Genomic DNA, 57,671 nt, shown 5'->3' on the forward strand with positions numbered 1-57,671 from the left:
CGACGTGACCGAGGGGAACGAACCCCCACCTCACCAACCGCCAGCGCAGGGCCCTGAATGTACCGACCTATGGAGCCGGCGCCAGTTCCCCGAGGGATCCGAGGCCCCCGCTGGAAGCGCCTGCTTTACCCAGCTTTTGACTGGATTTTGACTCTAATCACGAAGATTCCTCCCCCACCCCCTCCACCGACCCCACCCCCGGCACCGGCACCGCCTCATCATTCCTAAACCGCGAAGCCCACCGCCTCCCATCAGCAAACTTCAAAACCGGTATATGCCGCACCTCCAAAGCCAACAACACCAACCCCGTCCCCCCAACCCCCAACAACAACCTCCCAAACCCACAAGCCGCCCCCACCGCCGCCGCCGCAAAAATCGTCGCCGCCGTCGTCAACCCCTTCACCGTGTCCTCCACCATGTGGAGCCTCGTCGGCAACGTCAAACTCGGCCGGAACACGACCCCCGCCCCAATGAACCCCACCCCCGTCACGACCCCCGCCAATGCGTTCGGCGCCCCGCCATCCTTCGCCAACGTCGCGATGATCGCGCTCCCCACCCCAATCAGCGAGAACGTACGATCCCCGGCCGGCGACCCTCGCAGATCCCGCTCGAACCCCAACGCGTACGTCAACAAGAACGCCACCGACAACCGCCCCAGCTGCGCCAGACTCTCCCAATCCATATCAGCCCTCTAACTCTCTAACTCTCTAACTCTCCACAAAGCTCCCACCCTCTAACTCCTCCGCAACAACGGCGCCAACTCCGTAATAACCGCATTCAACTCCTCAATCTCCTCCTCCGTATTAGCCGCCGTCACCTGTATCCGAAACCCCGCCTGATCCCGCGGCACCAACGGATAAGCCGCCAACGTCACATAAATCCCCCGCTCCCACAAAACCTTCGCAATCTCCTCAATATCCGACGCCTCCCGCGCCGGCAACTCAATGATCGGAAACCCACTCCGATTCGGCGTCTCCACCCCCAACTTCCTCACATGATCAATCACCCGCGCCGTCTTCCGCCACAACCCACCCCGGATCTCCTCCCCCCGCTCCCGATTCACCCTCAACCCCGCCAACACCGTCGCCAACGACGCCGTCGGCGACGGCCCCGAATACAAATACGGCGCCGCCGCGAACTTCAAATACTCCTTCAACTGACTCGGCAACGCCAAAAACGCCAACAACGACGAATAAGCCTTCGAAAATCCCCCAACCAACACCAACCCCTCATAACTCTCCCCCAGATGCCGCACCACACTGTTCCCCAAACTCCCATACGGCGAAGTCTCCGCCTCCCCCCGCTCCCCAATAACCCCAAACCCATGCGCATCATCCACATACAGCAAAGCACCCTCAGCCCGGCAAATATCAGCAATAGCCGCCAACCCCGGCTCGTTCCCCGTCATACTGTTGATCCCATCCATACAAACCACCCGCGGCCGATCCCTCGGCGCCTCCCGCAACGCCACCGCCAGCGCCCCCAAATCCGTCGCCCGCCACCGGTGCAGCGTCGCGCCGTTCCCCCGCGCCACCGAACTGCCGTCGTAGATAGTCCGATGCGCCTGCGCCTCGCAGAACACCGTCCCCTTCCCGGCCAGCACCGGGATCACCGTCATATGGATATGCGTGATCGTCGGCAGCACCAGCGTGTCCGGCGCCTGCAACAGCTCCGTCAGCTGCTCCTCGATCTCGATATAAGGCTTCGGATTCCCCAGCAGCCGCGACCAGCTCGGATGCGTCCCCCACTTCGCGATCAGCTCCGCCGGCGCCGCCATGATCTCCGGGTCCACGTCGAACCCCAAGTAGTTGCACGACGCGAAGTCGGCCAGCCACTTGTCCCCGATCCTGATCCGCCGCGGCTCCCGCTGATCCTGCTCATCGATCACCGCATCGTAGAACGGCGTCTTATCCCTCAACCGCGCCAGCTCGGCCCACACCTCATGCCGCTCCTGCCGCTCACGCCGCTCCTCCTTCTCGCCTTCCTTCCCACCACCACCACTGCCGCAGCCACCATCGCCATCACCACCATCACTCCAGGTCGTCGACACCATCAGTCGTCTCCCTTCTCGATCACGGCCCGCACCTCACCCGTCTGCCCCAAAGGCACAGCCGGCGAGTACAAGAACCCCTGCGCATAAGCGCAGCCCATGTCACGCAGCAGATCCCGCTGCGCCACCGTCTCAACCCCCTCCGCGACCACGGTGATCCCCATGGTCCCGGCGACGTGCACGATCCCCCGCAACAACCGCTCGTGCTCCGCCAGATCCACGATCCGGTCCACGAACGTCTTGTCCGCCTTGATCAGATCGAACTGCACGTCCCGCAAGTACCCGATCGACGAGTAACCCGTCCCGAAGTCGTCGATCGCGATCCGCACCCCCAGCAGCGACAACGTCTCCAGATCTGCCAACGCGTCCGCCGACGCCTCATGCAAGAACACTGTCTCGGTGATCTCCACCACCAACCGGTCCGGCGACAGCCCGGCATCGCTCAGCGCGCCCCGCACCGTTTCCACGAACCCACCACCGCTGAACTGGCTCGCCGAGACATTGACCGAGACGTACCCGAACCCCGCCGACGCCGCGTCCGCCACCGCCGTCCGCAATATCCACGTTCCGATCGGCCCGATCTGCCCCGTCTCCTCCGCCAGCGGCACGAACGCGGCCGGCGACAACAACCCCAGCTGCGGATGCCGCCACCGCACCAGCGCCTCGTAGCCGGCCACCCGCGGCGGCCCCTGGAGCTCCACGATCGGCTGATAGTGCAGCTCGAACTCGCCGTTCGCCAACGCCCGATCCAACCCGGTCCGCAGCGCCATCCGCTGAAGCGCCGCGTCGTACAGCCCGTGCTCGAACAGCCGCCACGTCCCCTTGCCGTCAGCCTTGGCCGCGTAGAGCGCCAGGTCCGCGTTGCGGAACAGCACCTCCTCGGTGCCACCGACCCCGCCCGGGCTGGTCGCCACCCCGATACTGGCCCGCACCGGCACCGGCGCCCCGGACAGCCGGAACGGCTCGGCCAGCACGTCGACCAGCCGTTCGGCCAGCGTCACCGCCGCCTGCTCCGTGGCGCCGTCGGACAACAGCACCGCGAACTCGTCCCCGCCGAGCCGCACCGGCAGATCACCCGGCCGCACCGCGCCGGCCAGCCGCTGCGCGGCCGCCTTCAACAACTCGTCGCCCGTGCGGTGGCCCTGGGTGTCGTTCACCTCTTTGAAGTTGTCCAGGTCGATCAGCAGCATCGCCGCCACCCCTCCGCAGTCCCAGGCCCGGGACAACGCCCGCTCCGCGCGCTCCTGGAACCGCAATCGGTTGCCCAGTCCGGTCAGCGGATCCCGGTACGCGCGGTGCTTCAGCTCGCGGACCATCGCTCGCGTGTGCGCCCGGTTGTCCTGCTCCCGGGTCTCCTGGCTGGCCAGCGCCAGACGCCACAGCACCAGCAGGAACATCACCGCCGAGACCACCGCGATCACCGGGCCGTCCCGCAGGTTGGCCTCCAGCGACTCGATCATCAGCACCGTCGGGGCCACCAGCGCCGCCGCCGCCAGCGGCAGCACCCGCCATTTGGTGCTGCGCCGCGTGCGCGGCACCGGCTCGGTCAGGCTGGTCATCGACGGCGACAGCGCGGCGGCGCCCCAGGAGACGTAGAAGACCACCCAGCCCAAATCCGCCGCCGATCCGACGTGCCAGGTCCCGTAGAGCCGGACCAGCGCGTACGCGACGTCGGAGGCGGTCAGGCCGAGCACGCCGACCAGCAGCAGCCGGATGGCCGGCCCGCGCAGGCCGCCGGCGGTGGTCAGCCGCGCCGCCACCGCCAGCAGCATCACGTCCCCGAGCGGATAGGCGATGGACACGGCGTTGGCGAACCACGAGTTGTCCTGGTCGGCCACCGTCGGGGTGATGATGTAGACCCACAGCAGCAGTGCGGCTGCCGTGGTCAGGATGATCGCGTCGATCAGCGCCGCGCGGTCCCGCATCGGACTCCGCCGCCGCACCATGACCAGCACGCCGCCGGCCGCCAGCGGATACGTGGTCAGGTAGATCGCGTCGGCGATCGAAGGGAACGGCTCGGTCTGCCCGAAGACGTCGGTCAGCAGGTTGTACGACGTGTCGCCGCTGACCAGCGTCACCATCGCGCCGGCCAGCAGGAACCACGCCGTCGGGGCCTGCGGCCGGTACCGGCGCACGCCGAACAGTACGGCGCCGACGCCGCCCAGACCGATAACGGTCCAGGTCAACAGGTGCCAACTGGGAACCGAGTAATAGAAAACGGTCCACAGCGCCATGAATGCCGCGAACCGAAGCGCCATAAATTCGAGGGGATCATGCACCCGAACGGGTCAGCAACTCGGGGACGGCGGCCGGATGACGGCTCGGTGCCGCCACAGCGCGTGACAGGTCGCCGGTCGACGCCTGCTCACCGGCCGATCGGCCAGTGATCGGCAACCGATCAGCTACTGATCAGCCGGTGATCAGCGAATGATCGCGCCAATGACCGTCCAGCGGTCAGTCGGCCGTCAGAGCGTGATCGTCCCGCCCACCGCTCGAACCGTCCTCTGTCGGCTTGTCTCGCTACAGTCGTGACCACTTGGACGGGCGAGGCTTGGGAGGGCTTGTGGGGAACGTCCTGGATCCGGTGACGGCTGCCGCGGTTCTGTTCGACCGGCGGTTCACCCTGCGGTCGCTGGTGGTGCCGCGACGCGACGGCGCAACCCTCCTTACCCCAACCGCATCAACCGCATCAACCGCATCAACCGCATCAAACCCTTCAGACGTAACAACCTCCCTAAACGCAACAGCAGCTTCAGAATTCACCGAGCCCCCACTCACCCACCCCGAAGCCGCCGCCACCTTCGAGCGCCTCCTCGCCGCCGCCCGCCCCACCCTCGACACCGCCCTCCACCACGGCGGCGCCGACGAAACCCTGGTCGCGACCGCCTCGCAGCCGCAGCTCGCCGACCCCGCCACCCGCACCGCCCGGCAAGCCGCCATCGCCGCCGCCGCGATCCTCTTCGACGAGCCCAAGAAGCTCGACCCCGAATCCTTCGTCGACGCCTGGTCCGCCGCCCGCGGCCTGCCCTTCGCCGCCGAGGCCGCCGTCGAACTCACCGGCCTGACGATCTCCCGGCTGCACCGGACCAACGACACCGTCGCGCTGCGCCGCCTCGAAGGCTCGCTCAGCTCGGGCCATCAGGACCAGCGGTTCGACATCGTCGCGCGCGTGCGCCGCCACCTCGTCAGCGCCGCCGACGCCGACCACGAAGCGGTGTTCCAAGCCCTCACCGCGCGCACCGACCTGCTCCCGCGCCAGAGCGCCGCAGTCTGTTTCCTCTTCCCGGAGAACACCGACCTCGTCGACGAAGCGGTCGGCCACGTCCGGACGAAAGTGCGCCTGCAGCTCGTCGGAACGATCGGCATCTGGTTCCTGCTCGGCGCGCTCAGCAACCGCGATCAGGCCCGGATCTTCGCGAAGAACCTGCACTCGACCACGCTCCGGGAGAGCGCGGCCGCGACCGCCACCGCCTTCGCCACGCTCGGCACCGAGATGGTCCCGGCGCTGCTGGAGTGGATCGACAACACCTGGGACGCCGAGGAGAAGACCCGCCTCCAGCGCGTCCTGGCCGGCCTGGACTCCGACGAGGCGATGCGGGCCCAGCTCGCGATGTTCGACACCCGCGGCGCCGCCGCTGTGCTGCTGGACGCTGCGGCGCGCTTCCCAGAACGCGGCATCCGCCTGCTCGCCGAGGAACTGCCGGAACTCCCCGCGCCCCGCGCCGCCGCCGAGCGGATCCTGCGCCTGCACGTCGTCGCCCACCAGGACCTCGCCCGCGAGCTTGCCCCGACGCTGAGCCTGGAGGCCCGCGGCCGGGTCGAGAAGCTGCTGCGCGCCGCCGCGCCCCTGCCCTGCGCCGACCCCGCGTCGCTCCCGGAGCTGCTGGTCTCGCCACCGTGGGAGCGCGAGCGGACGACCGGGAAGCCGGTGGTCCTCAAGGACCTGACCGCGCCGGTGGAGCGCGGCGTGGTCTGGGCGGACGACGCCGAGCGCGAGTACTGGCTCCTCGACAACCTGCGCCGGGACTCCGGGGCCGGCGACACGCAGTGGGACAAGATCCTGCGCGAACTCCGCAACCGCCTGAACTGGCGGCTGCTCGGCTGGGCCGTCGTGCGCGGCCCCGAGGACGTCGCCCGGACCGCGCTGGGCCTGGCGGTGAACGGCAGCCCGTGGGACGCCCGGGGCTGGGCCCGGCCCGCCGTGGCGAAGTTCGGCCTGGACGCGCTGCCCGCCGTCCTCAACGCCGTCACCAACAGCACGGCGGTGGCCGACAACGCCGAACTGGTGCTGCCGTTCGCCTGCTCCGAGGTCGCGCCGCTGGTCGCCGACTGGAACGCCCGCCTGAAGTCGGTCCGCCCGGTCGCCCAGACCTGGCTGCGCCGCCACCCCGGCGTCGCCGCGCGGGCCCTGGTCCCGGCGGCCCTCGGCAAGGCCGGAAAGGCCCGCCAGGCGGCCGAGACCGCGCTCCGGTTCCTGGCCGGCGAGGGCTTCGAGGCCGAGGTCCGCGCGGCCGCCGCCGGGTACGGCGCGGACGCCGAGTCCGGGATCGCCGGGCTGCTGGCCGTGGACCCGCTGCTCGCCGCGCTCCCCAAGGCCATGCCGGAGCTGCCGACCTGGGCCGAGCCGTCGGTCCTGCCGCAGCTGCTGCTGACCGGCCGCGAGCTGGCGCTGCCGCCGGACGCGACCCGGACCGTCGTGCGGATGCTCAGCGTCTCCCGTCCCGACGCGCTGTACCCGGGCCTGGCGACCGTCAAAGAGCTCTGCGACGCCGACTCGCTCGCGGCCTTCGCCTGGGGCCTGTTCGAGAACTGGCAGGGCGCCGATCACCCGGCCAAGCAGGCGTTCGGCTTCGACGTCCTGCGCTGGTTCGGCGACGACGACACCGTGCGCCGGCTGTCCGTGCTGATCCGGGCCTGGCCGGGGCAGGGCGGGCACGCCCGCGCCGTCACCGGGCTCGACGTGCTCGCCGCGATCGGCGGCGACACCGCGCTCATCCACCTGCACGGCATCTCCCAGAAGGCCAAGTTCAAGGGTCTGAAGGACGCCGCGCGGGCCCGGATGACCGCCATCGCCGACGACCTGCGCCTGACCCCCGAGCAGCTCGCCGACCGGCTGGTCCCGGTCCTCGGCCTGGACGAGGACGGTGCGCTGGAGCTGGACTACGGCCCGCGGCGCTTCACCGTGTTCTTCGACGAGCAGCTCAAGCCGGGCGTGGTCGACCAGGCCGGCAAGCGGCTCAGGACCCTGCCGAAGCCGAACGCCAAGGACGACGCCGAGCTGGCCCCGGCCGCGTACCAGCGGTTCGCGGGCCTGAAGAAGGACGTCCGGACTCTGGCCGTCGACCAGATAGTGCGCCTGGAGCGCGCGATGGTGGACCGGCGCCGGTGGACCAAGGCCGAGTTCGAGGACTACCTGGTCGGCCATCCGCTGCTGCGGCATGTGGTGCGCCGCCTTGTGTGGGCCGATTTCAGAACCAGTAGCGCGGCCACCGCGTTCCGGGTGGCCGAGGACCTCAGCCTCGCCGACGTCGACGACGAGGCGTACACCCTCCCCGACGACGCCGTGATCGGCGTGGCGCACCCGGTGGACCTGGCCGAGGACCTGCCGCGCTGGTCGGAGCTGTTCCTCGACTACGTGATCCTGCAACCCTTCGACCAGCTCGGCCGCACGGTGTTCGCCCTGACCCCCGAGGAGGCCGCGGCCACGACGCTGGAGCGGTTCGACGGGCAGAAGGTGCTCTCCGGACGCATCCTCAGCATGGAGCGCCGCGGCTGGCACCGCAGCGATCCCGCCGACGCCGGCTGGCAGGGCCACCTGCTGCGCGAGCTCTCCGACGGCCGCAGGCTGGTGGTCGATCTCGACCCCGGATTCAGCGTCGGCTGGGTCAACCCGGCCGATCTCCAGCAGTTCAAGGCGGTGTGGGTCGGCGAGCCCCGGAACGGCCACCACGGCTACTGGAACATCCGCCACCGGTCCGGCACGCCGTTCTCGGTGCTGGACCCGGTGACCGCTTCGGAAGTGCTGCGTGACCTGACCGAGGTGACGGCCCCGTGAGCACCACGGCGAACAGCGGCTCGGCGGCCCGCACAGCAACGCCTGGCACAACAACGCCCGGCACAGCAACGTCCCGCACAGCAACCCCCGGCGCAGCAACGCCTCGCACAGCAACGTCCCGCACAGCAACGCCCGGCGCAGCAACATCCCGCACGCCATCGACCCGATCCGCCCCGGACCCGGAATCCGTCTTCGAACTCCCCACCCCCTACCTCGGCGCCGTCATCGCCCGCCACCGCTCGGCCTCCCTGCCGCGCAAGACCCACCCCGGCGCCGTCCTCGGCATCATCGAGCGGCGCCGCGAGGCCGTGCAGGCCTGGCACCACTGGATCGAGGAGTCCCTCGCCGCCCCGGAGAGCGCCCCGGACCTGGTGGCGCAGCTCGCGGACGTCGACCTCGCCGACCTCGCCGAACTCGGGCCGCTCAGCCCGCTCGGCGCGGCCGTTCTGGAGATCTGCCTCAGCGGCTGCCCGCCCTTCGACGTCCGGCAGGCTGTCCCGGTCTGGGAGTCCGTGCGCGGCCTCGGCTACGCCATCGAGGCCTTCGCCGAGTACTGCCACCTGCGGCCGACCCACGCCTTCGACCGCCCCCTCACCCGGCTGGAGAGCCCGCCGCACCTGTTCGCCAACTGGGACGCGGCCCTGCGGCTGCTGGAGCTGGTCCGCTCCGCCTCCGACCAGGAGCACGCCGCCGCGCTGCGCACCGCCGCGCGGCTGCGCGAGGACGACCCCTCCGGCCTCCGCCGGGCCCTGACCACGTTCCTGTTCCCCGACCGCGAGGACTGGCTCTGGGCCGACATCCAGGCCGCGGCCGACGGCCGGGTGCGGGCCACCGCGCTGCTGCCCTCCGTCACCACTCCCGAGCAGGCCGCCGCCGTCGGCGAGCTGATCCGCGGCGGCCCGGCCTGGTTCTGGAGCGGCGACCTCGACATCGAGCTGACCTACCTCAAGGCCGCCGGCGCCGAGGCGCTGCCGTTCCTGCTCGCCTGGTACGACGGGTATCAGCCCACGAAGACCCCGGCCCGCGGCGGCGCCTCGCCGGTCCAGCAGCGGATCGCCGACCTGATCGCCCGCGTGCCCCGCGACGAGGCCATGGCGGCGCTCGTCGAGCGGATCGGGCAGCCGGCGGTCCTGCCGCAGCTGCACGCCGCGACCAAGCGGTTCCCGCACCGCGCGCTGCGGGTGCTGGCGGCCGCCGAGCCGACGCAGGACGTGACCCACGTCCTGACCATGGCAGCCCTCGAAGATCCCGACTTCACCCGCGCCACCCTGCCCTACCTGGACGGACCCGCGGCCCGCCGGGTCGAAGCGATCCTGGACCGGGAGTCCGCGCCGTCCCCCGGGGACCTGCCGGCGGAGGACCTGCCCGAGCTGCTCGCCGCGCCGCCGTGGCGGGACCGCAAGCGCAAGCCGACCACGCCGGTCGTGGTGGAAGGGCTGGTCGCCCCGCCGGACACCGAGGTCGCCTGGCTGCCCGGCGAACGGGAGCGCCACCTGGCGCGGCACGGCTCCGGCTGGGAGCCGGAAGAAGGCTGGAAGACGTGGGCCGGGCGTATCGTCCCCGATCCGCTCCAGGCCACCAACCACTTCGTCTCCTACTTCGCCGCCTACGGACCCGAGGAACTGGTGCGTCCGCTGCTGGCCGCCTGGACCCCGCAGTTGCAGCGGGCCGACGAGCGCGCGGAGCTGTTCGTGGCACGCTACGAGCAGCTGGCGGTCCCGGCGGTCATGGGCCTGCCGAACCGCCCGGCGCACAAGGCCCGGCTGCTCCAGCCGTTCGTGAACCCGGAGATCGCGGCGTTCATGATCGACGGCCTGGGCCGGCTGCGCTCGGTGCGCGGCCTGGCCGTCACCTGGCTCCGGCGCCATCCCGAGGCCGCGGCGCGCTGCCTGCTGCCGACGGCGCTCGGCAAGCGCGGCCGGGCCCGCCAGAACGCCGTCGTCGCGCTGCGCCTGATCGAGGCGGCCGGCACCGACGTGGCCGCGGTCGCGGTGCGGGCCTACGGCGAGGAGGTCGGCCTGGCCGCCAAGGAGATGCTGGCCGACGACGGGCTCGGTGCCTATCCGCGCACCATGCCGACGCCGCCGATCTGGGCCCGCGCCGCCGTGCTCGCGCCGATCCTGGCCGGCGCCGCGGGATCCGGTCAGGACGGCGGGGCACCGCTGCCGCTGAGCGCGGTCCAGGCCGTCCTGGAGATGCTCGCCATCTCCAAGCCCGGCAACCCCTATCCGGGCCTGGACATCGTCAAAGAGTTCTGCGACGCGGCCTCGCTCGGCGAGTTCGCGTGGTCGCTGTTCGTCAACTGGGAGCAGGCCGGGTCGCCGGCCAAGGAGAACTGGGCGTTCCACGCTCTCGGGCTGCTCGGCGACGACGTCGTCGTGGATCGGCTGGTGGTGCTGATCCGCGAGTGGGCCGCGGACGGCCGGCTCCAGCCGAGTTACGACATACTGGCCACGCTGGCGACGATCGGCGGCGACCGCGCGTTGTCCCAGCTGCACGCCCTCGCCGAGAAGGGGCGGCCCACCGCCCTGCGCAAACGCGCCCGTCAGCGGTTCGAGGACGTCGCCGAGGGACTCGACCTGTCCGCGGACCAGCTCGCCGACCGCGTGGTCCCGGACTTCGGGCTCGGCGCCGACGGCACACTGCGCCTGGACTATGGCCCGCGCCACTTCACCGTCGGATTCGACGAGCTGCTGCGGCCCCGGGTCCTGGACCAGACCGGCAAGGTGGTCAAAACCCTGCCGAAGCCCGGCGTGAAGGACGACCAGGACCTGGCCGGCGCGGCCCACAAGGACTTCACCGAGCTGAAGAAGACGGCCCGCACGGTGGCCGCCGACCAGATCAAGCGGCTGGACCGGGCCATGGTCCAGCGGCGCCGCTGGCAGCCCGCGGACTTCGCGGCCCACCTGGTCCGGCATCCGCTGCTGCGGCCCATCACCCGCCGCCTGGTCTGGGGCGTCTACGGCGAGGACGGCGGGCTGCTCGGCTCCTTCCGGGTCGCCGAGGACCTCAGCTACGCCGACGTCCACGACGCGCACTACGAGTTCCCCGAGGGCGCCGTCCTCGGCATCGCGCACGCCATGGACCTCGGCGCCGGGCTGGGGGAGTGGTCCGAGGTGTTCGCCGACTACGAGATCCTGCAGCCCTTCGAACAGCTGGGGTCGCCGATGCTGGCCCTGTCCCCGGAGGAGCGCGCGGGCCGCGAGTTCGAACCCTTCGACAGCGTCCAGATCGCCCCGCTCCGGATCGTCGGGCTGGAGGAGCGCGGCTGGATCCGCGGCCCGGTCGGCGACGGCGCGAAGTGGTCGACGATCCTGCGGCCGGTCGGCGACGACCGGTTCGTCGTCGCCGAGTTCGCTCCGGGCCTCGTCGCCGGCTCCCCGGAGCTGTCCGAGTACCAGCACTTCACCCGGACCTGGCTCAGCGTGACCGGCGAGTCCCCGTCGTTCGAGCGGCACTCGCTGCTGCTCGGCGAGCTGGACGCGGGCACGGCGTCGGTGGTCCTGTACGACCTGGACGCGCTGATCCCGCGATGAGAGGTGCCGACGAGATGTTCGTTCTGCCCGCGCGAATGCGGGACGAGGTGATCCGGTGGCGGGGCGAGGAGAACGCCTACGTCCCGCCCGCCGAAGCCCTGGAGGTGTATCTCCAGCGGCAGCACGACGCGCTGCTCCAAGCGCACGCGTTCCGCGAGGCGGCATTGGCCGGCTCAAGCTCGGACACCGCGTTGCTGGCCCAGATCCGCCGCCCCGGATTCGGCGATCCGGCCCAGGCCTCGCCGCTCCAGACCGCGCTGTCGACCACGCTCGTCCAGGCGGCGAGCGGGGTCGACCGGCGACTGCGGCTCGGCTATGTCGAATCCTGGGTCCTGGGACGCGGCCCCGGCTACGCCTTCCGCGCCCTGGCCGAGCTCTACGACGTGCACGCGACCTGGTTCCAGAGCGGAGGAAGCCAGCATAAGCAAGGCTTTGTCCGAGGCATCGTCGAGGAGCTGTGGGTCCCGGATCTCTGGCTGTTCGCGCGGCGGCTGCTGGAGCTGTTGGCCGGTGTGTCAGAGGCCGAATACCTCGAAGTCCAGGAGATCGCGCAGGAGTATCGCGGCGGCGCGCGAGCGCAGCGCGCGCTGACGTCGTTCCTGTTCCGGGAACGTGTCGACTGGGTCGATGCCGACCTCGCCGAACTCATCCCGCCCGGCCACTACAAGCAGGACCTGACCTGCTATCTGCTGGTCTCGGCGATCACCGAGGGCCGGCAGGTCGAGGAGTTCGCGCGGCACCAGCGGTGGCTGGACTGGCCCCGGCACGCCGGGCCGCTGGAGACGTTGCTGGCGTCGGTCGGCGCGGAGGCGCTTCCGGTGCTGGTGGGCTGGCTCGACGACGGCCACCACTACAAGGATGCGCGCCCGCGCCTGCTGGCGTTGATCAGCGAACTCGGCAGCGACGGCGCTATACGAGCCCTGATCGAGCGGATCGCCACCAAGGATGGGCAGGCCACGGTGCTGGCCGCCGGGGACCGGTTCCCGCAGGCGACACTGCGGGTGCTCGCCGAGACCGATCCGGCCGCGCAGAGCGGAGGGTCCGAGGACTCGGCACTGTGGTCCCAGCACGTGACCCTGGCGCTTCGGCTCGTGGCCAACGCACACCAGGATGCGGCCCGGGCTGTGCTCCCCGCCCTGGACCCGACGGCGCGATTCCGGTTGGAGGCCGCGCTGGAGCCGGCGCGGGACCTGCCCGAACGGGATGCCGAAACCGACCCGCTCCCGCCGATCCTGGTCTCGCCGCCGTGGCGGAACCGGGCCGCGCCGGCCAAGCCAGTTGTCGTCCAAGGCCTGACCGCCCCGGACGGCGCCTCCGTCGTCTGGGCCGAGGGCGAGCGCGAGCGCTGGGCCGCCACGCCGCTCCACGAACGCCGATACCAGGGCGAGGCCGATGACGCGACGCTGGCGGCCCTGTTTGCCCAAGGCAAGGCGTATCCGGGCCCTGTCAACCTCCCGCGGTTCGCCTGCCGGGCCGCCGACGAGGTGATCCTGCCGTTGCTGGAGTCCGGATGGCAGCCGAACAATACGACGGGGGCGGAGAGCTGGGGCCTGGTCTACCTGGCCCGCTTCGAGCTGCTCGCGCTGCCGATCACCGACCGGCTCCGGCCCGCCGACCGGTTGGAGCTGCTCGCCCCGTTCCGCAGCCCGGGGACGGCCGTGCTCATGGCCGATGCCTTCAGTCGTACTAAGAGCCTGCGGGCGGCCGCGGCGCGGTGGCTGGCCCGCCATCCCGAGTACGCCGCCGAACAGCTGATCCCGGCCGCGGTGGGCAAGCCCGGCAAGGACCGGCGGGCCGCCATCGAGACATTGCGGTGGCTCGACGCGCGCGGCCACGCCGAGGTCGTCGCAATCGCCGCGATCGCCGCGAAGACCTACGGCGACAAGGCGGCCGACGCCGTCAGGACCCTGATTGAGGCCGACGGCACCGAGGACGTCCCGAAGACGATGCCCGCGCTGCCGCACTGGGCCGAGCCCTTTGCCCTGCCGCAGCTCGCGAGCTTGGGCCACACCTCGGCGCTGCCGCCGGAGGCCGTCCGCCACGTCGTGCAGATGCTGTCGATCTCCAAGCCGGAGACGCCGTATCCCGGTCTGGACATCGTGCGCGAGACCTGCGACGACATCTCGCTGCGCGAGTTCTGCTGGGCGCTGGTCGAGAACTGGCGGCTCGCCGGCTGCCCCAGCGCGCAGGGCTGGGTCCTCGACAGCCTGCGCTGGTTCGGCGACTACGACATCGTGCGGCGTCTGGAGCCGCTGATCCGCGCCTGGCCCGGCGAGAACGGGCACGCCCGCGCCGTCGCCGGCCTGGACGTGCTCGCCGCGATCGGCGGCGACCACGCGATGCGGGCGCTGTACCGGATCTCCCAGCGGGTGAAGTTCACGGCGCTGAAGGACAGTGCCGGCGAGAAGATCGCCGCGATCGCCGAAGGGCTGGGCCGCACCGCCGAACAGCTCGGCGACCAGCTGGTTCCGGACCTCGGCCTGGACCCGGACGGCACGCTGACGCTCGACTTCGGGCCCCGGAAGTTCGTCGTGGGCTTCGACGAGCTGCTGAAGCCGTATGTGCGGGACGAGGCCGGCCAGCGTCTCAAGACCCTGCCGAAGCCTGGTGTGAAGGACGACCCCGAACTCGCCAAGGCCGCCACCGACGCTTTCTCGGCGCTGAAGAAGGAAGCGCGGTCCGAGACCGGGGACCAGATCGCGCGGCTGGAGCGGGCGATGTGCCTGCGGCGGCGCTGGACGCTGCTGGACTTCTGCTCCTATTTCGTGGCGCATCCTCTGGTCCGCCACCTCGTCCGGCGCCTGGTGTGGGGCAGCTACGACGCCGACGGCACGCTGCTCGCCACGTTCCGGATCGCCGAGGACCTGACCTTCGCGGACCTCGACGACGAGCCGTTCGAGCCCGACATCGCCACGGTCGGCCTGGTGCACCCGCTGGAGTTCGCCGAGCTGATCCCGCGCTGGTCCGACGTGCTGGCCGACTACGAGATCCTGCAACCCTTCGCCCAGCTCGGCCGCGAGACCCACACGCTGACCGACGCCGAGCGCGAAACCCTGAACCTGTCCCGGTTCCGCGGCGTCGACATCCCGGTCGGCAAGCTCGTCGGCCTGACCCGGCGCGGCTGGCGGCGCGGTGAGGCCTGGGACAACGGCGTCGAGGTCTTCGTGCTGCGGCCGCTGCCCGACGGGCGCGCGCTGGTCGCCAACATCGAACCCGGCATCGACGTCGGCGGCATCGCCGACTCCGGCCCGCAGGAGCTGACGGACGTGTGGATCGCCCGCGACGGTGTCGGCGACTGGTTCCCTCGGGACGGGGCCTGCGATCCGTTCGGCACACTGGACCCCGTGACCGCATCCGAGATCCTCCGCGATCTGACCGAGGTGACCGATCTGACCGGCATGACCGGGGGGACCGCGCGATGAGCAGTGAGAAGGCCGCCGCCTCCGACGGCAAGCGGGTCCAGCGTCCGTCCGCCGAGGTCCGCTACGCCGACGAGCTCGCGCGCCTGCGCGCCGCCGACACCGGCGAGCGGCCCCCGGGCTGGGCGCTGAGCCTGCGCGCGGCCCGCCGGTTCATCCTCGGCGACGAGGCCGCGGGCATCAGCCGCAAGTTCGTCGGCGACCCCTCGCTGATCGACCGCGCCCTGGTGTCGCTGGCCACCAGCAGAGGCCTGATGCTCGTCGGCGAGCCCGGCACCGCGAAGTCGCTGCTGTCGGAGCTGCTGGCGGCGGCGGTCAGCGGCGACTCGACGCTGACCATCCAGGGCGGCGCGGCCACCACCGAGGACCAGATCAAGTACTCGTGGAACTACGCGCTGCTGGTCGCCGACGGCCCGTCGACGAAGTCGCTGGTGCCGGCGCCGCTGCTGCGCGGCATGAGCGAGGGCCGCGTGGTGCGGTTCGAGGAGATCACCCGGTGCCCGCTGGAGGTGCAGGACTGCCTGCTCTCGCCGCTGTCCGACCGGGTGCTGGCCGTTCCGGAGCTCAGCGGCGAGGAAGCGCTGGTCTTCGCCCGCGAGGGGTTCAACGTCATCGCGACCGCGAACACCCGCGACCGCGGCGTGAACGAGATGAGCGCGGCGCTGAAGCGGCGGTTCAACTTCGAGACCGTGTTCGCGATCACCGACTTCGAGACCGAGCTGGGCCTGGTCGAGCAGGAGGCCGCGCATCTGCTCCAGGGCTCGGGGGTGACCGTGCCGCCCCGGCGCGACGTGCTGGAGGTGCTCGTCACCGCGTTCCGCGAGCTGCGGGAGGGCCGGACCGAGCGCGGCGACGCGATGGAGCGGCTGTCCTCGGTGATGAGCACCGCCGAGGCGGTGTCGGTGGCGCACGCCGTGGGGCTGCGGGGCTGGTTCCTGCGCGGCGACGCGGGCAGCGCCTCGGACATCGTGGAATGCCTGGCCGGGACCGCGGCCAAGGACAACGCCGAGGACCTGGCCCGGCTGCGGACCTATCTGGAGCAGCACGCGGGGCGCCGCAAGGGGGCGCAGTGGCAGGAGTTCTACGGCGCCCGGCACCTGCTGCCCGGGTGAGCCCGCCGATGCTGACCGTGGTCGGGGTCCGGCACCACAGCCCGGCGTGCGCGGGACTGGTGCGCGAGGCGATCGAGCGGCTGCGGCCCGCGCACGTGCTGATCGAGGGCCCGGCTGACGTCAACGCGCGGCTCGGCGAGTTCCTGCTGGGCCACGAGCTGCCGATCGCGGTGTTCACCTCGGCGCGGCGCGGGATGGCGTCGCAGGCCTCGTGGTCGCCGTTCTGCGACTATTCGCCGGAGTGGATCGCGCTGACCGAGGGCGCGCGGGCCGGCGCCGAGGTGCGGTTCATCGACCTGCCGGCCTGGCATCCGGCGTTCGCCCGGCAGACCAACCGGTACGCCGACGCCGAACGCCGTTACACACAGGCTGTGGACGGACTGTGCCGCACGCTCGGCATGGACAACTCGGACACGCTGTGGGACCACCTGGCCGAGATCGACGCCGGGGACGTGCCGGCGGCGGAGCTCGGGGAGAGGCTGAATACCTACTTTGATTTGATCCGAACCGCGGTGGATGCCGGTCTGGACTCCGTCTCCGATGACGACGACGCATCGCCCGAGCTGTCGACCGACGAGGTGCGCGAGGAGTACATGGCGCGGTGGATCGTCGCCGCGATGCGGGATGCGCCGGACCGGCCGGTGCTCGTCGTCTGCGGCGGGTTCCATCGCCCGGCGCTGTTGCGGCGGGTCGCAGAGTTCTTCGAGTCCGCCAAGTCCGCCAAGTCCGCCAAGTCCGCCAAGGTCTCCAAGTCCGCCAAGGTCTCCGAGCTCTCTGATCTCTCCGATCTCTCCGATCAGGACGGCGGCGCCGCGCCGTGGCCAGAGGTCCCGGCGCCGGACCCGGACACGACCGCGGTCAGCTACCTGGTCCCGTACTCCTTCCGGCGCCTGGACGCTTTCGACGGCTACCAGTCCGGCATGCCGTCCCCGGCCTACTACCAGCGGCTGTGGGAACTGGGCCCGCGCGGCGCGGCCGGAGCGCTCACCGGCGAGGTCGTGGAACGGCTGCGGGCCCGTCGGCAGCATGTCTCGACGGCGGACCTGATCGCGGCGCGGGTGACCGGCGAGGGCCTGGCGGCGGTGCGCGGCCACCGGCACCCGGCGCGGGCCGACCTGCTCGACGGCCTGGTGTCGGCGCTGGTCGGGGAGGCGCTGGACCGGCCGCTGCCGTGGACCGGGCGCGGCGGACTGGCGGTGGGGACCCATCCGGCGGTCGTCGAGATGGTCGCGGCGCTGTCCGGCGACCGCGTCGGCCGTCTGCACCCTGATACGCCGATGCCGCCGCTGGTGCACGACGCCGAAGCGGAGCTGGAACGGCACGGCCTGACTGCCCCGGGCACCGTCGAGCTGGACCTGACCGTCCCGGCGCAGCGCGACGGAAGCCGCCTGCTGCATCGACTCAGGGTGCTGCGGATCCCCGGCTACGAGCGGCTGTCCGGGCCCGATCCGTCGGTCGAGGACAGCACCTTCGTCGAGCGGTGGGAGATCCAGGAGCACCAGGACCGGCTGTCCGCGCTGATCGAGGCCGGCGGCCACGGCCCGACGGTGGAACTGGCCGCGCGGGCCGTGATCGGCGAGCGGGTGCTGGAGCGGCAGAGCCTGGATGCGGCGGCCCGCGCGCTGTTCGACGCCGTGCTGTGCGGGATCGAGGATCTGTCGGAGCAGGTGCTCGGCGGGCTCGCCGCGTCGGTCGCCGCCGGCGGCGACGCGGAAGCGCTCGGATCCGTGCTCACGGCGGTGCTCGGGCTGTGGCGGCACGACCGGCTGCTGGACGCCGAGCAGTCGGCGACGCTCGGCACGGTGATCGTCGCGGCCGTCGACCGGCTGTTGTGGCTGCTGGAATCCGTGCGGGGCGGCGGGCCGGCGCCGATGCAGCCGCGGCGGATCGCGGCGGTGCGCGCCGTCCGGGATGCCGTCCGCTACGCGGCCGCGAAGCTGGAACTGGACGCGGCGCGCGCGACCGCCGTGATGGGCCGCATCGCCGCCGGCGCCATGACACCACCGGACCTGCGCGGCGCGGCCTTCGGCTTCGGCTGGTCGCTGGGCACGCCGCCGCCGGAGGCCGAGCGCACGATCCGCGCGGCGGGCGGCGCGACGACCCTGGGCGACTGGCTGGCCGGGCTGTTCGCGCTGGCCCGGGAGCAGTGCCTGGAGGACGCCTCGGTGCTGGCGGTGGTCGACGAACTGGTGCGGTCGATGACCGATCGCGACCTGCTCGTGGCGCTGCCCGCGCTGCGGCAGGCGTTCGGGTTCTTCCCGCCCCGGGAGCGCGAGACGATCGCCGGGCAGATGGCGCGGCGGCACGGCTTCGACGACTCCGGGCGCGCGCTGCTGCGCGAGCGCGTCGCCGATCCGATGGCGCTGGCGCGGGGTCATGAGCTGGACAGCCATGTCCAGGCGGTTTTGGAGCGGGAGGGACTGGTCTCGTGAACGCGGTTCCGCAGGACCCTGAGCCCGCGCGGGCGCTGGAGCGCTGGCGGATGATTCTCGGCGCGCCGGCGTCGCACTACTCCGAGCTCGGCGCCGAGGACCGGCAGCGGGACGCGGCGATGCAGTGGCTCTACGGCCGCGACGAGGAGCTGGCGCAGCGCGGCGTCCGCAAGGGCGGGGCCCTGGGCGGGGGTCGGGGCGGGGACCGGAGCGGCGACTCCGCCGACCGCCACGGCGGCGCCGGGGACTCGTTCCTGACCACCGTCGACTGGCTGGAGGGCATCACCAAGCTGTTCCCGAAGGAGACCGTGGAGCGGCTGACCCGGGACGCCGTCGACCGGTATCAGATCCATGACTTGGTGACCGACCCGCGGGTGCTGGAGCGGGTGGAGCCGAGCCCGGCGCTGCTGAAGGCCGTGCTGCGGACCAAGCACCTGATGGACCCGAAGGTGCTGGAGCTGGCCCGCAAGCTGGTCGCGGCGGTGGTCGAGGAGCTGATGCGGCGGCTGGCGACCGAGGTGCGCCACGCGTTCTCCGGGACCCGGCTGCGGCGGCCGTCGCAGGTCCGGCTGGCGCGGAACTTCGACGTGAAGCGGACGCTGCGCGGGAACCTCGGGCACTACCAGCCGGAGGAGCGCAAGCTCTACCTGGAGCACGCGCACTTCTTCACCCGGACCCGGCGCCGGGTCGACAGCTGGCAGGTGATCCTGCTGGTCGACCAGTCCGGGTCGATGCTGTCGTCGGTGATCCACTCCGCGGTGACCGCGGCCTGCCTGTGGGGGCTGCCGGGGGTGCGGACGCACCTGGTGGCGTTCGACACCTCGGTGGTGGACCTGACGCAGGATGTGGCGGACCCGGTGGACCTGCTGATGAAGGTGCAGCTCGGCGGCGGGACGGACATCGCTCAGGCCATCCGCTACGCGGCCGACCTGGTCGAGAACCCGCGCCGGAGCATCGTGGTCCTGATCTCGGACCTCTACGAAGGCGTCAGCCCGGCCGGGATGGTGCGCGGCGTGAAGGCGCTGGTCGAACAGGGCAGCCGGGTACTGGCGCTGTGCGCGCTCGACGAGGAGGCCGCGCCGGCCTACGACCGGGAGATGGGGCAGCGGCTCGCCGACCTGGGGGCGTACGTGGGGGCGATGACGCCGGGGGAGCTGGCGGCGTTCGTGGCGGAGGCGGTGAACGGGTGAGCGGGCCGGGGACGCGGGCCGATCTGCTGGCGCTGACCGAGGATGCGTTGGTGTCGTTGACGAATCGCGGGTTGTATAAGCGGGCTGCGAAGGAGGTCGCGGGCGGGAGTGGGCCGGTTGTCGGTGGTGGGGGTGTGGGTGGCGATGGTGATGGCGGGGCTGGGGCTGGGGCTGGGGCTGGGACTGGCGAGGGCGGGGTCGCCGGCGGTGTGGTGCAGGGGAAGTTTCCCGATGGCGTGATGTGCCTGCTGCCGCCGGGCGGTCTCGAAGCCGCGGAGTGCAGTTGCGGGGCGGCGGGGGCCTGTCGGCATGTGGTGGCCGTGGTGTTGGCATATCAGGCTGCTTGCTCCGCCTCGGGCTCGTCCGGCGCGGAGGCAGTCGAGGAGTGGTCGCCGGGCGATTTCGCCGACGCCGCCTTGGAAGCGTTGCTAGGGAAGCGATCCATAGCGTCGGCCAAGCGTCGTCTGGCCACCGGGTACTTGGCGCGGGTCCATGTGGCGACGGCCGAGGAACCGGTGCCGTGGGTGGAGCTGCCGAACTGTTCGGTGCGGTTCCTGGTGCCACGGGACTTGGCCTACGCGCGCAGCGACGCCCGCGACGACAAGGACGCGATCGCGCTGGCCGTGTGGGCATGGCGGGTGTGGAGTGAGCGGGCCGCCGAGTTGGGGGACGGGCACTTCGCGGTGGGCGGTGCGAGCGAGGCCGATCGGCCTGGGGCGAGCGCCGTTGACCTACCTGCCGATCTACCTGCCGACCCAACTGCCGATCGACCTATCGACCTGCCTGTCGGCCACTCTTCCTCCCCGTCCTCCGACTCCTCCTCATCCTCCTCTCCGTCCTCCACCCCGTCCTCCGACCCGCTCGCCAGCGTCACGGATCTCGCCGTCGACGTCTTCCTCAACGGGGTCGCGAATCTGGGCGCCGGATTCACGCCCCGCCTGGCCCGCGTCCGCCGCGACCTGGACGCCGCCGGGCTGCGGTGGCCGCTGCTCGCCGCCGACGACCTCGCCGACCAGATCGCCGCGCACGGCGAGCGGGCCGCGCGGCATCGTCCGGAACTCGTCGCGGACCTGCTGGCCGAGCTGGTGGCCCGCTCGCGGGCGGCGGCCACGGCGAAGGGGCAGCCGCGCTCGCGGGTGCTGGGCACCGGGGAGGCCGCCGAGGTGGCGCTGCGCCGGCTGCGGCTGACCGCACTCGGCTGCCGGGTGCAGGCGATCGGCGACGATCGCAGGGTCCTGGTGTTCCTGGCCGACCCGGCGGCCGGCATCGTCCTCACCCTGGAGAACCGCTACCCCGGCCCCGCCCTCGGCGCCGACCTGGCCGGCCACCGGCTGGCCGGCAGCACCGTGGGCACCCTGGCCGGCGGCAACGTCGTGACCGAGACCGCGTACCGCCGCGCCGACCGCCGCCTGCGCCTGGCCGTGAACCGCATCGCCCGCTCCACCGTCAGCCAGTCCGGCGGCGCCTGGGACCACCTGCCCCCGGCCCTGCTGGCCCGCGACCTCGACGCCCTGGCCGCCGAGTTCGACCGCCTGCCGCCGCGCCTGATCCGCCCCCGCGTCGACGCCGAGGACGTCCGCGTGATCGAGCTGACCCAGGTCACCGACCTCGGCTACCACCCCGGCAGCCAGACCCTGACCGCGACCGTCCACGGCGCCGCCGGCGGCACCGCCGAACTCGCCGCCGAGCACCGCGCCGTCGCCCCCGCCGCCCTCGACGCCCTGGCCGAAGCCCTGACCCAGAACCCCCGCTTCATCTCGGCCACCGTCCGCCGCGCCCGAGGCGGCCTCGTCCTCACCCCGATCGCCGTGGTCGCCACCGGCCGCGTCATCGTCCCCGACCTCACCCCCGGCTCCGGCACCACAGACCTCACCGCCGCGACCACCCCCACCCCCGACCCCCTCACCACCGCCCTGGAATCCGCCCTCACCCTCCTCGCCGAAACCACCCACCGCGGCGCCCGCCACCTCCCACCCACCTTCACCACCCGCCTGACCACCACCGCCCACACCCTCGCCACCACCGGCCTCTCCCACTCCGCCACCGACCTCCACACCCTGAGCGCAACCCTCGGCCCCAACCCCGGCCGAGCCGCCTTCGACGCATGGTCGAACGCCGCGATCCGACTGATCACGACGGCGGAGCGGCGGTGAGTGTGGGTGGTTGGGGTGTCGGAAACCAGCAAAGCGGCGCAGAGTGCGAATGCGGCTCTTGACGTCAGCAGGTGCCCAAGTCGCCGGCGGTGAAGGAGTTCACCTTCCACGTGCCTTGGCTCTGAATGACCTGCGCGGTGACAGTGCGGTTGCCGCCCGGCTTGTCATCCCACAGCGCTCCGGTGGATTTGCGGTAAAGCAGCCAGTGCTGGGATCCGAGGCAGTCGGACACAGTGACGACGGTGGGACTTGATAGCGGTAGAGCTGTATCGACGTCTGGATGCATCACAGGCGGGCCGCCCTTGAGAACAGCGCCTTGCTGGTCGTCCGACTTCAGGATTTTCACCAACTCAGCGAGCGCGCTGTCCGCAGCGTGGGATCCGAGCGCGGGGTCCTGCCAGTTCGCCGTCTCCGCAGCCTTCGACATGTCGATCCACATGCCCTGGTACGCAGCGATCGCCGCCGTTTCGGCATCTGCCACCGAGACCGCCGAAGGCGACGCGTTCGCGCTGACGGCAGCCGACATCGCGTCGTGCTTCGCAGATCCGCAACCCGCGACTGCTACGACGATCCCAAGTGACAACTGCAGACGTACTACCTTCGAGATCCGTGTGACCACCGTGTCTCCCGCCGTGCTCGCGTCCCACGTCGAGAGGTCGTCTCGCGCATTGGGCGGCTCTATTGCAGCCCACGAATACGCCGAGTCAAAGCATTGAGGTGTCGCATTAACTCTAAAGAGCTAGAAATCGGATATATCGGGCTAGGTGAGCACTGCGACCGAGCAGCGCTCCAATCGTGCCCACGCCGCGCCGATCAGCCCGACTCACTCACTCACTCACTCAGCCTGCCCCTTCGAAGTCCGGTGAAGCAGCCGCCGCACAACCGACAGCGTCCGCGACCGCTCGTCGTCCGCGACGTCCCGCACCGACACCGTCGGCAGTGTGGTCGTCGCGCCGGGCTCATCCATGGCCGCCAGTATCGGAAGCGGCAGAATCATCGTGGGGGCGTACTCCGAGGCGACCGGGGGGAGGAGCGGTGGCTGGTTCATCGTGACCGCGTCCTCCTGGGGTATCGGCCACCAGTGGCGTGGGTCCGGGGTCTCAGCCAGGGAGTCCGTACCCCATTGGGCGATGAGTTCGGACGGAGTCGGCCGGCGCGTCGGATCCTTCTGCAGGCAGGCCGCGATCATTCGGCGCATGCCCGGTGGGACCGCGGCCAGATCCGGTTCCGTGTGTATTGCCCGGAGGAGGAGAGACTGGGCAGAGCCGTTGCCGAACGGAGCGCAGCCTGCTGCCTCGCAGAGCACCAGTCCGAGGCTGAAGACGTCGCCGGCCGCTCCCGACTCGGAACCTATGATCTGCTCCGGCGCCATGAACTGCGGCGTGCCGATGACCACGCCGGTGGCCGTTCTCAGGCTGCCGTCGTTGAATGCGCGGGAAACGCCGAAGTCGATGACGCGCGGGCCGTCATCGGCGAGCAGCACGTTCGACGGCTTCAGATCGCGGTGGGCCAGGCCGGCGGCGTGAATGGCGACCAGGGCTTCGGCCAGTCCGGCGCCAAGCAGACGCAGTGCCGGCTCCGACATGGGGCCCACCTGGGAGATCGCGTCCGCCAGCGACGGCCCTGGAATGTAGGCAGTCGCCAGCCACGGCGGGTCTCCGCTCGGGTCCGCGTCGATCACCTGCACGGCGTGGAACCCGCCGACTCGGCGTGCAGCATCAACCTCCTGCGCGAAACGGCGGCGGAACTCTGCGTTCGCAGCCAGATCTGAGTGGATGCACTTGACCGCAACGCGTCTGCGGCCGGGCGATTCGGCCAGGTAGACGACACCCATGCCGCCGCTGCCGATCCTTCCCAAGATCTTGTACGGCCCGACACGGCTGGGATCACCCACGCGCGGCCCGTCCACATGCGACCGGACAGCGAACTTCAACGACGCCGGCGCGCCGCCCGCGACCACCACGCCCTCCGGCTCCATGGCAGCCGGGGAGTAGCTACGAGGACCAGTCGGAGGGTCGGCGGTCGGGGGTGCGGGATACGGCGGGATCGGCACCTGGTTGCGGGGGCCGGACTTGGGGCGGCGGTCCGAGTACAGGCCGGTCTGCGAGTCGGCACAATCCTCCGCCATCGCGACCCGCTTCCACGCGTCTTCCCAGTCATCGATACCGGACGAGCCACCACACGCCAGCACGAACGCGTGCACCACCGGCCAGCTCGGCAACCGCCCGCCCTTCAAAGCGTCGCTGAGCGTGCTGGTCGGAAGGCGTCGTCCGGCTTCCCGGGCCCGGCGGTCCAGCTCGCTGAGCGTGGGCTTGCCCGCCTCGATACGGAGCCGGCGCATCTGCGCCACGAACTCCGACACATCCTGGGCACCGGCAGGCTCCGCCCTGGCGAACCTCCGCTCGATCGAGGACCGCGTCGTTCTCGGGACAGGCAGAGCCCCCTCGGCACTCATCGAGCGGCGTACCTCGTCCCAGCGAGTAAGCCACGACTGCTCGTCGCCGCCGCACGCGCGTACGAAGGCCACGGTGACGTCCCAACTCGGAAGCTTCTTACCGTTGGCCGCCGTCGACAGCGCCGTCGGGGCGTAGTTGGTCCGTTCCCCGAGTTCCTTGTATGTCGGCCGGCCTGCCGTGTCGCGCAGCTCACGCAGACCGCTGGCGAAGTCCGCCAGCGGTCCGTGCGCGATGATCGGGCTCTCAGAGCGACCCATCGCCAGGGCTTCCCCGTGCTACTCGGCGGAGAGCTCGTCAAGCTCTGACTGGCCGACCGCCGCTGTACGGCGCAGCACCTGCGTCAACAGGGCGCCGACAGCCGCAAGCGTGGTTCCGACCGCGGACGGGCCGTAGCCGTTGACGACCATGGTGCAGACCGCGGCCAACACGACGATGACGACGACGACCGATGCTTCCTGGCGCCGTGACCAGGGGATGGTGCCGGCGCACTCCACCGACGAAAGCCGAGAGTGGGCTGGGAGGACGGGACTGGTGCCCATGGCTGCTCCTTGAAGGCGTTTGTTGGTCCAGGACGATTGGAGAACGGGCCCACCGCGGACGGTCGTTTGGCGCCGACCGCTGTTTCTCCGCGTCAGAGCCCGTACACAGCATCATCGGCAACAGAACGCGTTCCAGTCCACTCCGCGACCAGGGCTTTTATTGAGACTTCAGGTTGCCCGTCTGGAATCATCCGCCGCGTTCCGACGCTGTCCGGTGTTGTCCGGCGGCGTCCGTCATCAATTGCGAACATCCGCCGAACCGGACGCACCACCCGCCGTGAACTCGAGGAATCCCCCTCAGGAGTGGATTTCGCGGCGGATCCCGTCATCTTGCGCCGTTGGTCATCAGAGCATTCAATGATGAATGACCCTGCTGCCTCAGTCGCGGCACGGCCCGGAGCCCACGTCTGTTGGTCCAGGCGATCCGGTGGGGCCCGTGTTGGCGCACGGGCCCCGGCCTCTGCACAACACAGCCTGCCCGCGCGGCGGCAGCTCTACGACCAAAAGCCCGATGGAGCCGGAAGGGTGACATTTGCCGGCGTGGTGTGGCGCAGCCCGCAACCGCCTCGTTCCTATCGACGAGGACAGGTAGTCGGCCACGAGAGGAACCCACATCATGGCACCGACATCGATCGTCGGCGCACGCGCTGGCGGCGGAGCTCCGGGCCCGGCCACGGCCCCGGCCACGGCCACCGCCCCGGCCACCGAGCCGCACGCCGACGGCCAAGCGGCCGGTGCAGGTCCGAGCGTGGCCGCCTCGCCCCGGCGGGTCTGGTGGATCACGTTCACGGCTCTGTTCCTGATCATGGCGAGTTGGGCCGTAGCCATGCCCGAGGGCGGCAACTCCGACGAAGTCGGGCACATTGAGCGGGCCTACGCCGTCGCGACCGGGCAGGTGCTGGGCACGCCGTCGGTCGATCATTGGAACCGGCCGGCGGCCACGTTCACCGTCCCGAACTCGCTGATTCCGCGCGACGTGGAATGCATGTACGGACCCAGGATCTCCGCGGCGTGCTTGGCGTTCCCCCACGACCAGCACCGGATCAAGGTGAACTCCTGGACCGGCCGCTACAACCCCCTGTACTACCTTCCGGTCGGCATTCCCATGGCGATCAGCCCCGACTTCGCGGGAGTCGTCGCCGGACGGCTGGTCTCAGCACTGATGAGCGCGCTCGTCCTGGCCTCGGCCTTCTCCAGCGCCGCCCGGATGCGCTCGCGGCTGTTCAGCACAGCTGTTCTCCTGGCCGCGACACCCGCAGTGATGAATTTGGGCAGCGCCATCAACCCCAACGGCATCGAGATCGCCGCCGCGATCCTGCTGTGGACCTCCGCACTTGTTCTGATCATCAAAGCCGAGGACCTGTCGACACCGGACAGGAAACGGCTCCTCCACCTGCTCGTCGCCGCGGCCTGCATCCTGCTGACCGTCCGCGCCCTCGGACCCGTATGGGTCGCTCTGACCTTGGCCGTCCTGGCCATGGTGCTGGGCCGACAGCGCGTGATGGACCTCGTGCGCCGCCGGCCACTCGGGCCGACGGCCATCATCTCCCTGGCGGGCCTGGCCGGTATCGCCTGGAACCTCCTGGCAGACAACTACAGCTACTACCCGATGCAGTCGAGCACCGACTCACTGTTCCGCAATGGGCTGCTATTCCACAGCACCACCCGGAACTTGGTCCTGCTCCTGGACAACGAAGTGGACTCCTGGACCCGGGAGGCCGTGGGCGTGGCTGTCGAATCAGCCTCGATCACACCATGGATCCTGGTCCTGACCTGGCTGGCACCGGCCATCCTGCTGACCGGCGCAGGGCTGCTGTCTCCAACACGCCGCCACCGCACCGCCGTGCTGACCGCCCTCACCGCACCGTTCGCCGTGGCCGTCTACCTCGACCTGTCCTACGCCACCAAAGTGGGCTGGACCCAAAACGGCCGCTACTACCTCCCCCTGCTGGTCGGCGTCGTCATCTGCGCCGCCGCCGTCGCCCCCGACCTGCCACCCGAGTGGAACACCGAATCCAGACTCGCCCGCACAGCCGTCCTCGCCACCGCCACCTGCCAGCTGGCGTCGCTGGCCATCACCCTCGCCCGCTTCAAGAACGGCTACACCCCAGCCCCGAATCCGATCAGCGGCACATGGCACCCACCCATGGGAACCATCACGCCGTTCGCTCTCATGACAGCCGGAATCGCCATTCTCGGACTGCACCTCACGCAGGGGCAACGCCGAAAGCGAACAAAGGCCGCGACAAAGTAGGGCGCACGGCCGTCATGGCTATCATGACTGGTCAGGGCAAGGATGGCCGGTCCGATGGTAAGCGGCGCGAGTAGGCAGCGTCGCGCCTTCTGAACCACTTCCAGTCGCCGACACTGGCCAACCCTTATGCGCCCTCTCATAAGTTCCAAAAGGATTAAGACTGCGCAGAATATAGTAATCCGTTTTCGGAAGCCGCCGTGAAGGCCAGAGGGCGGATTGTCCCGGTTCGCCCGCCGCTCGTTGCCCACCTTCAGCAGCATCTTGCGACGTACAGAACTACTCCGGACGAGCGAATCTTCCGCACCGGTCGACGGGTCCGAAAACCCAGCTGACCTGCCACGCATCCCCCTGACACGCAAAGAGGCCCCGGAGATCGATTGATCTCCGGGGCCCTGAGGCGGAGGCGGAGGGATTTGAACCCTCGATGGGGTTTAAGCCCCAAACCGCATTAGCAGTGCGGCGCCATAGACCGGACTAGGCGACGCCTCCATCACGCACGGCCCACCGCTACCGCAGCGGTTCCGTACGATCGCCGATAGCGTACCCGGTCGCTCGGGCGGAGACAAAAGCCTTTCGGAGCGGCGTCGACAGGTGCGGCGATGAGCGGTGCGAACTCGGAGGCGGGGGAGACGTGGCTGGGGGGCTTGTGGGATAGTCGGCTACCGGTGACCACCCCCACCCTCTTCCGTCATGCCGGGCCCGCGTCCGGTTCGGGCGGTGCGGGGGTGCGTACTCCGCCGCGGAACCTTTCCGGCGGGGTGGGTGTGGCGCCTGTCGCACGCCACGAGGAGGGCCACGGCTGGGATGGACCGTTCACCGGTTCGGGGTGTCGCCCGGTTGGCGGCCATACTCGATTCGCTGCCCGAGGCGCTGCTGCTGATCGACGCCGGCGGGCGGGTCGTCAACGCCAACGCGGTCGCCGTCGGCTGGTTCGAGGCGCCCGGCAACCCGCTGGTCGGCCGGTCGGTCACCGACCTGCTCTCCGGATTCGGCACGGCCCTGGCCCGGGTGGCCGGCGGCGCCGACGCCGGGGCCGGGGTGTGGACCGAGCCCGGTGACGGCGGGGCCGGCTCCGCCGGCGGTCCCGAGGAGGCCGGCGTCCCGACCCGCATGGTCGCCAAGCTCCCCGACGGCACCGGCTTCCCGGCCGAGGTGGTCCGCTCCTTCCTGCCCGCCGTGCACGGCGGGCTGGAGGTCGTGGTGGTCCGCGACGTCTCCCGCGTCGCCGACGCCGAGCAGGAGCTGCGCCGCCAGCAGCGGCAGACCGAGCTGATCCTGCGCGCCGCCAGCGAGGGCATCGTCGGTGTCGACACCGCCGGCCGCGTGGTGCTGGTCAACCCGGCCGCCGCCCGCATCCTCAAATACCGCGCCTCCGAACTCGGCGGGCTGGAGTTCGACGCGCTGCTCGGCGGCGTCGCCCCCGGCGAGCCGTCGCCGGTCGCCGACACGCTGCGCACCGGCCGCAAGCACCGCCTGGGCTCCGAGGCCGGGCTCCAGCTCACCGCCAAGGGCGGCGCGGCCGTCCCGGTCGAGCTGTCCACCGCGCCGGTGCTGGAGGGCGAGACGCTGGTCGGCGCCGTCGTCACCTTCGTCGACCTGGCCCGTTTCCGCTTCCCGGCGCTGCCGGCGCCGACGCCGGCGGCCCCCGCCGAGGGCGGCATCAGCCCGGAGGCGGTCGGGGCCCTGCGCCGCCCGCTGGACGCCGCGCGCAACGAGCTCGCCCGGCTCGCCACCTCCGGCGACGTCCTCACCCCCTCGGCCCGGCACCAGCTCGCGCACGTCACGGCCGAACTGGCCGAGGCCTCCCGCCTCGTCGACGACCTGCTCGACGTCGCCGCCGGCCCGGCCGGCCTGCGCAAGCGCCCGGCCGAGCTGGGCCGGATAGTGCACGCCGCCACCGACGCCGCCACCGACCTGGCCGGCGCCGCCGGCATCGACCTGGCCGTGCACACCGGCCCGGCCGAGGTCGTGATCGACGCCGAACGGATGACCCAGGCCGTCCGCCACCTGCTGGTGGACACCGTCCAGGCCTCCCCGCGCGGCAGCACCGTCGTGGTCGCCGCCGCCCGCCGCGGCCCGATCGCCCGCATCGAGGTCCGCGGCGCCGAGATCGGCGGCGTCCCGGAGCACCTGGGCTTCGCCCGCGGCGTGGTGGAACGCCACGGCGGGCAGCTCACCGTGCACCGGGTCGACGGCAAGGGCGTCACCTACGTCATCGAGCTCCCGGTGGGTCCCGAGGGCGCGACCGAACTCGCCTCCGGCGCGCCGTCCGCGTCCCGCAACCTGGTCGAGGAGACCCGGATCATCCCGGTGGTCCGCGAGATCGAGCCGCCGGAGCCCGCCGGCTCCACGCACAGCGGACGGCGGCGGATGGACTCGGGGAGTCTGGAGCCGGTGGGACAGCCGGGTGTGCAGTCGGGCCTGCGGCCCGGCGGGCAGTCGGGGATGCAGTCAGGGATGCAGGCGGGAGTGCAGTCCGGCGCACAGTCCGGGGCGCAGTCCGGAATGTCAGGAATGCAGTCCGGCATGCAGTCCGGCTCCTCCGCGGTCGCCACGACCACGACCATCCCGCGCCAGGTCGCGCCCTCGGCCGAGAACGGCTGGTTCGACGGGGTCCGCGGCTACGCGCCGCAGACGGACACCTCGCCCACCGGGGCGACGCAGACGCAGACTCCTGCGACCGACGGCACACCGGCGGTGGAACCGCGAGGACGCCGCCGCGCCGCCCACCACCAGGGCGGCGACAACTACCTGATCCAGCACGTCGAGCCCGCGACCGGCTACGAGCCCGACGCCCCGCTGCGGACTTCCGGCTCGTACCAGGAGGAAGCGGCGCTCGCGACCTCGGGCAACTTCACCCCGGAGGCGCAGCAGGCGTCGTCGCTGTACGGCGACAACCAGCTCCAAAACCCGGCCCCGGCCCCCTTTGGCACTGACGACGGCCTGCCGCTGTTCCGCGACGAAGTACAGCCGCTCGGCACCCACGCGACCGGAGCACGCCACGGCGTCGAGCCGCAGAGCAACGCACCGGCACAGTCGAGCGCGCACGGGAAGCACGGCGGATCGTTCGGCACCGAGTCGCCGAGCGGCGACGGCCAGCACGGCGGCACCTTCGCGGGCGGCTTCGGCAGCGAGGGGCAGAACGGCGTGGTGGCGCAGGCCGGCAATGCCGGCATGTTCGCTGGTGGCTACGGCGGCGAGCGGCAGAACAACGCTTCGGCTCAGGCCGGGACCCCCGGCGCGTTCACTGGTGGCTATGGCGCTGAGATGCAGAACAACGCCTCGGCTCAGCCTGGCGCGTTCGCTGGCGGTTATGGCGGCGAGGGGCAGAACAATGCCTCGACTCAAGCTGGCGCCACCGGCCCGTTTGGCAGCGGTTATGGCGGCGGTGAGCCGCAGAACAGTGCGTCGCCGCAGGCTGGCCCGCCTGGCGCCTTCGCCGGCGGCTACGGCGCCGAGCCCCAGAACGGCAGCGCAGCCAGCGCCTTCGGCCTGGAGGCCCAGCGCCCCCCTCTCTTCCCGGGCGGATTCGCCGCTGACGCGCAGCCGAGCAGCTCGGTCGGTCCGTTCGGTGCCGACGCGCAGGGTTCGGCTCCCTTCCCCGGCGGAGTCGGGCAGTCCGGCGCTGCTCCGAGCCCGTTCGGCGCCGATCTCCAGAGCCCGGCGCCGGCTCCCTTCGCGAGCGGATTCGGCGGCGGCCTCCAGCCCGCGGCCCAGTTCCCCGGCGGCTTCGTTCCCGAATCGTCGAACTCCGTGCCCGCTGCTCCGCCGTCCTCCGGGTTCGGCGGCGCGTTCACCGAGCCTCAACCCCCGTCGCCGTTCGGCACTCAGGCTCCGCCCTTCATGGCCGATCAGCAGGCCGCGTCGCCCTTCGCCGCTGAAGCGCAGCCGCCCGCGCCGTTCATGACCGAGCCGCAGCGTCCGGCTTTGCCCGCGTCGGGGCCCGCGTCCGATGCCAACGCGTGGCCGAATCCCGCGCAGCCGGATCCGCAGCCAGCGATGGCGGCTTGGCCCCCGACCGACGTCGCCGAGCCCACCACGCCGCCGACTCTCCTCGTCTGGCCCGCGCCGGAGCCCAGTGCCGAGCAGCTGCTCGTCCAGCACGGCTACGCGCCCACCGCGCTGAAGTCGCCCGCGCAGCTTCAGGAGACCGGGGTCACGCGTCCCGTGGCGCTGATCGCGGATCCGGTCGGGGTGCCTGTCACCCGGGCTGCCCTGCACACGCTGCGTGCCGCGGCTGCGGACTCGGGTATCCCGCTGTTCGTCACCGCCGGGCTGGGTGCGGTGCCGGCCGCGTCGGTGGCCGCCACCGCGCGGCGGGGTGCCGATCCGTCGGCGCTGCTCAGGGCCCTGACGCCGGAGCAGGTCGCCTCGCCCCGGGTGCTGCTGCTGGAGGAGAACCCGGATCTGGCCGCCGCCTTCGCGATCTCCCTGGAGCGCGACGGCATGCGGGTGGTGCAGTCCGCCACCGAGAACGACGCCATGTCGGCGCTGTCGGCCGAGCATCCGCAGCTCGTCGTCATGAACCTGACGCTGATCCGGCGGCGCCGCTCCGGCGTGGTCGAGTGGCTGCGCGCCTACGAGCGGCTGCATCTGGCGCCGACCGTGCTCTACACCGTGCCCGCCGGCATGGCCTCCGACGTCGACCTGGTCCACGCGCTGCGCTCCGGCGCCGCCGCCGTCCACCTCACCGACCGCGAGGTCGGCCCCGAGGCCGCCAACCGGCTGCTCGACCTGATGGGGAAGGTCTCCGACTGATGAACTCGGCCCCCGTGGCGTGGCCGCGCTCGTTGCGCACGCCGCCGGACGACCCGGATCTGCTCGCCGGCGCGGCCGCCAACCCCGGCGGGTCGCTGGCCGTGATCGACGGCGACCTGGTCGGCGGGGATCCGAACGGCTACGTGCCCGTGGAGGCGGTCCACGGCTGCTGGATCATCGGCCCGGACGGGCAGCTGACCGGCGAGTACGCCGAGAACCCGGAGCACGGCACGCCGACGGACGACTTCGCCAGGCTCACCGAGCTCGACCACTTCTGGACCTGGCTCCCCGAGGAGCCGACCGTCGCCTTCCGCACCGCCATAGCGGAGCTCCTCACCGAGCAGGTCCCCGGCGCGGTCCTGGAATGGCTGAAGGTCACCGACGAGCCGAAGGTGGTCAGCGCCGGCCGCCAGATCCCCGGCGACGACGAGAAGCTCGTCCTCGTCCGCACCGGCGTGGCGCTCCCGTTCGGGCTCTCCGTGCGCTCGCCCGACGGTCTGCGCGACATCCTGTGGGGCGTCTTCACCTGGGCCGCGTCCGGGCTGGACGATCCGGGCAACCGCAAGGACCGGGTCTGGTTCGATCTCCAGACCGATATCGCGGTGGGTGGGGAGCTGCTGTCCCAGCGCGTCTACGAGGTCGAAGCCGGCTGACGGCATGACGGCGACAGCATGACGGCATGACGGAACGACGGAACGACCAGCTGACTGGCTGATCGACCAGCAGCCCGCCCCGACTCACCGACCCCCCTCCGCCGCCAGCGCCAACTGCCGCAACGCCCGGAACTCCGCCGGCCGGCTCATCGCCACCACCCCGACGACCCGCCCCAGCCGCCGGAACACCACCGACGCGTCCCGCGCCTCCGGATCGCCGTGCACCTCGTGTTCCGTGGCGAGATCGGGCCGTCCGCAGACCTGGATCGTCACGCCGTGCTGGTCCGACCACGACCACGGCAACCGCGGATACGGCGTGAGCACCCCGGCGATCGTCGTCGCGACCGCCGCGCCCTGTTCCATCGCCTCGTTCCAGTGCTCGCCCCGGCGCCGTCCGCCGTGCAGCATGTCGGGCAGGTTCGCGGCGTCGCCCGCGGCGAAGACCCCGGACGCCGACGTCCGACCGTATTCGTCCACGACGATGCCGTCGGCCACCAGCAGACCCGCGGCCTGCGCCAGACCGGTGTCCGGAACCGTGCCCACCGCCGCGACCACCGTCGCCGCGCTCCACGCGCGCCCGTTCGAAGCGCTGACGGTGCAGCCGCCCCGGCGCGGATGATGCTCGATCCGCGCCACTGTCACGCCGGTGTGGATCTCCACGCCCCGGTCCCAGTGCAGCGCGCTCAGCGGATCGGCGAGCCACGCCGGCAGAACGCGGCTCATCGGTCGGTCGGCGGCTTCGAGCACTGATACCGCACAGCCGAGGGCGCGGGCGGAAGCGGCGATCTCCAGTCCCACCAGCCCGCCGCCGATCACCGTCACCGGGCCCCGGCCGGCCAGCGCGGCGGCCAGCGTCGTCGCCGACCGCAGGCTGCGCAGGTAGTGCACGCCCGGGACTCCGACCGCCTCGGGCAGTTCGCGCGGACTGCTGCCGGTGGCCAGCACCAGGTTGCGGTAGCCGAGCACTTCGCCGTCGGCCAGGGTGACACTGGCCGCGCCGGTGTCGACGGCGGCCACCGTCGTCCCGGTGCGCAGCTCGATCGCATGCTCGCTCCAGTACGTGTCGGGCTTGAGCCGGATCCGCTCGCCTTTCACCGTGCCGCGCAGAACCTCCTTCGACAGCGGCGGACGCCGGTACGGCACTTCGGCTTCGGCGCCGACGAGGGTGATCCGGCCCTGATATCCCTCGGTACGCAAGGTCAGTGCCGCGGTCGCCCCCGCGATACCCGTGCCCACGATCACCGTGTGCTCCGGCTTCGCGAACCGCGCGGGCCAGGCGTTGGACCCGCGCTCAGACACGGCTCGTCTCGACCATCACGAAGTCGGCCTTCGCCGCGCCGCAGTCCGGACACGACCAGTCGTCGGGGATCTCGTCCCACCGGGTGCCCGGTGCGATGTCCTCGTCCGGCCAGCCCTGGGCCTCGTCGTAGACGAACCCGCAGACCTGGCACTCCCAGACCTTGTATGCTTCCTGACTCACTCGCCGACCTCCGCGGATCCGCCGTGCGGCTCGAAATCGATCTTCTCCCGGACTCCGCAGTCCGGGCACGTCCAGTCGTCGGGGACCGCCGACCACGGTGTTCCGGCCGGGAAACCCTCGCGCGGCGCGCCGCGACGCTCGTCGTAGACGTAGTCGCAGACCGGGCAGCTGTAGGCGTGGATCGCGGCGCTCATGCCTTGGCCCCGTACTTCGCGAGCAGCTTTTCCCGTTTGCGCGGCTGGAGATTCGCCAGTGCCACGTCCCCGGCGTAGTGCGCGACGACCCGCGGGTTCATCACCTTGCGCCACAACGGCGTCACGTAGGCCAGCACGATCATCGTCGCGTAGCCGCTCGGGAGCTCGGGTGCGTCGTCGAAGTGCCGCAGTGCTTGGTAGCGGCGCGTCGGGTTGGCGTGGTGATCGCTGTGCCGCTGGAGGTGATACAGCAGGACGTTCGACGCGATGTTGTTGCTGTTCCAGCTGTGGCGGGGCGCGCAGCGCTCGTAGCGCTCGCCGTTCTTCTGCCGCAGGAGACCGTAGTGCTCCAGGTAGTTCACGACCTCCAGGAGCGAGAATCCGAACACTGCCTGGATCAGCAGATACGGCAGGATCCGCACACCGAACACCGCCAGCAGCGCCCCGAAGACCGCCACCGACATCGCCCACGCGTTGAGCACGTCGTTGCGCAGCGTCCACGGCTTGCGGTTCGCTCGCGCCAGTCGCGCTTTCTCCAGATGCCATCCGGACCGGAAGCTGCCGGCCACCGACCGCGGCCAGAAGCTGTAGAAGCTCTCGCCGAGCCGCGAGCTCGCCGGGTCCTCCGGCGTCGCCACCCGCACGTGATGGCCCCGGTTGTGCTCGATGTAGAAGTGCCCGTACAAGGTCTGCGCCAGCGCCACCTTCGACAGCCACCGCTCCAGCTCGTCCTTCTTGTGGCCGAGTTCGTGCGCCGTGTTGATGCCGATGCCGCCGACGGTGCCGACGCTGACCGCGAGCCCGACCGCGTCGACGGCGTCCAGCCGCCCGGTGGACCAGATCCACGCCGCCGTCGCCAGCCCGGCGTATTGCAGCGGCAGGTACAGGTAGGTGCACCAGCGGTAATAGCGCTGGCCCTCCAGGAAGGCGAGCACCGAGTCCGGCGGGTTGTCGGAGTCCTTGCCGATCGCCCAGTCGAAGAAGGGGAACACCCCGAACACCAGGAGCGGTCCGGCCCACCAGGCCACGCTCCACCCGGTGGCGGCGGCCAGGCCCCACGCGATCCACGGGATGGTCGGGACCAGCAGGCCGAGCGGCCACAGGAACTTCTTGCCGTCCCGCCAGGAGCTCTCGGCGGGGCCGGACGCGGCGAGGGCCGTCATGATCCGCTCCCTGATTTACTTGACAGTCTTGCGGGTAGTGTCCAGAAACTAGACAGTAACTTTCAGAGTGTCAAGTAGGGTCGCGGGGCCGCTGGGCCGGCTCGCATACAATCCGAGGCGATGACTCGCTACACCGACTCGGTCCGCTCCACCCTGCGGGAACGGCTCCTCGACGCCGCCTACGGCCTGGTCGCCGACGCCGGCTGGGCCGGCCTGCGCATGGCGCACGTCGCCGAGCGCGCCGGCGTGAGCCGCCAGACCGTCTACACCGAGTTCGGCAACAAGGACGTGCTGGGCCAGTCGCTGGTGATGCGCGAGGTCGACCGCTTCCTGGACGGCATCCGCGAGGTGCTCGACGAGCACGGGTCCGACCTGCGCGCGGGCGTCACGGCCGGCATCGAGTTCACGCTCCGCACCGCCGCCGACAACGCCCTGCTGAAGACGGTCATCACCAGCCAGCGCGGCGGCGACGGCGAGCTGATCGCCCACCTGACGACGCGCTCGGAGCCGCTGCTCGACACCGCGACCGCGATGCTCGGCGCCTACGCCGCACACGCCTGGCCGGAGGTCGACGAGTACTCACGGGAGCTGGCGGTGGAATGCGTGGTGCGGCTGACGGTGAGCAACATCGTGCAGCCCGTGGCGCCTCCGGAGCAGACGGCGCGGCGGATCGCGACGATCGTCACGCGGGTCGCGCTGCTCGACGACGCAGACTGACTCAGTGTGCTGCGACTGTCGAACGTCGGTGACAATGGCGCCGCAGGGAACCATGTGCCGACGCCGGCTGCCCCGGTCGGGACCCCGAATCGGCCGGATCGCCTTATCCCTTCGGTTATCCGACCTCGGATGTTCGTGCCAGCCCGGTGGGACCGCGCCGACCTGCGCGATAGCGTGGCCTGATCATGACTTCCCCCGCTGCCGAGAAGCCGAAGCCCACCGCACCACGCATCACCTTCGCGGCGGCGTCGCTCTACCTGATCGCCAGCTCGGTGCTGTGGATCGTCGGCGTCGTCGCCACCAGCGTTCTGCTGCTCGCCGGGGTGGTGCTCGTGGTGACGCCGTTCGGGCTGTGGGTCATCGCGGCGGCTGTGAGCTGCGCTCGGGCTTTCGGCCGCCTCTATCGAGGGCTGGTCCGCAAACTCTTCCGCGAACGGCTGGAACCGCCCGCCGAGCGCACCGAATCCGGTGTCCTGGCCTGGCGGCGGTTCCTGCTCGCCGACGGGGGCGGCTGGATGGAGGTCGCGTTCCTGCTGATCCGCCTTCCGCTCGCGCTGGTGAACATCGTGCTCGGCGTCGGGATGTGGATCTACGGGATGCTGTGGCTGCTCTGGCCGCTGCTGCGGAACTGGGACGACCTCTACACTCCGCAGCCCGACGGCTCTGTCCGGCGCGGTCTGCATCCCTTCGACATCTGGATCGACACGCTGCCGCGTTCTTTTCTCGTGTCGGTCGCCGGTGTCGCCCTGATCGCGATGGCCGCGTGGACGGCCCGCAAGCTCGCAGCCCTGGACATGCTTTTCTATCGGACGGTTGTCACTCCAGGGCGGTTGGCGGCGCGGGTGCGGCACCTTGAGCGGTCCCGCACCTATGCCGTCGACGACTCCGCCGCCACGTTGCGGCGCATCGAACGCGACCTGCACGACGGCGCGCAGGCGCGTCTGGTCGCCCTGGGCATGCAGCTGGTGCTGCTCAAGGACAGCCTGTCCGTCGACGCCGCCGACGCCGAGCAGCTCGCGCAGAGCCGCGGTCTGGTCGACACCGCGCAGCAGACCGCGAAGACCGCCATCACCGAGCTGCGCACTTTGGTGCGCGGTATCCACCCGCCGGTGCTGGACCAAGGACTGGATCCGGCGTTGCGGACGTTGGTCGCGCACGGCGTGATCCCGACCGCTCTGACCGTCGAGATCCCGGGTCCCCGTCCGGCGCCGGCCATCGAGGCCATGGCCTACTTCTGCGTCGCCGAACTCCTCACCAACGCCGCCAAGCACGCCTCGGCGCGGCAGGCCGTGGTGCACGTCGACGGGATCGGCGACCGCCTGCGCGTGCGGGTCACGGACGACGGTGGCGGCGGCGCGGTGCCGCGTCCCGGCGGGGGCCTCGCGGGTCTGGCCGACCGGGTCGGCACCGTCGACGGCACCGTGCAGATCGACAGCCCGGCCGGAGGGCCTACGGTGGTGACGGTCGACTTGCCGACCAAGCCGTGACGCGCCGGGCGCACGGCCGGACGAAGGGCGGGCCCGCGCCGTGCGCATCGTCATCGCCGAGGACACCGCGATCCTCCGGGACGGCCTCGTGCAACTGCTCGCCGCGCGCGGCCAGGAAGTGGTCGCCGCGGTCGGCGACGCGGAGGCACTGCTGGCCGCCGTCGACGAGCACCGGCCGCGGGTGGCGGTCGTCGACGTCCGCCTGCCGCCGGACCACACCGACGAGGGCGTGCGCGCGGCGGTCGAGCTGCGACGGCGCCACCCGGATATCGGCATCCTGATGTTCTCGCAGTACGTCGAGCACCGCTTCGCGACCGATCTGCTGGCCCACGGCTCCCACGGCGTCGGCTACCTGCTCAAGGAACGCGTCGTCGACATCGACGACTTCATCGACGCCCTGAACCGGGTGGCGGCCGGCGGCACGGCCCTGGACCCGGAGGTGGTCACCGAACTGGTCGGCGCCGCCCGCGGCCCCGACCGCCCGGGACCCCCGGACCCGGCCACCACCCTGACCCCGCGCGAGACCGAGGTCATGACCCTGATGGCCGAGGGCCGCACCAACGCCGCGATCGCCGCGGCCCTGGCCATCGGCGAACGCGCGGTGGAGAAGCACATCGCGAGCATCTTCGCCAAGTTCGACCTGCCGCTGACCGAGGGCGACCACCGCCGGGTGCTCGCTGTGCTGCGCTACCTGGGAGTCGGTTCGTAGCCCGCGCGCTGCTGCTCCAGCCACTGGTCGAAGCTCGTCGGCGCGAGCCACGCGTCCTTGCCCGGCAGCAGTACGTTTCCGGCCATCGCGAGGCCGAACAGCGGGCCGTCCCAGGTCGGCACCAGCTTCACGGTCCGGCCGCGGACCGCCAGCGTCCGGCGGGCCATGTCGACCAGGTCCTGCGGGTCCGGGCCGGCGACGTCCACGTGGCGGCCCCGCGGCGCGCCGACGGCGACGCGGGCCAGCACGTCGGCGACGTCGGCCGGGGCGATCGGCTGCACCAGGAGCGGGGAGATCGGGGCGACGCCGTCCTGCTCGGTCCAGCCCGCGACCATCTCGGCGAAGTCGTGGAACTGGGTGGCCGGGACGATCGTGAACGGCACCGGGCCGGCCTCGACCAGGCGCTCCTGTTCGCGCTTGCCCGCGTAGTGCGCGTTGCCCTCGACGCCGTGGATGCCGACGATCGACAGCAGCACGTGGTGCCGTACGCCCGCGCGCGCCCCGGCTGCCAGCAGGTTGCCCGTGGCGGCGCCGAAGTAGGCCACGGTGGCCTCGGGATCCGCCGGCGGGGCGTTCGTGGCGTCGACCACCGCGTCCGCGCCCGCCAGCGCGGCGTCCAGGCCGGCGCCGGTGGTGAGGTCGACGCCCTGGGAGCGGCTGATCGGGACCACGTCGTGGCCGTCGCGGGTCAGGGCGGCGGCGGTGAGCTTGCCGATGTTGCCGGTGGCCCCGGCGATGGCGATGCGCATAAGGACTCTCCTATTGCTCAGGGTGTGCCGTTTGTCAGGATCTGCCGGTGCTCAAGATCTGCCGGTGCTCAAGATCTGCCCCGAGCTTATCTCGGACTAAATAGATCCGCAATCTCTGGGATAGAATCGCCGACATGAAGCTGCCGACCAGCACCGAGTGGGTCCTGCACTGCGCCACGTCGCTGGCCCAGCTGCGACCGGGCGAGACCGCCTCGGCCGCGCAGCTCGCGACCTACTACGACCTGCCGGCGCCCTACCTGGCCAAGCAGCTCCAGGCGCTGACCAAGGCCGGCGTCCTGGCCGCGTCCACCGGGCCGCGCGGCGGGTTCCGGCTGGGCCGTCCGGCCGCGGACATCACGTTGCTGCAGATCGTGGAGGCGGTGGACGGCGCGGCGCAGCCCTACGAATGCCGCGAGATCCGGCAGCAGGGCCGGGGCGCGCTGGCGCGCGAGGATTGTCAGGACACGTGCATCCTCGCCGCCAAGATGGGCGCCGCGCACCGCGCCTGGCGGGCCAGCCTCGCGGCCGTCTCGCTCGCCGACATCCTCGACGAGCTGCCGTCCGGCGCGCCCGCGCGGACGCGCCGGATCCTCATGGGGTGAGGCGGTGGACCCGGCGCGCTACTTGCGCCGGACTTCGCGCTCGCCGCCGGCCGGGGTCCACGACCGGATCACCAACTCGTTGTTCTCCACTGTCGTGTGGACGATTTCGCGGATGTCCAGATCGAACAGGTCCGACCCCTCCTCCGTCTCCTCGCCCGATCCCTTGCCCGACCCCTCGCTCGGCACCACTCCGGCGACCCCGGAGATCTTGCTGTCGCCGCCGTCCATCGTGCCGTCGCCCGGATTGGCGTGCAGGGCGAACCGGCCGTCCCGCTTGAGATCCCGGCCCTTCACCGCGTCCGCCATCGACCCGAGGCGCAGCCGGCCCTCGGTGTCGAAATCGACCTCGGTGCCGCTGACCCGGGGCCCGCCGTCCCGGCGCAGGGTGGCGAGCACGTGGTGCTTCGTCGCCGTGAACCGGGCCTTCACCGCGCTCGCCAGGCCGGGCGCGGATTCCTCGAACTGTTTCCAAGTCGCCATGCCCCGATTGTCACAGGCGGCGCCGACGAATCCGGGGATTCATCAAGATTATGACAATGGCTGCTCCATGGGCGAAAGTCCCGCGCGCGGCAGTGACCTATCGCTCGCCTCCTCGTTCTCCATGGCGGAGAAGGGAGGGCTTCGTGCTCGACGATCGCGACCGCCCCTCGGACGGGCGCGAGGACCTCGAAGCGGCACTGGTGCTGCATTACTCCCGTCTGGTCCGCATCGCATACCTGGCGCTGCCTCCGGAGGGGGACCGGCACGGCAGAGTGCTCGCGGCGCACGCCATAGTGCAACGGACGCTTCCGGGCAGCGGCGGACGGCTCGATCCGCGCCGCCGCCGGTTGGGGGAGGCGTACGGGGACTCGTACGCCATCCTGCGCACCGCCGTCATTCGCGCGGCCCTGCGCGGGAACCGCCGCCTGCGGGTCCTGCACACCCCCTATGTCTGGGGTCTGCGACTCTTCCCGCTCGGCGGCGGCTCCGAGGAGATGCAGATGGACGCCGCGCTGCGGGCCATGAACACCACCGCGCGGATCGCGTACGTCCTGCTGGCCCTGGAGGATCTCAACGCCGAGCAGACCAAGGCCGTCCTCAAGCGGGCCGGCGCCGGCGGCATCCCCGGGGCGATGTCGGCGGCCCGGCGGCTGCTGGCCGAACAGCCCGCCGAGGTCCTCGGATCCTCCGAGTTCGACCCGTGCACGCTGCGCACCCGGCCCACCGACCTGGCCCGTCGGCGCCGCCGGACCCGCGCCGTGCTCGGCGGCGGCGCCGCCGCGGTCGCGGTCGCCCTCGCCGCCGTGATCGGCTTCGGCGGGTCCGGCCCGGGGTTCGCCGACGCCCTCGGCGGCGCCGCGGACGCCGGCGGCTCGGGCGGGTCGGGTGGCTCGGGCGGATCCGGCGGCTCCATCGGTTCCGGCAGCGTGGCCGGCGCCGCGAACGCCGCCTCCCAGACCCCGATCCGCGTGGCCGCCGACGCCTGGCGGACCAGCGCCCGCATCGACTTCGGCGTCTGGCCCGCGCGCGGTGCCGACGGCGCCTCCGGAACCCTGGTCGGCCAGGCGCTCGAAGCCTGGACCGCGCCGCACGCCGACGTCCTGCGCCTCGGCCCGGGCGCCTCCGACGCCCCGCCGGTGCTGCCGGTCCACGTGCTCTACAACGGCCGCCTGGACGGCGCCTCGGTCGCCCTGCTCTACGACACCACCCGCCTGGCCCGCTACACCGTGCCCGACCATCCCGGCGCCGCCGATCCGGTCCGCCTCGACGTGGTCCGCGCCGACGACTCGGACGTCACCAGCGCCGGCGCCGTCGTGCTCCGCTCCACCCCGGCCGGCGACCGCTGGTTGGTCGCGCCCTGGGTGAACACGGTCGCGGTGCGCGATCTGCGCGCGCCGGACGCCCTGGCCCGGCCGTCGGTGTTCCCCGACGGCGTCACCCCGACCGTGCCCCGTCCCGCGGTCAGCACTTGCGGGGTCTGGCCGGTGCTGCAAATGCAGTCCTCGCCGCAGATCGCCGAGCACCACACCTTCCTGCTCGCCGACCTCACCGAGGGCGGCGGCGTGACCGGTACCCACCTGACCTACACGCCGCCGCCGAAGACCGGCCCGGCGCAGTCGCCGCGCGAGGGCACCGGGCCGGACGCGCTGGTCGCCGAGGCGCGGGTGGTCTGCGGACTGGGGCCGTTGCAGGGCCGGGACGTCAAGCAGATCAACACCTGGAGCTTCGCGCAGCAGACCCTGCCGGCGAATCAGGGCCTTGCGACCTGGGTCTGCCTGCGGGCCGACGACTGGACCGGCGCGGGCACCTCCACCGGCGTGTTCCTGCCGCCCGCGGTCCGCGTCCCGGCGGCCGTCACCGGCACCGAGACCGGCGGCAAGTCCTGCACCCGGTTCGACCAGAACGTCGTAGCCCAGACCCGCTGGCGCGGCCCGGACGGCCGGACGTATCTGCTGGTCGCCGGCTCCCGGCACGTCGTGAAGCTCGGCGTCGCCGACGCCTCGGGCGCCGTCCACGCCCCGGCCCCGGCGCCGGACCACACCGCCGCGACCCCGATGCCCGACGCCGCCGCGGCGTCGAGTTCGGCGGTCGGCGTCCTGGACACCGGTGAGACGCTGCGGGCGTTCCACCCCTGACAAGGCCGCCCCGGCGAGGCCGCACCTGGACCGGGCCTCCCCACCGGCCGCGGTCGGTTCTATCCTCTCCGTGCACAGCCACCGGGGAGGATGCCATGGAACTGGAACTGCGCCACCTGCGCACGCTGTGCGCGATCGCCGACGCCGGCAGCGTCGGGCGCGCGGCGGCGGTGCTGGGGTACTCGCAGCCCGCGATGAGCACGCAGCTGCGGCGCATCGAGCGGCTGTTCGGCGAACCGCTGTTCCTGCGCGGCACCCGGGGCGTCGAGCCGACCGCCTACGGCGTCGAAGTGGTGGCGCAGGCGCGGGACGTCCTGGCGCGCGCGGACGCGATCGGGCGCCGCGGCAGCGCGGAGTCCGCCGCCGGCGGCCGCACCCTGCGGCTGGCGGCCACCAACACCCCGATGCTGTCCGGTCTGGTCAGCCGGCTGCGCGGCGTGCTGCCGGACCTGGCGGTGTCGGTGAGCAGCGTCTACTCGTCGAGCGCCATCGTCGGGCTGCTGGAGGACGGCGTGCTCGACGCCGGGGTGGCGGCCGACTACCCGGGCATCGAGCTGCCGCACTCGGATCGCCTGGCCCACCGGGGCATCGTCACCGAGCCGTCCTTCGTGGCCCTGTCGGCCCGGCATCCGCTGGCCCGCCGGGTCGAGGTGGCCCTGGCCGACCTGGCCGGCGAGGCCTGGTTCCTGACCCCGGACGACGGCGCCGGCTGGCCCGGCGTGTTCTACGCCGCCTGCGAGTCGGCGGGCTTCGAACCGGCCGCCGTCCACGAGTTCCTCGGCGACCAGGTACAGCTCCAGGCGATGATCGCGGACGGCCTCGGGATCTCGGTGGTGCAGGCGACGCTGCGCCCGCTGCCCGGCGTGGTGATCAAACCCCTGATGAGCACTCCGCTGTGGTGCCGCTACGTCCTCGTGTGGCGGCGCGCCGGTCTCGGCGACGACGTGGCCGAAGCCCTCTTCGGCTCCGCGACGGCCGCCTACCGCCACTTGATCGCCCGCTCGTCCCACTTCCAGGCCTGGGCCTCCGGCACCTACCAGGCGAAGGCGAACCCGAGTCGGACACATCTTTAATCTGTGACATTGCACTGCTGAACAGGCGCGACACGAGAGTTATGGCCGCGCATGCCATAGTCCTATCCCCGCACCTCATTGTCAGGGGCCTGCGCGACTGCCAGATTGCGTCCCGCGCCTCCTCCCACATCGCCCTGAGGCGCACGCCAACCATCAAGGAGCAGTGATGCGCCACCGATCACGCATGCCCGGAATCGTCACGGCGGCGGTGGCCGCGGTCGCGGTCGTCGCCGCTTTGGCGACCGGCCCGGCGGCCGCGGCTACGTCCGCCACCGGGGCCACGTCCGCCACTGCGGGCACGTCCACCACCGGAGCCACGTCCACCACCGCGATACCGCCGGCCCGACCGGCCGGGGCCGCCCACACGGCACCCGCGCCCCAGGGCTCCCCGGAGTCCGCGACCTCCGACCGCTCGGTCGTCGCCAAGAAGCCGACCGCCGTCGGCGACCTGGCACCGCACCAAATGGACGGCACCAAGCCCTCTACCGCCTCCGCCGCCGCGAAGAATGGCGCCTCGGTCAAGACAGGCGCTTCCGCCCAGAAGACATCCGTCGCGGCACAGTCCTGCACGCCGTCAGACTTCGCGTCGCGCTCCGGCAGCACCCTGACGAGCTTCGTCAAGGCGTCCACCACCGACTGCGTCAACACGTTGTTCACCGTGACCGGCTCCACGGCCGCCACGATCTTCAGCGAAGCGAACATGACGACCATCGCGAACGCGTTCCACACCGGCGCGAACAGCTACCCGGGCAACGACTCGACCAGCGTCCAGCAGTTGGTGCTGTTCCTCCGCGCCGGATATTACGTGCAGTACTACAGCAACGGCTCCATACCGGCCTACAGCCAGGCCCTCGCCACCGCGGTCGAGGGGGCGCTGGACTCCTTCGTCGCCAGCTCGCACCTGCTGGACGTCAACGACAGCAACGGCCCGGTCCTGGGTGAAACGATCATCCTCACCGACAGTGCCAATGAGCAGGCGCGGTATCTGAGCACGTACAAGCGGATCCTGAACGCCTACAACAGCTCCTACGACGCCTACTCGACGATGCTCAACGCCGTGAACAACGTCTACACGCCGTTGTTCCGGGGCCACCAGTTCCCCGCGTTCGTCTCGGCGGTGACGGCCGACCCGAGCATCATCGACACCCTGAACAGCTTCGCCCTGAACCACCTGGCGCTGCTCGGCGGCGACAACTCGTTCCTGGACTCCAACGCCGGCCTGGAACTGAGCCGCTTCGTCCAGCACCCGGCGCTCCAGGCCAAGGTCCGGCCGCTGATGCTGGGCCTGCTCAACGCCTCCGCGATGACCGGCCCGACCGCCGGCCTCTGGGTCGCCGTCGCCGGCAACGCCGACTACTACGACCAGGCCGACTGCTCCTACTACAACGTCTGCGACCTGGCGAACAAGCTCACGGCCGCGGTCCTGACGACCACCACGCACTGCGACTCCAGCCACACCGTCGTCTCCCAGGCGCTGACCTCCTCGGACCTCACCGCGGTCTGCAAGAGCATCCTGGGCCAGTACACCTACTTCCACGGACTGGTGAAGGACAACGGCCCGATCCCGGGCCAGAACGACGGCGACTTCGTCCTGACGGTCTTCGCCTCCCGCAGCGACTACGTCACCTACGCCGGCGTGATCTACGGCGTCGACACCGACAACGGCGGCATCACCCTCACCGGCGACCCGACCGATCCGGCCAACATCGTCCGCTCGATCATGTACCAGTGGCCCACCGACAACGGCTTCGTGGCCCGCGTGTGGAACCTCAACCACGAGTTCACCCACGCCCTCGACGCCGAGTACGACATGAAGGGCGACTTCAGCACCCAGATCACCGTCCCCGACATCTGGTGGATCGAGGGTGTCGCGGAGTACGTGTCCTACAGCTACCGCAGCGTTCCCGACACCGAGGCGATCAGTGAGGCCGCGACGCACCGCTACGCCCTGAGCACCCTCTTCCAGAGCACCTACGACAACAGCGACGAGACCCGCACCTACCCCTGGGGCTACCTCGCCGTCCGCTACATGTTCGAGAAGCACCCCTCCGACGTCGCCGCCATGCTCGCCAAGTTCCGCACCGGCGACTACCAGGGCGCCTACGCGGTCTACAACTCCCGCGGCACCAGCTACGACGCCGACTTCACGGCCTGGCTCGACCTGTGCGCCGCGGGCGCCTGCCAGACCACCACCCCGCCGCCGCCCCCGGTGACCAGCTGCCCGGGCTCCGACACCCGCGCCATGGGCCAGAACTGCTCCCGCACCAACCAGGCGGCGGCCGCGGGCCAGCTCGACTACCTGTACATCTACATCCCCGCCGGCACCTCCACGCTGACCATCACCACCACCGGCGGCACCGGCACCGCGTACCTGTACTACAACCCCAGCGCGTGGGCGACCCCCAACGCCTACACCCAGGGTTCGCTGAACAACGGGACCACCCAGAGCCTGACGATCAGCAACCCGCCGGCGGGCTACGAGTACATCAGCCTGTACGGAAAGACCGCGTTCAGTGGAGTGACGGTGACGACGTCGTACTGAGCGGGGATCAGGGACTCCCAGGGGGCTGAGAGGAGCGGCGGGGCCACGACGGCGTGGCTCCGCCGCTCGCCGTTGCCTCGCCGCTCGCTGTTGCCCGGTGCTTCACGAACACATCCCCGAGATGTCCGTTCCCGAGATCTCCGAGCACGCCACGAATCCGTCGTTGTGCAGCCGCGACGCCATCGCGTCCGAGGTCAGAAAACTCATGAAATCATTGGCCAGATCCGACCGGTCGCCGGCCCGGAAGAGATTCTCGGTCGCGACAAACGGATAACCGTTGTGCAGAGCCTGGTCCCTGGTCGGCAGTTTGCCGTCCAGGGCCACGACGTCGACCGAGGGGAAGAACGGAAGCGCGTCGGCCTCCGCGTACCCGATGGCCCCGGGCGTGGCGTTCACGTACGCGAGCAGCTGCATCGTCGTCGCCACCGTGCATGACGCGGGCTTCGGTTCGCTGGAGTCCGGTGCGGGACAGGGAGCCGAGCTCACGGCACTCGTATTCGACTGGGTCACGGTATCCAGAAATGTGGTCCGGGTCCCGGAACCGATCGGCCGTCCCACCAGTTTGTATCCCTCCGAAGACGGCGACAGCGCTCCCGTCCCCGACCCCGTGAACAAATCCCGTACCGTCTCCGCGTTGAGCTTCCCCGCCACATCGTGATTCGCGACCACCGCGAATATCACCACCCCCACCGGCTTCGCCGTCAGGCCCGCGGGCGTCGCTTCCGGCGGCCCGTCCACCATCGCCAGCTCTCGCGAAGCCCCCAGCGTCGATCCGAACTGCTCCAGCCCCGCGCCGCTCCCGACCGGCGACACCGTGATGTGCGCGTTGGGGCACTGCTGCTCGTACTCGTTCTTCGCGATGGTCGCGATCGGCGCGAAGGCGGTGGATCCTTCGAGCTGGAGCCGTCCGGACGCGCACAGCGCCTTCGGAGTCAGCGCCCTGTTGGCCAGCCACACCCCGCCCGACGCCGCCGCGACCAGCGCCAGCGCCGCGATCCCGGCCTGCCAGGCGGTGCGGCGGCGCCGGTTGGGCCGCGCCTGGCGCACCCGGCCGCCGATCAGGCCGCCGCGCCGCGTGATGGTCACCGGCGTGTTCTGGTCGCGCTCCCCGTCCAGCAGCACCACCAGCCGGAACCCGGACCCCCGGTTGAGGTTGAACATCGGCAGCTGCACCGTCGACCGCTTGCCCGAGCTCATGTCCGCCTGCGGGATCAGCGGCCCGGTCCTCGGCGCCCGCTCGCTCGGGCCGGGGTCCGGGTCGGGGCCGGCCGCTGAACCACCGACTCCCGCGGCGCCGGCCCCGGTACCACCAGCACCAGCGCCGCCGGCACCAGCAGTACCAGCACCAGCACCCCCGACCCCCGAGCCGCCGGCACCAGTACCCCCGGCCCCCGCGGCCCCGCCCCGATCGATCCGCCGCTGCTCCTCCACCTGGTCCCGCACCCCGTCGGCATCGTCGTCGCGATGCTTGCGGGAGGCGTCCCCCCGGACCTTCAGGTCCACCACGTCCATCCCGGAGAACGTGAACTTCAGCAAACTGTCCCAATCCATCCCTTTGCGCACATCCAGCAGCCCGGTGTTCCGGATCTCCAGGATCACCAGCTGCGGGGCGTCAAGGTCCTGCGAAGCCCGCTTGGGCCGGACCGACCACATGTCCTTGTCGTCGATGTTGATCGGCGCGTCGTACACCACCGACCAGCTCAGCCGCCGCCGCTTGACCACGGTCGCCCACGCCGCTCCGCCGGCCGCCAGCAGCGCACCGGCCAGCACCTCGGCGGGTACCACGTTCTGGTTGAGCCAATCGTTCACGGTGGCCAGCGGCCCCTGGGCGAGCGTCCTCATGGAATCACGCTAGGTACAGGCCGCGACCACGGTGTGTCAGGGCCCTGAACATCCGGCGAATCCCGCGGCGCCGCCGGGCCGCGGGCCGGGAGCCCGGGCGAACCGGCCCGAACCGGACCCCGGCCCCGCCGCCCCCAGGCGTCCCCCACGTGACTCCCATGTTTCCACCGCAAGAAATCCGTTATCACTCCGTGATTGCGGAACCGGTTCCGGCGGTGTTGACTCTAGCCCCGGAACCGGTTTCGCAACCGGTACCGGAACCGGTGCCACCAGGCACCGTGCCACAATCCTGACCGTCAACGACCAGCAGTCACATCGGGTGGGGAGTCCAGGGCATGCCGATCACTATCGCCGACGTCGCGGCGCGGGCCGGGGTCAGCAAGACCACGGTTTCGCGCGTGCTCAACGGCCGGGGTGAGCTGGACGCGGCCACCGAGGCGCGAGTGCGCCGGGTCATCGACGAGCTCGGTTACGTCCCCAGCGCCCGCGCGGTGTCGCTGGCCCGGGGCCGTACCGGCGTGATCGGGATGCTCGTCCCGTCGCTCACCTGGCCGTGGATCGGGCAGGTGCTCCAGGGCGCCGTGGACACCGTGGAGAGCCGCAAGTACGGCTTGATGCTCTTTACCTGCAACCAGGGTGACGGCTCCATGCGGCAGTTCGCCAGCCAGGTCGACGCCAAGGCGTTCGACGGACTGCTGGTGATCGAGCCGGAGGGCACCCTGGACTACATCACGGAGCTGCACTCGGCCGGGCTGCCGGTGGTCCTGATCGACGACCGCGAATCCCGTCCGCAGTTCCCCTCCGTGTCCACCACCAACCGTGCCGGCGGCCGACAGGCCGCCGCGCATCTGCTGGAGCTGGGCCGCCGGCGACCGATCGTGGTCTCCGGGACCCCCGGCTTCGGCTGCGTCACCGAGCGGACCGAGGGCTTCGCCGAAGCCTTCGCCGAGGCCGGCTTTCCCCTGCCGGCCGAGGCCCTGCTCGACGGGGACTTCACTTTGGAGTCGGGCCGGGCCGCCGTGGCGCGGGCCTTCTCCGAGGGCGTCGAGTTCGACGCCTTGTTCGCGCACAACGACCTCTCCGCTGCGGGCGCCATGCAGGCGCTGAGGGAGGCCGGGCGCGCGGTGCCGCACGATGTGGCCGTCGTCGGATTCGACGACGTCGACCTCGCCGCGCTCACCACGCCGCCGCTGACCACGGTCCGCCAGCCCCTGCGGGAGATGGGGGCGCTGGCGGCCCGGATGCTGTTGGCGCGTTTGGCCGGGGACCTGTTCCCGACCGAGCCCGTCGTGATCCCGACCGACTTCGTCGTCCGGGGCTCCACCGCACCACAGGCCTAGATCCCAAGATCCGGATCCGTCCGGGCGCGTCGCCGCCGGCCACCTCGGCCGCAACCCCAGGCGCCGTGCCGCGCTGCCGCACACCCGAAAGCGCCTAGCCCAGGGACCGGCGAACCCGGACGACCGCACAAGCTCAGGAGGAGCTATGACCCTCGCGACACCCGGCACCGCAGCCCGGCGTCCGCTCGCCATTCTGGTTGCCGCCGGCCTCACCGCGGCGCTGGCCGCCGGCTGCGGCAGCGCCAAGAAAGTCAGCAACGGCAACGGCACCACCGGGGGCACCTCCGGCGGCTCCGGCGCGACCGTGCTGAACGTCGGCATGCCGGACGGCGCCACCCTCCCGGCGAACAACAACCCGTTCCTGGACTCCTCGTTCGCCAAGAAGCTGGGCTACACCTGGCTGATCTGGGAGCCGCTGGCGATGACCGACGAGGCCAAGCCGGACCAGGACCCCAAGCCGTGGCTGGCCACCAAGTGGGACTGGGCGCCGGACTACTCCAAGATCACCCTGACCGTCCGGGACGGCGTGAAGTGGTCCGACGGCAGCCCGCTGACCGCCGACGACGTCGCCTACTCCTTCCAGATCCAGAAGGACAACAAGGGCATCAACTACTACTCGCTTCCGATCACGGACGTGAGCAGCAGCGGCAACCAGGTGACGGTGAGCTTCAACGGCTCGCAGTACGTGAACCGGACCAAGGTGCTGGCCACCCAGGTCATCAACAAGAAGCAGTGGTCGGCGATGGCCGACCCGACCAAGGACACCGTCGCCAGCCCGGTCGGCACCGGCCCGTACTCGATCAAGAGCACCACGCCCTCGACGGTGACCGTGGCCGCCCGCGACGGCTACTGGGGCAACGCGCCGAAGGTGAAGACGATCAACTTCACCACCTACAGCTCCAACGACACCATGGGCTCCGCGCTCACCTCGGGTGCCGCGGAGTGGAGCTACTACTTCATGTCCGACGCCAAGAGCACCTTCGTGGCCAAGGACCCGGCGCACTACAAGCTGTACTTCCCGGCCCAGCTGTCGGCCGACGGCCTGTGGTTCAACACCACCAAGAAGCCGTTCGACGACCCGCACCTGCGCCGCGCCATGAGCATGGTGATCAACCGGGACGACATCTTCAACCAGGGCGAGGCCGGCTACTTCAAGCCGAAGATCGAGAACATCACCGGCATCCCGACCCCGCAGGGCGAGCCCTACATCGCCCCGGACTTCAAGGGCAAGGCGCCGGAGGCCGACGTGGCCACCGCCAAGAAGGAGCTCACCGACAACGGCTACACCTACCAGGGCGACAAGCTCATCGGTAAGGACGGCAAGCCGGTGACCCTGACGATGACCGACCCGGCGGACTGGAACGACTACCAGACCGACCTGGCGATCATCAAGGACAACCTGGCCACCATCGGCATCGACGCCACCGTCGACAAGGCCAACGACGACGCCTGGTTCGACAACATCGCCAAGGGCAACTTCGACACGGCGCTGCACTGGACCAACTCCGGGACCACGCCGTACGACATGTACCAGCAGATCATGGACTCCGCGGCGGTCCAGCCGATCGGCACCGCGGCCACCGAGAACTTCGGCCGGTTCAAGAACGACGCGGCCGACGCGGCGCTGAAGGCGTACGCCAACGCCACCGACGACGCCAGCCGGACCGCGGCCATGAACAACCTGGAGAAGATCTTCGTCGAGCAGATGCCGATGATCCCGACCTCGGCCGGCAACCTCGGCGCCGAGTTCTCGACGAAGAACTGGAACGGCTGGCCGTCGGCGGAGAACGCCTACGCGGCACCGCAGCCGACCCGCTGGGGCATGCTCGACGTCGTCCTGCACCTGACCCCGTCGTCCTGACCCGTCCCGTGTCCCCCGGCCCGGCCTGAGCCGGGCCGGGGGAGCGGCGGGGGTCCGAGCGGTCCCCGCAGTCCTTGCAGTCCTTAGAAGGAGCACATCAGATGTCGGACACGGCACCCCCGCCGGGCGCGGTGGTCCTGGAAGCCGAGGGGCTGACCAAACACTTCCCGGTCCGCGCCCGCGGGCGGGCGGCCCTGAGCCGCACGCCCCGCGTTGTACACGCTGTGGACGACGTCACGCTCACGCTGCGCAGCGGCCGCGTGACCGCGCTGGTCGGCGAGTCCGGTTCGGGCAAGTCGACGGTGGCGCGGCTGCTGGCGCAGCTCTACCCCCGCACCGGCGGGGACATCCGGCTGGCCGGGTCGTCCACCGAGGTGAAGGGCGGCCGGGCGTTCAAGGCCTACGCCAAGCGGGTCCAGATGATCTTCCAGGACCCGTTCGCCTCGCTGAACCCGGTGCACACCGTGCGCCACCATCTGACCCGGGCGCTGCGGATCCACGGCAAGCCCGCGGACCAGCAGGGCCTGACCGAGCTGCTCGGCCGGGTGCAGTTGACCCCGGCCGAGCTGTATCTGGACAAGTACCCGCACGAGCTGTCCGGCGGACAGCGCCAGCGCGTGTCGATCGCGCGGGCGCTGGCCGCCGACCCCGAGGCGCTGCTCGCCGACGAACCGGTGTCGATGCTGGACGTGTCGATCCGGCTCGGGGTGCTGAACCTGCTGCGGGACCTCAAGGAGCGCCTGGACCTGGCGATCCTGTACATCACCCACGACATCGCCTCGGCGCGCTACTTCGCCGACGAGACGATGGTGATGTACGCCGGGCGCATGGTCGAGGGCGGCGACTCCGAGACCGTGACCCAGAACCCGGCGCACCCCTACACCCAGCTGCTGGTCGACTCCGCGCCGAACCCCGAGCGACTCGGCGCCATCGTCGAGGACGACGACGAGGACTCCGGCGAGCCGCCGAGCCTGATCGACCCGCCGTCCGGCTGCCGGTTCCACCCGCGCTGCCCGCACGCGATGGCGATCTGCAAGGCGAAGGTGCCCGAGCGCATCGAGCTGACGGACGCGCCGGGCCACTGGGCCGCGTGCTGGCTCTACGCCGACAAGGCGGCGCTGGGCGAGGGCGCGGTGCCCGAGCAGGCCGGGGCCGGTGCTGCCGCCGGAAACGTGTTCGGCGCCACTGCCACCGCTACCGCCGGCACCGCCGGTACCGCGAACGGGACCGTGACCGAAGCCGCGACCGAGGAGAACCAGGAGGCAGCGCTGTGAAGTACTTCGCCCGCCGCTTCGGCTTCTACGTCTTCACCCTCTGGGCCGCCGTCACCATCAACTTCTTCATCCCGCGCCTGATCCCCGGCAACCCGGTGGACTCGCTGCTCGCCCAGCGCAAGGGCCAGATCGACGACAGCGCCGTGGAGTCGCTGAACGTGCTGTTCGGCCTGGACAAGCACCAGAGCCTGCCCTCGCAGTACTTCCACTACCTGGGCCAGCTCATGCACGGCGACCTGGGCATCAGCTTCGGCAACTTCCCGGAGCCGGTGACCCACGTGCTGAGCCGGTCGCTGCCGTGGACCCTGGGCCTGATCGGCACCACCACGGTCCTGGCGTTCCTGATCGGCACCGCGCTCGGCGTCTTCGCCGGCTGGCGTCGCGGCACCTGGCTGGACAGCCTGCTGCCGGCCACCTCGTTCCTGTCCTCGATCCCGTACTTCTGGCTCGGCCTGATCGCCGTGGCCTGGTTCGCCGGCGACGGCGGCCTGCCGACTTCCGGCGGCTACACGGTGGGCCTGATCCCGGGCTGGCAGGGCGGCTTCATCGCCGACGCGGTGTGGCACAGCATCCTGCCGGCCTGCACGATCATCATCTCCGCGGTCGGCGGCTGGCTGCTGGCGATGCGGAACATGATGGTCACCGTCACCGCCGAGGACTACATCACCGTCGCGCACGCCAAGGGCCTGTCCGGCACCCGGGTGATGACCCGCTACGCCGCGCGCAACGCGCTGCTGCCCTCGGTCTCCGGTTTCGGCATGGCGCTGGGCCTGGTGGTCGGCGGCACCTTCCTGGTCGAGCAGGTCTTCTCCTACCCCGGCGTGGGCCTGCAGCTGATCAACGCCGTCTCCGGCCACGACTACCCGCTGATCCAGGGCGTGTTCCTGGTCGTCACCATCGCGGTGCTGGTCGCGAACTTCCTGGCCGACCTGGCCTACATGGCCCTGGACCCCCGTACCCGGAAGGAGGGCTGACCCATGCGCCTCCGCTTCCGGATGCCGAGCCTGAAGGTCACCGTGGGCCTGGTGCTCCTGATCGTGTTCACCTTCGTGGCCTTCTTCGGCGACGCGCTGGCCCCGTTCGACCCGTCCAAGCGCAGCAAGGACATCCTGCAGGCGCCGTCGGGCAAGCACTGGTTCGGCACCACGCACCTGGGCCAGGACATCTTCAGCCAGATCCTGGTCGGAACCCGCAGCGTGATGTTCGTCGGGTTCTCCGCCGGGATCCTGGCCACGCTGATCGCGGTGGTGATCGGCGTCGCCTCCGGCTACCTGTCGGGCCTGCCCGGCGAGAGCCTGTCCACGATCTCCAACGTCTTCATCGTGATCCCGGCGCTGCCGCTGATCATCATCGTCACCAACGTGGTGCCGAACTCCGGGGACACCGCGATCGCGGTCGTCATCGGCTGCACCGGCTGGGCCTGGGGCGCGCGGCTGCTGCGGGCCCAGACCTTGTCGCTGCGCCAGCGCGACTTCGTGCAGGCCTCCCGCGCCAACGGCGAGTCGACCTGGCGGATCGTGGTCTTCGAGATCCTGCCGAACCTGACCGCCATCATCGCCTCCTCGTTCATCGGCACCGTGATGTTCGCGGTGCTGACCGAGATCGCGCTGGCCTACGTCGGGGTCTCCGGGATCTCCGAGTGGAACTGGGGCGAGGTGCTGTTCTGGGCCCAGGGCCAGCAGGCGCTGGCCATCGGCGCCTGGTGGTGGTTCGTCCCGGCCGGGCTGTGCATCGCGCTGCTGGGCACCGCGCTGTCGCTGGTGAACTTCGGCATCGACGAGATCGTGAACCCGCGGCTGCGCAGCAGCGGCCGCGCGGTGGTGAAGGCCGCCGACGGGCGCAAGGTGCGGATGCAGATCGGGTTCACCCCGGTGCTTTCGCAGGACTCGAATGTGAACAAGGGGAGTGCTGCCCGATGAGCCAGCCGGTCCTGGAGATAAAAGGGCTCTCCGTCGAGTACGGCCTGGGCGACAAGGCGGTGCGCGCGGTCAGCGAGGTCGACCTGACGCTGCGCCGCGGCGAGGTGCTGGGCCTGGCCGGCGAGTCCGGCTCCGGCAAGTCCACGCTGGTCTACGGCGCCACCCGGCTGCTGGCGCCGCCCGGCGTGGTCGCCGGCGGGTCGGTGATCTACCACCCCGAGGCCGGCGAGCCGTTCGACGTGCTCCGGCTGACGCACGCGGAGCTGCGCGCCTTCCGCTGGGACCAGCTGTCCATCGTGTTCCAGGGCGCGATGAACTCGCTGAACCCGGTGGCCACCATCGCCGACCAGCTCACCGACGTGATCAAGGAGCACCGGCCGAAGGGGACCAAGACCGAGCGGATGGTGCGCGCGGCGGAGCTGCTGAGCCTGGTGGGCATCGCCCGCGACCGGCTCAGCAGCTACCCGCACCAGCTCTCCGGCGGTATGCGCCAGCGCGTGATGATCGCGATGGCGCTGGCCCTGGAGCCGCGCGTGGTGATCATGGACGAGCCGACCACCGCGCTGGACGTGGTGATGCAGCGGCAGATCATGCGGCAGCTGGTGAAGCTCAAGCAGCGCCTGGGGTTCTCGGTCATCTTCATCACCCACGACCTGTCGCTGCTCGCCGAGTTCAGCGACCGGATCGCCATCATGTACGGCGGCCGGATCGTGGAGGAGGCGCCGTCCAGCGCCATCTACGCCGACTCCCTGCACCCCTACAGCCACGGGCTGCTGCACTCCTTCCCGGCGCTGCACGGCCCGCGGCGCGGCCTGGCCGGCATCCCCGGCTCGCCGCCGGACCTGCGGAACATGCCGGCCGGCTGCGCCTTCGCGCCGCGCTGTCCGAAGGCCTTCGACCCCTGTGAAACCGATCTGCCGCCGCTGACGCGCCCGGCCGACGCCGCGGGCACCGGCGACCGAACCGTCGCCTGCTGGCTGCACCCGGCCGCCTGACCCACCCTTGCTATGAGGAGAACCATGATTCACGAGCTGCCCAGCGACTTCCGGTGGGGTGTGGCGACCAGCGCCTACCAGATCGAGGGCGCGGTGTCCGAGGACGGCCGGACCCCGTCGATCTGGGACACGTTCTGCCGCGTGCCCGGCGCCGTCGACAACGGCGACAACGGCGACGTGGCCTGCGACCACTACCACCGGATGCCGGAGGACGTCGCGCTGATCAAGACCCTGGGCGTGGACACCTACCGGTTCTCGGTGGCCTGGCCGCGGGTGCAGCCGACCGGCTCCGGCCCGGCCAACGAGCGCGGGCTGGCGTTCTACGACCGGCTGGTCGACGAGCTGCTCGGGGCCGGCATCGACCCGTGGCTGACGCTGTACCACTGGGACCTGCCGCAGGAGCTGGAGGACGCCGGCGGCTGGCCGAACCGGGACACCGCCTACCGGTTCGCCGACTACGCCGAGCTCGTCTACGCCAAGCTCGGCGACCGGGTGGAGCACTGGACCACGCTCAACGAGGCCTGGTGCTCGGCCTGGCTGGGCTACGTGAAGGGGGTGCACGCGCCGGGCCGCAAGAACTTCGCCGACGGCGTGAGCGCCGTGCACCACCTGCTGCTCGGGCACGGCCTGGCGGCCGGCCGGATCCGCGCCGCCGCGACCTCCGCCGGCCGCACCGTGGACCTGGCGATCACCCACATCCTGGGCAACTCGGTCCCGGCCTCCGACGACCCGGTGGACGTCGAGGCGGCCCGCCGCGGCGACGCGCTGAGCTTCCGGTTCTACATGGACCCGATCTTCAAGGGCGGCTACCCCGAGGACCTGGTCGCCGACCTGTCGGCGATCGGCGTGGAGATCCCGGTCCAGGACGGCGACCTGGCCGCGATCGCCGAGCCGATCGACACCATCGGCGTGAACTACTACCGCTCCGAGCGCACCACCGGCTACGCCGAGAACGGCGAGACCGTCGAGGCCGACGGCCGTCCGGTGACCCGCACCATCGAGTTCGGCGACCTGCCCAAGACCTACATCGACTGGGAGGTCATGCCCGCCGACTTCGCCGACCTGCTGACCCGCGTCGGCCGCGAGTACCCGGGCTACCCGATCTACATCACCGAGAACGGCGCCGCCTACGACGACGCCGCGGACGCGGACGGGTTCGTCGAGGACACCGACCGCACCGCCTACCTGGAGTCGCACCTCAACGCCGTCGTCGAGGCGCGCGGCCGGGGCGCGGACATCCGCGGCTACTTCGCGTGGTCGCTGATGGACAACTTCGAGTGGGCCTACGGCTACGACAAGCGGTTCGGCATCGTGCGCGTCGACTACGACACGCAGGTGCGGACCCCCAAGCGCAGCGCCCTGTGGCTGCGCGACCAGATCGCCCGTGTCCGCCGTGGGGACGGCGGGGAGTGACGCGGGTGGCGCCCGCGGACCGATCGCAGCCGGTCCGGGGGCGTCGGGGCGGGGAGGGCTCGTGCGCGGGCCTCCTCGCCCCTTCGGGGTTTTGGGGTGGGGGTGGGGTGTGGGGGTCAGTGTGGGTGTGGGTGGTTGGTCGGTTGGTTGAGGCCGGGGCCGGTGCGGAAGGTGCGCACCGGCCCTTTTGCGATGAGGGGGCGATGAAGGGCGATGAGGGGGCGATGAGGGTGGTGTCACCGTTGTCTTAGAGAACTGCGAAACTGGTGACGGCGCCGAACGGCGATCGGGTTCGGAGGCTGCCATCGAAGCCCCTTCTCGACATCCGACAAGGTTATTGCCCATGATGGCGGCACCGCTTTGCGCGCCACATTGCGCCGCGCGGTGCGGTCCGAGGGGATGGGGCTCGAAATGCGTTACGCGCTCTTGGGGGCACTGAAGGTCTGGGACGACACAGGCGCCGAGATCTCGGTGCCGGCCGGCAAACAGTGCTCTGTGCTGGCAGCGTTGTTGCTGCGACCGGGCCAGGTGGTGGGTTTCGACACCCTGGTGGCGGCGCTGTGGGGGAACCGCCCGCCGGCCAGCGCGCGCTCCGGGCTGGCCACGTACGTGTCGCGGCTGCGCACCGTGCTGGGCAGCGGGACCGCGTCGAGAGTGCGGTACGAGGGACGGGGCTACCTGTTCGCGCCCGAGCCTGGGGACGAGATCGACCACGTGCGCGTCGCGGAGCTGGAGGGCCGCGCACGCGTCGCCGCCGACGAGGGACGCTGGGCCGAGGTTGGTGAGGCCGCGGCGGAGGCGCTGGGGATGTGGCGCGGGGAGGCGCTGGCCGACCTGGAGTCGGACGGACTGCGAGGCGAGTTCCTGCCGTATTTGGAGGAGCTGCGGATCCGGCTGGAGCAACTGCGGATCGACGCGCATCTGGTGCGAGGGGAATTCGACGCGATTCTGCCGACGCTGCGGGCGCTTTCAGGGTCGCATCCGTTGAACGAGCCGTTCCACGAGCGGAACTTCTTGGCGCTGTATGGGGCGGGTCGGCATGCCGATGCGCAGGAGTGGTACCGGAAGGTGCGGTTGCGGCTGCGGGAG

The 57,671-nt window shown here is 71.1% G+C and carries 37 protein-coding genes, 1 tRNA gene and 1 pseudogene (1 of these 39 running past the window's edge); 25 read left to right on the forward strand and 14 right to left on the reverse strand.

What is annotated here, in order from left to right; translation table 11 throughout:
* Positions 1–157 precede the first annotated feature (157 nt).
* The 3 genes from ABD481_RS38800 to ABD481_RS38810 form a co-directional block, all read right to left on the reverse strand.
* Positions 158–643, reverse strand: a complete 486-nt coding sequence (locus ABD481_RS38800; RefSeq protein ID WP_344670877.1) for an MgtC/SapB family protein — start codon at positions 641–643, stop codon at positions 158–160.
* A gap of 90 nt (positions 644–733) precedes the next feature.
* Entirely contained in the window at positions 734–2,053 is a 1,320-nt protein-coding gene (locus ABD481_RS38805; protein ID WP_344670878.1) for an aminotransferase class I/II-fold pyridoxal phosphate-dependent enzyme, read from the reverse strand.
* Positions 2,053–4,308, reverse strand: a complete 2,256-nt coding sequence (locus ABD481_RS38810) for a putative bifunctional diguanylate cyclase/phosphodiesterase (RefSeq protein WP_344670879.1) — start codon at positions 4,306–4,308, stop codon at positions 2,053–2,055. The genes ABD481_RS38805 and ABD481_RS38810 overlap by 1 nt, the downstream gene beginning before the upstream one ends.
* A 305-nt stretch (positions 4,309–4,613) precedes the next feature.
* Here ABD481_RS38810 and ABD481_RS38815 point away from each other — a divergent pair, with 305 nt between their 5' ends.
* From ABD481_RS38815 to ABD481_RS38845, 7 genes are read left to right on the forward strand one after another with little or no spacing between them, the layout of a single operon-like run.
* Positions 4,614–8,105 carry a DUF4132 domain-containing protein gene (locus ABD481_RS38815; protein WP_344670880.1) on the forward strand — a complete coding sequence of 1,164 codons (3,492 nt, stop codon included), beginning with the start codon at positions 4,614–4,616 and terminating at the stop codon, positions 8,103–8,105.
* Positions 8,102–11,641, forward strand: coding sequence for a DUF4132 domain-containing protein (locus ABD481_RS38820; protein WP_344670881.1), 3,540 nt, complete (start codon positions 8,102–8,104; stop codon positions 11,639–11,641). The genes ABD481_RS38815 and ABD481_RS38820 overlap by 4 nt, the downstream gene beginning before the upstream one ends.
* A gap of 14 nt (positions 11,642–11,655) precedes the next feature.
* Positions 11,656–15,063, forward strand: coding sequence for a DUF4132 domain-containing protein (locus ABD481_RS38825; RefSeq protein WP_344670882.1), 3,408 nt, complete (start codon positions 11,656–11,658; stop codon positions 15,061–15,063).
* Complete coding sequence (locus ABD481_RS38830; RefSeq protein WP_344670883.1) at positions 15,060–16,172, forward strand: ATP-binding protein; 1,113 nt, start codon at positions 15,060–15,062, stop codon at positions 16,170–16,172. Before ABD481_RS38825 ends, ABD481_RS38830 begins: the two co-directional genes overlap by 4 nt.
* An 8-nt stretch (positions 16,173–16,180) precedes the next feature.
* The gene (locus tag ABD481_RS38835) at positions 16,181–18,604 is read left to right on the forward strand and encodes a DUF5682 family protein (protein ID WP_344670913.1); all 2,424 of its coding nucleotides are present in this window, start codon (positions 16,181–16,183) and stop codon (positions 18,602–18,604) included.
* Between the two features lie 50 nt (positions 18,605–18,654).
* Positions 18,655–19,794 (forward strand): VWA domain-containing protein, encoded by a 1,140-nt coding sequence (locus ABD481_RS38840; RefSeq protein WP_344670914.1) that lies wholly within the window; start codon positions 18,655–18,657, stop codon positions 19,792–19,794.
* Entirely contained in the window at positions 19,791–21,947 is a 2,157-nt protein-coding gene (locus ABD481_RS38845; RefSeq protein ID WP_344670884.1) for an SWIM zinc finger family protein, read from the forward strand. Before ABD481_RS38840 ends, ABD481_RS38845 begins: the two co-directional genes overlap by 4 nt.
* Before the next feature lie 64 nt (positions 21,948–22,011).
* On the opposite strand, the gene ABD481_RS38850 is transcribed toward ABD481_RS38845, so the two are convergent.
* The 3 genes from ABD481_RS38850 to ABD481_RS38860 form a co-directional block, all read right to left on the reverse strand.
* Entirely contained in the window at positions 22,012–22,473 is a 462-nt protein-coding gene (locus ABD481_RS38850; protein WP_344670885.1) for a hypothetical protein, read from the reverse strand.
* A 309-nt stretch (positions 22,474–22,782) separates the two neighbouring features.
* The gene (locus ABD481_RS38855; protein ID WP_344670886.1) at positions 22,783–24,660 is read right to left on the reverse strand and encodes a serine/threonine-protein kinase; all 1,878 of its coding nucleotides are present in this window, start codon (positions 24,658–24,660) and stop codon (positions 22,783–22,785) included.
* An 18-nt stretch (positions 24,661–24,678) separates the two neighbouring features.
* Positions 24,679–24,942, reverse strand: a complete 264-nt coding sequence (locus tag ABD481_RS38860; protein ID WP_344670887.1) for a hypothetical protein — start codon at positions 24,940–24,942, stop codon at positions 24,679–24,681.
* Between the two features lie 616 nt (positions 24,943–25,558).
* Here ABD481_RS38860 and ABD481_RS38865 point away from each other — a divergent pair.
* Entirely contained in the window at positions 25,559–27,196 is a 1,638-nt protein-coding gene (locus ABD481_RS38865) for a DUF2142 domain-containing protein (RefSeq protein ID WP_344670888.1), read from the forward strand.
* Between the two features lie 398 nt (positions 27,197–27,594).
* Here ABD481_RS38865 and ABD481_RS38870 read toward each other — a convergent pair.
* Positions 27,595–27,685, reverse strand: a tRNA-Ser gene (locus ABD481_RS38870).
* 348 nt (positions 27,686–28,033) lie between these two features.
* On the opposite strand from ABD481_RS38870, the gene ABD481_RS38875 reads away from it, so the two are divergent.
* Positions 28,034–31,954, forward strand: a complete 3,921-nt coding sequence (locus ABD481_RS38875; RefSeq protein WP_344670889.1) for a PAS domain-containing protein — start codon at positions 28,034–28,036, stop codon at positions 31,952–31,954.
* Positions 31,954–32,607 (forward strand): hypothetical protein, encoded by a 654-nt coding sequence (locus ABD481_RS38880; protein WP_344670890.1) that lies wholly within the window; start codon positions 31,954–31,956, stop codon positions 32,605–32,607. The genes ABD481_RS38875 and ABD481_RS38880 overlap by 1 nt, the downstream gene beginning before the upstream one ends.
* Before the next feature lie 84 nt (positions 32,608–32,691).
* On the opposite strand, the gene ABD481_RS38885 is transcribed toward ABD481_RS38880, so the two are convergent.
* The 4 genes from ABD481_RS38885 to ABD481_RS38900 are packed head-to-tail and all read right to left on the reverse strand — an operon-like array spanning position 32,692 to position 35,444.
* Positions 32,692–33,906, reverse strand: a complete 1,215-nt coding sequence (locus ABD481_RS38885) for an NAD(P)/FAD-dependent oxidoreductase (protein WP_344670891.1) — start codon at positions 33,904–33,906, stop codon at positions 32,692–32,694.
* Entirely contained in the window at positions 33,899–34,087 is a 189-nt protein-coding gene (locus ABD481_RS38890) for a rubredoxin (protein WP_344670892.1), read from the reverse strand. Before ABD481_RS38890 ends, ABD481_RS38885 begins: the two co-directional genes overlap by 8 nt.
* Positions 34,084–34,269 carry a rubredoxin gene (locus ABD481_RS38895; protein ID WP_344670915.1) on the reverse strand — a complete coding sequence of 62 codons (186 nt, stop codon included), beginning with the start codon at positions 34,267–34,269 and terminating at the stop codon, positions 34,084–34,086. The genes ABD481_RS38890 and ABD481_RS38895 overlap by 4 nt, the downstream gene beginning before the upstream one ends.
* Before the next feature lie 8 nt (positions 34,270–34,277).
* Positions 34,278–35,444, reverse strand: a complete 1,167-nt coding sequence (locus ABD481_RS38900; RefSeq protein WP_344670893.1) for an alkane 1-monooxygenase — start codon at positions 35,442–35,444, stop codon at positions 34,278–34,280.
* Positions 35,445–35,564: 120 nt separating this feature from the next.
* Here ABD481_RS38900 and ABD481_RS38905 point away from each other — a divergent pair, with 120 nt between their 5' ends.
* The 3 genes from ABD481_RS38905 to ABD481_RS38915 all read left to right on the forward strand — a co-directional run bounded on the left by ABD481_RS38905 (position 35,565) and on the right by ABD481_RS38915 (position 38,357).
* The gene (locus ABD481_RS38905; protein ID WP_344670894.1) at positions 35,565–36,161 is read left to right on the forward strand and encodes a TetR/AcrR family transcriptional regulator; all 597 of its coding nucleotides are present in this window, start codon (positions 35,565–35,567) and stop codon (positions 36,159–36,161) included.
* A 185-nt stretch (positions 36,162–36,346) separates the two neighbouring features.
* The gene (locus ABD481_RS38910) at positions 36,347–37,648 is read left to right on the forward strand and encodes a sensor histidine kinase (RefSeq protein ID WP_344670895.1); all 1,302 of its coding nucleotides are present in this window, start codon (positions 36,347–36,349) and stop codon (positions 37,646–37,648) included.
* A 40-nt stretch (positions 37,649–37,688) separates the two neighbouring features.
* Positions 37,689–38,357 (forward strand): response regulator, encoded by a 669-nt coding sequence (locus ABD481_RS38915; protein ID WP_344670896.1) that lies wholly within the window; start codon positions 37,689–37,691, stop codon positions 38,355–38,357.
* On the opposite strand, the gene ABD481_RS38920 is transcribed toward ABD481_RS38915, so the two are convergent.
* The gene (locus tag ABD481_RS38920; protein WP_344670897.1) at positions 38,336–39,106 is read right to left on the reverse strand and encodes an SDR family oxidoreductase; all 771 of its coding nucleotides are present in this window, start codon (positions 39,104–39,106) and stop codon (positions 38,336–38,338) included. The two genes, ABD481_RS38915 and ABD481_RS38920, sit on opposite strands and share 22 nt — an antisense overlap.
* A gap of 134 nt (positions 39,107–39,240) precedes the next feature.
* Here ABD481_RS38920 and ABD481_RS38925 point away from each other — a divergent pair, with 134 nt between their 5' ends.
* Positions 39,241–39,708 (forward strand): RrF2 family transcriptional regulator, encoded by a 468-nt coding sequence (locus tag ABD481_RS38925; protein WP_344670898.1) that lies wholly within the window; start codon positions 39,241–39,243, stop codon positions 39,706–39,708.
* A gap of 18 nt (positions 39,709–39,726) precedes the next feature.
* Here ABD481_RS38925 and ABD481_RS38930 read toward each other — a convergent pair whose 3' ends face one another.
* Positions 39,727–40,188: a pyridoxamine 5'-phosphate oxidase family protein gene (locus tag ABD481_RS38930; RefSeq protein WP_344670899.1), complete on the reverse strand. Its 462-nt coding sequence runs from the start codon at positions 40,186–40,188 to the stop codon at positions 39,727–39,729.
* Between the two features lie 143 nt (positions 40,189–40,331).
* On the opposite strand from ABD481_RS38930, the gene ABD481_RS38935 reads away from it, so the two are divergent.
* From ABD481_RS38935 to ABD481_RS38945, 3 genes are all read left to right on the forward strand, one after another.
* Positions 40,332–42,323, forward strand: a complete 1,992-nt coding sequence (locus ABD481_RS38935) for a SigE family RNA polymerase sigma factor (protein ID WP_344670900.1) — start codon at positions 40,332–40,334, stop codon at positions 42,321–42,323.
* Positions 42,324–42,418: 95 nt separating this feature from the next.
* Positions 42,419–43,396, forward strand: coding sequence for a LysR family transcriptional regulator (locus tag ABD481_RS38940; protein WP_344670901.1), 978 nt, complete (start codon positions 42,419–42,421; stop codon positions 43,394–43,396).
* 166 nt (positions 43,397–43,562) lie between these two features.
* A complete protein-coding gene (locus tag ABD481_RS38945) occupies positions 43,563–45,938 on the forward strand; it encodes a collagenase (protein ID WP_344670902.1) in 2,376 nt (791 codons plus the stop codon).
* A 102-nt stretch (positions 45,939–46,040) separates the two neighbouring features.
* Here the strand turns inward: ABD481_RS38945 and ABD481_RS38950 are convergent, their stop codons facing one another.
* Positions 46,041–47,780, reverse strand: a complete 1,740-nt coding sequence (locus tag ABD481_RS38950; protein ID WP_344670903.1) for a PstS family phosphate ABC transporter substrate-binding protein — start codon at positions 47,778–47,780, stop codon at positions 46,041–46,043.
* Positions 47,781–48,115: 335 nt separating this feature from the next.
* On the opposite strand from ABD481_RS38950, the gene ABD481_RS38955 reads away from it, so the two are divergent.
* The 8 genes and pseudogenes from ABD481_RS38955 to ABD481_RS47550 form a co-directional block, all read left to right on the forward strand.
* Positions 48,116–49,120 (forward strand): LacI family DNA-binding transcriptional regulator, encoded by a 1,005-nt coding sequence (locus ABD481_RS38955; RefSeq protein ID WP_344670904.1) that lies wholly within the window; start codon positions 48,116–48,118, stop codon positions 49,118–49,120.
* Positions 49,121–49,265: 145 nt separating this feature from the next.
* Entirely contained in the window at positions 49,266–50,981 is a 1,716-nt protein-coding gene (locus ABD481_RS38960; RefSeq protein ID WP_344670905.1) for an ABC transporter substrate-binding protein, read from the forward strand.
* A gap of 101 nt (positions 50,982–51,082) precedes the next feature.
* Positions 51,083–52,255, forward strand: coding sequence for an ABC transporter ATP-binding protein (locus ABD481_RS38965; protein ID WP_344670906.1), 1,173 nt, complete (start codon positions 51,083–51,085; stop codon positions 52,253–52,255).
* Positions 52,252–53,229, forward strand: coding sequence for an ABC transporter permease (locus ABD481_RS38970; RefSeq protein WP_344670907.1), 978 nt, complete (start codon positions 52,252–52,254; stop codon positions 53,227–53,229). Before ABD481_RS38965 ends, ABD481_RS38970 begins: the two co-directional genes overlap by 4 nt.
* A gap of 3 nt (positions 53,230–53,232) precedes the next feature.
* On the forward strand, positions 53,233–54,174 hold the full coding sequence (locus ABD481_RS38975) for an ABC transporter permease (protein WP_344670908.1): 942 nt from the start codon (positions 53,233–53,235) through the stop codon (positions 54,172–54,174).
* Entirely contained in the window at positions 54,171–55,169 is a 999-nt protein-coding gene (locus tag ABD481_RS38980; protein ID WP_344670909.1) for an ABC transporter ATP-binding protein, read from the forward strand. The genes ABD481_RS38975 and ABD481_RS38980 overlap by 4 nt, the downstream gene beginning before the upstream one ends.
* A gap of 24 nt (positions 55,170–55,193) precedes the next feature.
* Positions 55,194–56,582, forward strand: a complete 1,389-nt coding sequence (locus ABD481_RS38985) for a GH1 family beta-glucosidase (RefSeq protein WP_344670910.1) — start codon at positions 55,194–55,196, stop codon at positions 56,580–56,582.
* A 411-nt stretch (positions 56,583–56,993) separates the two neighbouring features.
* Positions 56,994–57,671: pseudogene (locus ABD481_RS47550) on the forward strand (AfsR/SARP family transcriptional regulator) (its annotated part continues 33 nt past the right edge of the window); the annotation flags it as partial.

Origin of the sequence: Catenulispora yoronensis, assembly GCF_039531695.1 — a bacterium.
Taxonomy (GTDB): Bacteria; Actinomycetota; Actinomycetes; order Streptomycetales; family Catenulisporaceae; genus Catenulispora; species Catenulispora yoronensis.

Bases quoted from the DNA above. Each gene is read 5' to 3' on its own strand.
- ABD481_RS38880 (WP_344670890.1), top strand. From the start codon at position 31,954: ATGAACTCGGCCCCCGTGGCGTGGCCGCGCTCGTTGCGCACGCCGCCG.
- ABD481_RS38900 (WP_344670893.1), bottom strand. From the start codon at position 35,444: ATGACGGCCCTCGCCGCGTCCGGCCCCGCCGAGAGCTCCTGGCGGGAC.
- ABD481_RS38850 (WP_344670885.1), bottom strand. From the start codon at position 22,473: ATGTCGGCTGCCGTCAGCGCGAACGCGTCGCCTTCGGCGGTCTCGGTG.
- ABD481_RS38920 (WP_344670897.1), bottom strand. From the start codon at position 39,106: ATGCGCATCGCCATCGCCGGGGCCACCGGCAACATCGGCAAGCTCACC.
- ABD481_RS38925 (WP_344670898.1), top strand. From the start codon at position 39,241: ATGAAGCTGCCGACCAGCACCGAGTGGGTCCTGCACTGCGCCACGTCG.
- ABD481_RS38865 (WP_344670888.1), top strand. From the start codon at position 25,559: ATGGCACCGACATCGATCGTCGGCGCACGCGCTGGCGGCGGAGCTCCG.
- ABD481_RS38905 (WP_344670894.1), top strand. From the start codon at position 35,565: ATGACTCGCTACACCGACTCGGTCCGCTCCACCCTGCGGGAACGGCTC.
- ABD481_RS38840 (WP_344670914.1), top strand. From the start codon at position 18,655: ATGATTCTCGGCGCGCCGGCGTCGCACTACTCCGAGCTCGGCGCCGAG.
- ABD481_RS38910 (WP_344670895.1), top strand. From the start codon at position 36,347: ATGACTTCCCCCGCTGCCGAGAAGCCGAAGCCCACCGCACCACGCATC.
- ABD481_RS38855 (WP_344670886.1), bottom strand. From the start codon at position 24,660: ATGGGTCGCTCTGAGAGCCCGATCATCGCGCACGGACCGCTGGCGGAC.
- ABD481_RS38960 (WP_344670905.1), top strand. From the start codon at position 49,266: ATGACCCTCGCGACACCCGGCACCGCAGCCCGGCGTCCGCTCGCCATT.
- ABD481_RS38955 (WP_344670904.1), top strand. From the start codon at position 48,116: ATGCCGATCACTATCGCCGACGTCGCGGCGCGGGCCGGGGTCAGCAAG.
- ABD481_RS38810 (WP_344670879.1), bottom strand. From the start codon at position 4,308: ATGGCGCTTCGGTTCGCGGCATTCATGGCGCTGTGGACCGTTTTCTAT.
- ABD481_RS38805 (WP_344670878.1), bottom strand. From the start codon at position 2,053: ATGGTGTCGACGACCTGGAGTGATGGTGGTGATGGCGATGGTGGCTGC.
- ABD481_RS38975 (WP_344670908.1), top strand. From the start codon at position 53,233: ATGCGCCTCCGCTTCCGGATGCCGAGCCTGAAGGTCACCGTGGGCCTG.
- ABD481_RS38860 (WP_344670887.1), bottom strand. From the start codon at position 24,942: ATGGGCACCAGTCCCGTCCTCCCAGCCCACTCTCGGCTTTCGTCGGTG.
- ABD481_RS38945 (WP_344670902.1), top strand. From the start codon at position 43,563: ATGCGCCACCGATCACGCATGCCCGGAATCGTCACGGCGGCGGTGGCC.
- ABD481_RS38965 (WP_344670906.1), top strand. From the start codon at position 51,083: ATGTCGGACACGGCACCCCCGCCGGGCGCGGTGGTCCTGGAAGCCGAG.
- ABD481_RS38950 (WP_344670903.1), bottom strand. From the start codon at position 47,780: ATGAGGACGCTCGCCCAGGGGCCGCTGGCCACCGTGAACGATTGGCTC.
- ABD481_RS38825 (WP_344670882.1), top strand. From the start codon at position 11,656: ATGTTCGTTCTGCCCGCGCGAATGCGGGACGAGGTGATCCGGTGGCGG.
- ABD481_RS38985 (WP_344670910.1), top strand. From the start codon at position 55,194: ATGATTCACGAGCTGCCCAGCGACTTCCGGTGGGGTGTGGCGACCAGC.
- ABD481_RS38930 (WP_344670899.1), bottom strand. From the start codon at position 40,188: ATGGCGACTTGGAAACAGTTCGAGGAATCCGCGCCCGGCCTGGCGAGC.
- ABD481_RS38980 (WP_344670909.1), top strand. From the start codon at position 54,171: ATGAGCCAGCCGGTCCTGGAGATAAAAGGGCTCTCCGTCGAGTACGGC.
- ABD481_RS38940 (WP_344670901.1), top strand. From the start codon at position 42,419: ATGGAACTGGAACTGCGCCACCTGCGCACGCTGTGCGCGATCGCCGAC.
- ABD481_RS38835 (WP_344670913.1), top strand. From the start codon at position 16,181: ATGCTGACCGTGGTCGGGGTCCGGCACCACAGCCCGGCGTGCGCGGGA.
- ABD481_RS38830 (WP_344670883.1), top strand. From the start codon at position 15,060: ATGAGCAGTGAGAAGGCCGCCGCCTCCGACGGCAAGCGGGTCCAGCGT.